Genomic DNA, 54,389 nt, shown 5'->3' on the forward strand with positions numbered 1-54,389 from the left:
AGCGTGTCGTAAAACCCCTTGATCATCAGCGGGTCGCCTTCCAGCTTGCCGACCACCGTGCCGGCATGGATGTGATCGACGCCGGCCATCCGCATCCATTTGCAGATGACGCGAAAATTCATGCCGTGGTTCTTCTGGCGCGAATAGGTCGAGTTGCCGGCCCGGTGCAGGTGCAGGATCATGTCGTTGCGGCGTGCCCACTTGGCCATCGACTGGATTGCCGTGTAACCAATGACGAGGTCGATCATGACGATGCAGGAGCCAAGCTGTTTTGCAAATTCGGCGCGCTCGTACATGTCCTCCATCGTGCCGGCGGTGACGTTGAGATAATGGCCCTTGACTTCGCCGGTGGCGGCCGACGCCTTGTTCACAGCCTCCATGCAGTAGAGGAAGCGGTCGCGCCAATGCATGAAGGGCTGTGAGTTGATGTTCTCGTCATCCTTGACGAAGTCGAGGCCACCCTTCAGCGCCTCGTAGACGACGCGGCCGTAGTTGCGGCCGGACAGGCCAAGCTTCGGCTTCGTCGTTGCGCCGAGCAGCGGCCGGCCGAACTTGTCGAGCCGCTCGCGTTCCACCACGATGCCGGTCGCCGGGCCCTGGAAGGTCTTGAGGTAAGCCACCGGGATGCGCATGTCCTCGAGCCGCAAGGCCTTGACGGCCTTGAAGCCGAACACGTTGCCGATGATCGATGCAGTCAGGTTGGCGATGGAGCCGGGCTCGAACAGGTCGAGGTCGTAGGCGATATAGGCGAAGTACTGTTGCTCGATCCTGGTGCCTGGACCTGTGTTCGGGACCGGCTCGGATTTGAATGCCTTGGCGCGGTAGAGCTCGCAGGCGGTCAGCCTGTCGGTCCACACCACGGTCCATGTCGCGGTAGAGGATTCACCGGCGATGGCTGCGGCTGCTTCCTCGTGGTCGACGCCGGGCTGCGGCGTGATCCGAAACATGGCGATCAGGTCGGTCTCCTTGGGCCGGTAGTCCGGCTCCCAGTAGCCCATCTTCTTGTAGGGGATGACGCCCGACCTGTAGCGTTCCTTGCCTTCCTTGAGCGTGCCTGCTGAGGGCATGTCGATCTTGTTCATGGCAGGTCTCCTGTTTGCCGCTCAGGCGGCTTTCGCGGTTGCGATTTGGGGGTCGAGCTTTCCTGCGGCGTAACGTTTCGCCATCTCATCCATGGCGATCACCCTGATCTTCGACGCGTGGCCTGCGGTGCCGAAGCGTTCGAAGCGATCGCGGCAAAGGTCGCGCAGGGCGTCCATGGCGGGTTTCAGGAATTTACGCGGATCGAATTCGCGCGGGTCCTCCGTCGCAACGCGGCGGAACTGCCCGGCCATGGCCATTCGGCAATCGGTGTCGATGTTGACCTTGCGCACGCCGTAGCGGATGCCGCGCTCGATTTCCTCGACCGGGACGCCAAAGGTCTGGGGCATCTCGCCGCCATAGTTGTTGATGATGTCCTGCAGTTCCTGCGGCACGGAGGAAGACCCGTGCATGACCAGATGCGTGTTGGGCAGCTTTTCGTGGATCGCCTCGATCACCTGCATGGCCAGGATACCGCCGTCAGGCTTGCGGCTGAATTTATAGGCGCCGTGCGAGGTACCGCAGGCGATCGCCAGCGCGTCGACCCGGGTGGCCGTCACGAAGTCGACCGCCTGATCGGGATCGGTCAAAAGCTGGTCATGGGAAAGCGCACCTTCGGCGCCGTGCCCGTCCTCGGCCTCGCCCTGGCCGGTTTCCAGCGAGCCGAGCACGCCGAGCTCGCCTTCGACCGAAGCGCCGACCCAATGTGCCATGCGTGCGACACGTTCGGTGATGGCGACGTTGTAATCGTAGCTCGCCGGTGTCTTGGCATCCGCCATCAGCGATCCGTCCATCATCACCGAGGTGAAGCCGTGGCGGATCGCCGATAGGCAGGTGGCCTCGTTGTTGCCGTGATCCTGATGGATGCATAGCGGAACGGCCGGATGGATTTCGGTCAACGCCTCCATCATCTTGGCCAGCATGATGTCATTGGCATAGGAACGGGCGCCGCGCGAGGCCTGGATGATAACCGGCGCATCGCAGGCCCTGGCGGCCTCCATGATGGCGAGGCCCTGTTCCATGTTGTTGATGTTGAATGCCGGCACCCCGTAGCCGTGCTCGGCGGCATGGTCGAGAAGCTGGCGAAGGGTGATGCGGGCCATGGTCGTCCTCCTAGATGATGAGCTTCAGCGCCGCTGCCGCGACGGCTTCGGGCGTGATGTCGAAATGCCGGTAAAGGTCCGGGGCAGGGGCGCTGGCGCCGAAACCGGCCATGCCGACGAAAGTGCCCGTGTCGCCGATCCAGCGGTCCCAGCCGAGCCGTGCTGCGGCTTCGATGGCAATGCGGGGCGCCGAGCCGAGGACGGCCTTGCGGGTGCCGGCGTCCTGCTCCTCGAAAAGCTCCCAGCACGGCATCGAGACAATCGCGGCGGCGACGCCGTGCTCGGTCTCCAGCCGTAGGGCGGCGGCAACCGCGATTTCGACCTCCGAGCCGGTGGCGATCAGCGTCACCGCGCGGTGCCCGGCTGGCTCGCGCAGGATGTAGGCGCCCCGGCTCGACCGGTTCTCGTCGCTGTGTGGCTCGTCGCTAGGTGCTTGGCGCAGCATCGGCAGGTTCTGGCGCGAGAGCACCAGCACGCTTGGCCGCTTCTCGCTCTTCAGCGCCAGTTCCCAGCACTCCGCCGTTTCGATGATGTCGGCCGGACGGAAGACGTTGAGGTTTGGCGTCGCCCGCAGCATCGCCAGGTGCTCGACCGGCTGGTGGGTCGGGCCGTCCTCGCCGAGACCAATGGAATCATGCGTCATCACATAGATGACGCGCTGGCCCATGAGCGCCGAGAGCCGCATCGCGCCGCGCGCGTAGTCGGCGAAGCACAGGAACGTGCCGCCATAAGGCACGAAGCCGCCATGCAGTGCGATGCCGTTCATGGCTGCGGCCATGCCGTGCTCGCGGATTCCGTAGTGGATGTACCGGCCGGCGTAGTCACCCGGCGCGATGCGGTTCATACCCTTGGTGATCGTCAGGTTCGAATGCGTCAGATCGGCGGAGCCGCCGACGGTCAGTTCGGTTGCGCCATTGATCGCAGCGAGTGCCATTTCCGAGGCTTTTCGCGTTGCAACCTTGGTGGCCTTCCCGACATGTTCCTTGCGGAAGGCGCCGAGCGCTTCGAAGACCGCGTCGGGCAGGGCGCCGGCGACCGCGGCCTCGAAGGCCTGGCGCCGCGGCGAGGCGGCAAGCCGCTGCTCCCAGGCGCGGCGTGCCGCTTGACCGCGGCCGGCAATCTCGCGCCAGGCGAAAAGGATATCGTCCGGCACCTCGAACGGCGCGAAGGCCCAGCCGATGTTTTCGCGCGTCGCGGCGATCTCCGCATCGCCCAGCGGCGCGCCATGCGTCTTTTCCGAACCGCCCAGATTGGGCGCTCCCTTGCCGATCACCGTGCGGCAGGCGATCAGAGACGGCTGGTCCGATTGCTGCGCCGCTTCGATTGCCGCCGCAACGGTTTCGGTGTCGTGGCCGTTCACCGACTGGACATGCCATCCAGCGGCTTTGAACCGCGCCGGCTGGTCCATCGATGTCGACAGGGAAGTGGGCCCGTCGATCGAGATCGCATTGTCGTCCCAAAAGACGATCAGCCGGGAGAGCTTCAGGTGACCGGCAAGATCGATCGCCTCGTGGCTGATGCCTTCCTGCAGGCAGCCGTCGCCGGCGATCGCGTAGGTGAAATGGTCGACGAGATCGGCGCCGTGGCGGGCCGCCAGCATGCGCTCCGCCAGCGCCATGCCGACAGCGGTCGAAATGCCTTGTCCAAGCGGGCCGGTCGTCGTCTCGATGCCAAGCGCATGGCCATATTCCGGATGTCCGGCGGTGCGGCTGCCCAGCTGGCGAAACCGCTGCAATTCTTCGATCGGCATGTCTTCAAAGCCTAGCAGGTAATGCAGCGCATACTGCAGCATCGAGCCGTGCCCGGCCGACAGCACGAAGCGGTCACGATCGGGCCAGTTGGGGGCCGACGGATCGATATTGATGAAGCGGCTGAACAGCACCGTTGCGACATCGGCCATGCCCATCGGCATGCCCGGATGACCGGAATTGGCCTTTTGGACGCTGTCCATCGCCAGTGCGCGAATGGCGTTGGCCATGTCGCGTTCCGAGACGGCGGCGACGGGCTTCAATGCTGCTGCCTGGCTGTTCATGGCGTCCTCCTCACGACACACGGTTCTTGCGTTCGATCAATTGCAGGATGAGCGGCGTCAGGATCAGCTGCATGGCAAGGTCGAGCTTGTTGCCGGGCACCACTATGGAATTCGGCCGCGACATGAACGAGTCGTGGATCATCGAAAGCAGGTAGGGGAAATCGATGCCGCGGGGATTGGCGAAGCGGATAACCAGCATCGATTCGTCGGGCGTCGGAATCCAGCGCGCAATGAATGGATTGGACGTGTCGACGATCGGCACGCGCTGGAAGTTGATGGCGGTCTGCGAAAACTGCGGGACGATGTAGCGGACATAGTCCGGCATGCGACGCAGGATCACGTCCATCACCGCCTCGGTGGAATAGCCGCGCGTTGCCCGGTCGCGATGGATCTTCTGGATCCATTCGAGATTTATGACCGGCACCACGCCGATCTTGAGGTCCGCGTGCCTGGCCAGGTTGATCTTGTCGGTGACGACGCAGCCATGCAGGCCCTCGTAGAAGAGCAGGTCGCTCGGCGGAAATTCGCGCCATTCGGTGAAATGTCCCGGCCGCGTGCCGTACTGCTTCTCCTCGTCTTCGTCATGGATGTAGGTGCGGGTCTTTCCGGTTCCCCGGCGGCCATATTCCTCGAATACCTCTTCGAGGATTGCCAGCTCATTGGCCTCGGCATGAAAGTGGGTGAAGTTCGGATTGCCCGCCTTTTCCTCCTCGGCCACCTTCGCCTTCATCGTGGCGCGGTCGTAGCGATGGAAAGCATCGCCTTCGATGAAGGCGGCCCCGATGTTCTCGCGCCGGAAGATCAGTTCGAAGATGCGCTTGACAGAGGTAGTGCCTGCGCCCGACGACCCGGTGATGGTAATGATGGGGTGCTTTGCCGACATGGTCTTCAGGCCCTGAAAAGGCCGCGGCGGCTGAAAAGCGGCGCGCGTTCGCCGATGGCGCTCGGTTCGGTGTGGTAGCGGGTGATGCGCGCGACTTCGCGCGCCGATCCGAAAACCATGGGCACGCGCTGGTGCAGGTTCTCTGGTTCGATTTCGAGGATGCGGGTGATCGTATCGGTGGCGGCACCGCCCGCCTGTTCGACGAGATAGGCGATCGGGTTTGCCTCATAGACGAGGCGAAGTCGCCCCTGCCTGTAGCCCTTGCGCTTGTCGCCTGGATACAGGAATACGCCGCCGCGCATCAATATGCGGTAACAGTCCGCGACCAGGGAGGCGATCCAGCGCATGTTGAAGTCCTTCTCACGTGGGCCTTCGGTGCCTTCAAGGCAGTCGTCTATGTAGAGCCGCACCGCCTCGTCCCAATGCCGGTAGTTGGCGGCGTTGATGGCGAACTCCTGGGTTCGCTGTGGGATGATCCGGCTCTCGTAGGCCTGGACGAAGGTGCCGAGCCGGGTCGAGAGAACGAAGACATGCGTACCGCTGCCGAGCGACAGAACCAGCGCCAGCTGCGGGCCGTAGATGAAGAAACCGGCGCCCAGCTGGTTCACGCCTGCCTGCAAAAAGGAGGCGGCCGGATTCCCATCCGGCGCACCAATTGCAGGGAGGAGCGAGAAGACCGTTCCGATCGACACGTTGGTGTCGATGTTGGATGAGCCGTCGAGCGGGTCGATGGCGATGGCAAGAGGCGCTTGCCTGTCGAGCAGCACCGGCTGCTCCAGTTCCTCGGAAGCGTAGAGCGCGATCGGAGCGTGGCGCATGGCATCGAGGAAGATGTCATCGGCGAAGACATCGAGATCCTTCTGGATGTCGCCGTCAGCATTGGCGCCGCGGGTTCCCGCAAAGGCCGTGCCGAGCACCCCTTGATTGATGGTGTTGCGGATCGTGGTGGCCGCCTGCGTCAGCTGACGGATGGTCGCTACGACGGCGGAGCGCAGTTCGTCCGGCTCGCCAAGATAGGAGTTCAGAAAAGCGTCGAGCGTTGCCGCTGGCATCGTAACCTCCCGATCCAGCCGCCTCTCCTCGGGTCGGCCGGATTGGGAAAGGAGAACAAACGACGCTGGATAAGTAAAATTCAATAACTTTACTTAGGCAGTAAAAAAATTTTAGTATGCCATATGAGAAACCTCACGCTCAAGCAGTTCAAGACCGTTCAGGCGATCATTAGCCACGGAAAAATCGTCAGCGCGGCCAAGGTGTTAGGCCTGTCTCCTCCAGCGGTAACGATCCAGTTGCGGCAGGTGGAGGAGGAGTTCCAACTGGCCTTGTTCGACCGGACGTCGGACGGCATGCGTCCCACTGCCGCAGGTCTGGCCTTCGTCGAGACGGCACAGGCCATCGAGGAGCGGCTTCGTCTGCTCGAAGACAAGATGGATGCAATCAAGGGCGTGCGCGCCGGCAGCTTGCGGCTCGGCGTCGTTTCCACGGCCAAATATTTCGCACCGCGGCTGATGGCCGCCTTCATGAAGGAACATCCCGATATCGACATGCGCCTTGCCATCGGCAACCGCGCCGAGACGATCGACAATCTGAAGAACCACGACATCGATATCGCGCTGATGGGACGCCCGGCCAAGGAAGTCCCGGTGCGTGCTTCGGTCTTCGGCGATCACCCGCTGGTCATCATCGCACCGCCCGACCACCCGCTGGCGTCGGCACGCGACATTTCCAAGGAGCGGATCGCCGAGGAGCATTTCCTCATTCGCGAGCCCGGCTCCGGAACGCGCATCTCACTGGAAATATTCCTGAGCGACGTCCCCGGCCGCATCGACGATCTCGGCGTCGAGATGGACTCGAACGAGACCATCAAGCAGGCGGTGATGGCCGGGCTCGGTATCGCATTCATCTCTGCCCACACCATCGCTGCCGAAACCGAAGCCGGCCGGCTGGTTATCCTCGACGTTGTCGGCATGCCGATCCGCCGGCAATGGTTTTCAGTGATGCGCAGCGATCACGCGATCTCGCCGGCGATGGCGACCTTCCACGATTTTCTGATGCGCAAGGGCGCGATGTACCTGCCACTGTTCGGCAAGCTCTATCCGCACGAGGAGCCGAACACCAAACGTGGCGCGACTTAGGGCGCGCGCGGTCCAGGCGAACGCTTCAGACAAACGATGGTGCATATCAGTGGCTGATCGGCTTTGATCTCCAGACCGATGTCCACGCGCCGAGGATAGGGAGACATCGCTGGTGGCACGCATTTGCGGAGCCGAGGCGACCGCCCTCCAAGCGCTGGGCCACGCGGTAGCGCCCCCGCGTTCACGGAACGGGTGGGCTTTGACTGAGCGTCTGCTAGCCTACAATTGGTTCGGCGACGGCTTCTTCGAGGCCAGCTGCCGCTTGGGCGGCAAGACCGCGGGCCGCTGCTTGTGAATCGTAAAATTCCTCAAGTGCATAGACTCTGCCCCACCGCAGGGTGAACACGTGGAGACCACGGTTGACGTACGACGCGTCGCCATTGAGCAGTGTTGCGGTGCCGTCCCACTGGACAAACACGGTGGTATGCCACGGCCAGCCCTTCACCCAGATGTGGTTGACCGTGAGATGAAGATTGGGCAGGACGCGGCCGAGGCGCTCAAACCAGCGGCGCATGGCTTCTTTGTCGTGGCGCTCACCACCAAGCGCGTGGGCGCCGGAAACGCGGTGATGGACATGCAGCGCGAGTGCCTTCACCGCCTCATCCCAGCGATGGTTGTTGACGTGGTCGAAGCTCTCTCGGATCGATTTCTCGACAAAATAACTGTATAGCATTTGACCTCTCCCCAAACTTATTCGATGGCGTGATCGAGGCACCGTGTGGCGAGCCGAGCGGACGCGAGAGTCCACGGCCAGCAGCACGCCGGCTGCGGTCTGAACTTCGGCTCAGCGTATTGTCGCGTCGGCTCGCAGATGCATGTCAGTCTCGGTCGACACCGTCACCTCATCCCCGGACCTTGAGAACGCGTAGAGCGCGTCCTGGTGGCCCGGCATGGAAAATGCCACGGAGTCGTCGTCGGCGAGGCCCATGACGACGCGCAGCGGATCGCCCCCGGTCTTCGGCGCGAAGGTGGCGGTGACCTCCAGGAGGCCGCCGTCGACCGGAACGTAGTAGACAACCATGTCAAGGTGTCCCTCGTGCAGGCTGCCGCCCTCGATCGGGCGTCCGATGGTGGCTCCCTCGGCAAAAGCCGGGGTCGCAAGAAACAGCGCGGCCAGGAGCGATGCGCTCAGGGTTTTGCGGATCATTTCGCATCTCCTTTTTAGATTGCGTTCGAACTCTATATAGGCTATAGATTACGAACGCAATCTAAAAAAGAGGTCAACAATGCGCGTAAGTCGTACTCAGGCAGCGGAAAACCGAGAAACCGTCATCAACGTGGCAAGCCGCCTTTTTCGGGAGCGCGGCTTTGATGGTATCGGCCTTAAGGATCTGATGAAGGGTGCCGGACTGACCCAAGGCGCGTTTTACAAGCAGTTCGCATCCAAGGACGACCTGGCGGCGCAGGCGTCCAGGCGGGCGATGGAGAGCGCCACCCGTCGATGGTCGGCCGCGACTGCGGCAAACCCTGATGATCCGCTTGGCGCGGTGATCGCGTTCTACCTCAGTATGGATCATCGCGGAGAAAAGATGGACGGCTGCCCGATCGTGGCGCTCGGCTCGGATGCCGCCAGACAGGGCAAGGACGTGAAAGCGCCGTTCGAAGCCGGGATCAAGGAGCATCTCGAGATCCTCGGCCGTTTCATTGCTGAGACCAGTGGCGGGGAGTTCGATGGCAGGGCCATGGCCATTCTCTCGACGATGGTCGGTGCGCTGATGTTATCCCGCGTCATCAACGATCCTGACCTCGCGCAGGCCTTTCTGGATGCGGCGGCCAATCAGGTTCGTGAATCAGCCGGCGCTTGAACGGCGTGGCGGCGCGCCCGAACTGACAGGAAAATAGATGCGACGGATTGTTGTTACGGGCATGGGAGCGGTTACGCCCCTTGCTGCCGATGTTGAAACGTCCTGGTCGCGTCTCCTGGCCGGCCGCTCGGGCATCCGGAGGCTTGCGGATGATGTGGTGTGCGACCTGCCGGCGAAGGTCGGCGGGGTGGTGCCCTCCACAGAAGAAGATCCGGACGCTGGTTTCGATCCGGAAGCCATCCTTCCGCCGAAGGATCAGCGCAAGGTAGACCGGTTCATTCTCTTTGCGCTGGCCGCGGCACAAGAGGCGCTCGCCCAAGCAAGATGGGCCCCCGTCTCGGAAGCGGATCGCTTGCGCACGGCCACGATCATCGCCTCGGGCGTCGGCGGGTTCCCGGCCATAACCGAGGCGGTGCGCACGGTCGACCGGCGCGGCGTCCGCCGTCTATCACCTTTTACGGTGCCGTCCTTCCTGGTGAACCTCGCGGCAGGCCACGTCTCGATCCGCTATGGCTTCAAAGGTCCGCTCGGTGCACCCGTGACGGCGTGCGCGGCCGGCATTCAGGCGATCGGCGATGCGGCTCGCCTAATCCGCGCCAACGAGACCGATATTGCCGTGTGCGGCGGGACGGAAGCATGCACGAATCTTGTCAGCCTCGGTGGGTTTGCCGCGGCACGCTCTCTTTCGACGTCCTTTAATCACCGTCCTGATGAGGCCTCCCGACCGTTCGACAAGTCGCGGGACGGCTTCGTCATGGGCGAAGGAGCCGGCATGCTGGTCATCGAGGAATTGAGCCACGCGCTGGCGCGCGGCGCAAGACCGCTGGCCGAGCTTGTCGGCTACGGCACGACGGCGGATGCTCATCACGTCACCTCCGGTCCCGAGGACGGCGACGGTGCGCGCCGGGCCATGGAGATCGCAATCGCCCAAGCAGGGATTTCGCCCCGCGAGGTTCGTCATCTCAATGCCCATGCGACCTCCACGCCGGTGGGCGACCTGGGTGAGATCGAAGCGATCAAGAGCCTGTTCGGGCGCGATTTCGCGATAGCTGTCAGTGCAACGAAATCGGCGACCGGACACCTGCTCGGAGCCGCCGGCGGGCTCGGAGCAATCTTCGCAATCCTGGCGCTCAGGGATCAGATGGCACCGCCGACCCTCAATCTGAGCGCTCCCGATCCGGCCGGCGACGGGATCGACTTCGTCGCAAACCGGGCCCGGCCGATGGCGATGGGCTATGCAATCTCCAATGGCTTCGGCTTCGGAGGCGTTAATGCCAGCGCTCTGTTCCGGCGCTGGACGGATGATCTGGCCGGCGCGAGTACCAGAGGCGCTCATGATTGACGCCTTTCGCTCCGACCTGTCGTGCTTCTCCCACGCCAATCCAAAACGAAGAAAGAAGTGATCTCCATGAACAAGACCAATCTAGGCGTCGCCCTGGTGACAGGGGCATCCAGCGGTATCGGGCACACAACGGCCAAAGCCCTGCAGAACGCGGGCTTTCGCGTGTTCGGAACCAGCCGTCGCGCGGTCGTCGACCGATCCGATGGCGTTACCATGCTGGCCTGTGACGTGACAGATGACACGTCCGTGGCGAAACTTGTCCAGGACGTGCTGGCCGAGACCGGGCGCATCGACCTGCTTGTCAATAATGCCGGCGTTGGCCTGCTTGGTGGCGCGGAGGAGTCCTCGATGGCCCAGGCCAGGTCGTTGTTTGACGTGAACGTCTTTGGCGTTATGCGAGTAACCAAAGCGGTGTTGCCGACAATGCGCCGCCAAGGCAAGGGCAGAATCGTCAATTTGAGCTCGGTGCAGGGGTTTATTCCAGCTCCCTATTTCGCGCTTTATTCGTCGACCAAGCATGCCGTTGAGGGCTACTCCGAATCGCTCGACCACGAACTGCGTACTTTCGGAATTCGCGTCGTGTTGGTGGAGCCCGCCTATACCCGCACCTCATTTGAAGAAAATCTCGCCAGGCCGGATCAGTTGCTTGACATCTATGGCTCTGCTCGCGCTGGCATGAATGCAGCTGTGCGGAAAGCGATGGAAAAAGGCGATACGCCGGAAGTGGTGGCCAGGACCGTTTTGGCGGCTGCGACCGATCCCGCTCCGAAGGGGCGCTATGCGGCTGGAAAAATGGCGCGCCAGGTCAGTTTCCTGCGCCGTTTCGTCCCCGCATCCGCATTCGACAAAAGCCTGCGAAAGCAACTCGGGCTCCCGGTTTGATGACATCGACGAACACCCGTGAAGATCGGAATCATCGACGCTGGAAACATCGGCACCACGGTGGCGCGGCGCAACCTGACGCGATTGCTCTGGAGAACGCCCTGCGGTCGTTGGCGTTAGATTAGCGCCATGTTATATTGCGGCGCGAAAGAGCGGGGGCCACGTTCCTTTCACACCGTAAGTGATCCGTATGTGCGATCCCTGCAGACTGGTCGGTATCACGGAAACTCCCGGGCATGGGGTTCGGGAATCGATGGGGACAAGGGGTAATGCTCTACACGCTCGTTATGATGGTCTGCCTGACGGATGTGCCGCAGACCTGTGAACAACGCGAACAGATGGTGGACGGCCTGGCGATGAATCCCGGGACCGCCTTCATGCAGGCGCAATCGCTGGTAGCCCAGTGGATCGAGACGCATCCCGGTTATTTCGTTCAGCGCTGGCGCGTGCTGCCCGGCCGTGGATCGTGATATCCGCCGCGAAGATCGAATGAGGTTCTATTTCTTCGCGGCGAGCGTTTCCGAGACGGCCTTGGACAATTGATAAAGCCGCTGCTCGATTAGCGTCGGCACTTCACAGACGTAGGTCAGTGATTGGACGCGTTCATTGAAAATTCGCGTTGCGAATTTCAGCTGTTCGGTTCGCCGATCGATCTCTTCGGGATCTGCATCCGGCGTTGCCCGCAATGCATCGACCTCGGACGCTTCCTTGCGCAACGCGGCGGCCATTTCGAGCTGCTTGTGGGCGTAGCGGGAAATGCCGGAGATCACCTGCGAGCGCTCGGCGTCCAGGTGGTCGAACATGCCTTGCACCATCATCGTCATTTTGGGTGCAAGTTGCTCGGCCGGCAAGGAGGCGGCGAAATCCCTGATCTTCTTTTGAGCTTCCGCAATCGGCATCCGGCGAGCTGCCACTTCCTCGATCAGGGCGGAGATGGTGGGGTCCTTCGACCAGTCCTTCGCGGCTGAAGGAAGGTCCGGTCCGCTCCAGATCTGGCCGAGCGAGAGTTGCGGCACCTTGCGCTGCATGCAGGGCCAGTCTGGATCGGGGTCGGCTGCCATGGCGTTGACGCCCGGCGCGAGCATGGCGACCAGAGCCAGACCGCGAACATGGATCATTCGCGCCATCAGGCATTTCCTCCCGTGTCCTGTTTGCGGGTCATCAGGCCGCGCGAAGGGTCGTAGGCGATGATGGCGGCGGCAAGGAACAGCAGCGTGCAGCCGGCAACGACGCCCAGCGACAGCCAGTCAACCTGGCCGTAGAAGGCGAAGCGGATCAGTTCGACGGCGTAAGTAAATGGATTGGCGAGGCAGATTTTGTAGAGCAGGGGGCTAGCCTCCTGGATACGCCACAAGGGATAGAGTGCCGGAGAAGCGAAATAGCCGGGAAAGATGACGAAGTTCATGATGCCAGCGAAGTTTTCGAGCTGCTTGATCATTGAGGACAGAAGCATGCCGAGCGCGCACAGCATCATGCCTGACAGGAACAGCGCCGGCAGCACGGTGAGATAGCCAAGCGGCGGGGCCTTGACGCCCCAGAACCAGGCAACGATCAGGAACGCGTAAACCTGCGCGATCGACACGGCGACACCGGCGAACATCTTCGAGATCAGTAAAAACCAACGCGGGAAGGGGCTGACCAGCAGGGTGCGCATGTTGCCCATTTCGCGATCATAGACCATCGACAGCGAAGACTGCATGCCCGAAAACAGCAGAATCATGCCGCACAGGCCCGGCGTGATGTAGACCTCATAGAGCACGTAGGTCTTGTAGGGCGGGATGATCGATACGCCGAGCACCTGCCGGAATCCGGCGGCAAAAATGAACAGCCAGACGAGCGGCCGAACCAGCGAGGATATAAAGCGCTCGCGCTGATGCAGGAAGCGCAGGCACTCCCGCACGACGATCCCTTTGAGGCAAACAAGGTAGTGGTGGAGCCCAAACTGTTCGAACTTCACCGGCGTGAGGGCGGCGACTTTTGCGGGCATTGCGGGAGCGCTCATGGCGACATCTCCGCGATGCCGCTTGTTTCGATGCGGTTGAGCCTGGAAAAGGCGTCGCGGATCGAACTGGCACCGCTCGTCGCAACGACATCGGCCACCTTACCCTTGGCAACCAGGTCGCCCTGCCGCAGCACGACGACGTGGTCGCCGTCTTCGACCTCATCGATCAGATGCGTCGCCCACAGCACACCGATGCCCTCGGTTTCGACGAGTTTGCGGATGGTGGCCAAAATGCCCGCACGCGACTGGATGTCGAGACCGACCGTCGCCTCGTCGAGCAGCAGCAGGGAAGGGCGGTGGAGCAGCGCCCGCGCGATCTCGATGCGCCGCATTTGGCCGCCGGAAAGACTGCGTGCCTTGTCATGCTGACGGCCCTGCATGTTGACTGTATCGAGCAGCGCGGCAATGCGCTGCCGGGCTTGGTGTCCGCCAATGCCATGCAGCGAGGCGTGGTAGGAGAGGTTCTGGTGGACGCTGAGGTCGAGGTCGAGCGTGCGTGCCTGGAATACGATGCCGACACGCCTGAGCGCTTCGCCCGAAGCGCGGCTGACGTCATGGCCGAAGATGCGGATCGATCCGCGGCGGGTGCCGTAAAGATGGCTGATCAGTGAGAACAAAGTTGTCTTGCCGGCCCCATTGAGGCCGAGCAGCACGGTGAAAGTTCCCGGCGCGATCGAGAATGAGACGTCCTGGAGCGCTCGCTTCGGACCATAGGAATGGCTGATGCCGGCAACATCGAGCGCTGCCACCTCCTCTCCAGCTCCGCTTGTCCTCACATGCTGCATGCCGCTGGCTCCTTCGGGGCGCGCTGGTTATCTAGTGCACTTGCAACATCCCCGCGGCAAATATTCATCACGTCGGCCTCCCTGATCATTGCTGCGGTCTAGTGGGGCGATATGGCCACGCCCCAAGGCTGCTGGCCCACCGTAACCGATTGAACCGGCTCGTCCGTCGCCGTGTCGATGAATGTGATGTCGTTGGAATTGCCGTTGGTGGTGATCAGCGTCTTCTGATCGGGGGTGAAGTCGAGATGCCAGACGCGCTGGCCGACCAGGATGTATTTTTCCACCTCGTAGGTTTCGGTGTTGATGACGGCGACGTGGTTCGCTGGGCCGAGCGCGACATAGGCTTTCTTGCCGTCCGCGCTGATTGCGATGCCGACCGGCTGGATGGTTTCGGGCCGCAGTCCCGCAATCGCGAACTGGATCTTCTTCACCACCTCGCGTTTGAGACTGTCGATGACGCTGACGGTACCGCCGATTTCGGCACTGACCCAGATCTGTGATCCGTCGGGCTTGAATTGCGCAAAGCGCGGACGCGTGTCGACCAGGACGTTGTCGGTCACCTCATGGCTGTCGGTGTCGATGAAATGCGCCATGCTGGTGGTTTCGGAGGTGTTGACCATGGTTTTGCCATCGGGACTGACGGCCATGCCTTCAGGCTCCACCCCAACGGGAATCTCGGTCATGACCTGCTTGCTCTCGACGTTGATCGCGGTGACGAGATTGTCGTCCTCGTTGGCGACGTAGAGCGTCTTGCCGTCGGGCGAAAGCACGAACAGTTCGGGATCGGGGCCTGATGGCAGCGTGCCAACGATCTGCAGCGTCGCGGTATCGATGATTTCGATCGTATCGTCATCGCTGGCGCACAAATAGATGAACTTGCCGTCATGCGAGATGGTGATACCGCGCGGCCTCTGGCCGACTTCGACGGTCTTCACCACTTGCATCGTCGCCGTGTCGACGACCGTTATCGTATTGTCTTTCTCGTTGGAGACATAAACGGTGTAAGCCCACGCCGGATTGGCCATGAAGCCGAGAATGGCGAGTGCGCAAGCTCGTCTCTGCACGAAAATTCCTCCCGATTGGTTCTACTTAAGGACGCATTTCGTTTCCGGCTGATCGACGCCGAGCGTATCGAGCTCGGAGATCTGGTGGAGATAACCCTCCTGTGGCGATGTCGAGACCACGGATTTGGTGTCGCCGAGCAGGATTGGCTGGCGAAGCTGATGGTTCCACTGGCGGAAGGTCAGCTTCTGTCCCTTGAAGGCGGCGACCGAGAAATCGTCCGAGCCGATGTAGTCGCTGATCTTCTTCGGATCGTCGCCATTGGTCCGCGTGCTGGCTTCGCCCACCGCCCGCACCGCCGTCCAGGCCGACATATCCTTGGACAGCATTCGCCGGCCGGTCGTCTTCAGGAAACGGCTTTGCATTTGAATGCCACCCCATTGCTCGCTCGCGGGATGCCAGGACGATGCGACAAGACCGGCCGTGCCAGCGACCAGCCGCGGTGTCCAGGTGCGGTAGGGCACATAGGTTCCGAACACCTCGCTCTCATCGGCGACAAGCACCACGTCATGCTCCGGCAGATCCTGCGTGAACACGGAAATCTGCTGCTGTATCTGCGTGGCGCCGGTGTCGGTGCGGCGCGCCGTGCCGGTGTCTTTGAACTCCTTCTCGGCGACGATCTGACCGCCGAAGCGGGCCGCCGCGCGGCGCAACGCGTCCGCATAGAGATGATCCCGCTCATGCGAACCGTAGAGCAGCACCCAATTCGGCCATTTCTTTACCACGAGATACTGCGCCAGCGCGTCAGCCAGCATGCTTCGCGTCGGCGCGATATGGAAAATATTTATGCGGCAGTCTTCCTCGCGCAGGCTGTCGTCGGTGGCACCGACATTGAAGACCAGAACGCCCTTGTCGCGGGCGATGTCGGCGATCGACAGCAATTGCCTGGCCGAGAGGTCAGCGACAACATAGCGGTCACCTTTGGCAATCAGATCGTTGAACGCCTCAACCGCGTCGGCGTCCGGCTTGACCTCGGCTATGTCGAGGCTGAATTTCTGGCTGAGGAACTTTCCTGTCGTGTTGTTATCGCCGATCGCCACATTGGCGCCGGCGACACCTTCGTCGCGTGGCGGCAGGTCCAGCAGGGAAAGCGCCAGTTGCGGCGCGTAGGCCCGCAAATAACCTATTCTGATTTCGGTTATCTTTCTTTCCGGCCTGTCGGCTGCGACCGGTTGCTTGCCCGTCACTTCCTGGGCTATCACGCCTGTAACGTTGGCGGTCTGGAAAAAAAAGCACAAAAAGGCCGCGAGAGTGCCTGGCACCGCGCTCGTCATCGATAAAACTGCCCATTCTTGCACTAAAGTCCGATTGTTCCCGGACCAGCGCGAATTCAAGGTGCCCACAATGAGCTTAGCGGACGCCACAAGATTTATCAAAGCCCTGCAAGTGGACTTACGTGTCTGCTTTAGTCCTATTCCTTTTCGCGGGGATACGGCGATGAATGAGCGTGTTGCGGTCTCATCCGCAGCAATGGCGGAATGTGAAACTCTATGGGTCGTCATGGGAGGATTGCCTGATGAAAACGCGCGCCGCTGTCGCCGTCGCCGCCGGAAAGCCGCTGGAGATCATGGAGGTCGACCTCGAAGGTCCGCGTGATGGCGAGGTGCTGGTCGAGATCAAGGCAACCGGCATCTGCCACACCGACGAGTTCACGCTGTCGGGCGCCGACCCGGAAGGCCTGTTTCCGGCGATCCTCGGCCATGAGGGCGCCGGCATCGTCGTCGACGTCGGCAAGGGCGTCACCTCGGTCAGGAAGGGCGACCATGTCATCCCGCTCTATACGCCGGAATGCCGGCAGTGCCCGTCCTGCCTGTCGCGCAAGACCAATCTGTGCACCGCCATCCGCGCCACGCAGGGACAGGGCTTGATGCCCGACGGCACCTCGCGCTTCTCGATCGGCAAGGACAAGCTGTTCCACTATATGGGCTGCTCGACCTTCTCCAACTTCACCGTGCTGCCCGAGATCGCGGTGGCCAGGGTCAATGCCGACGCCCCGTTCGACAAGATCTGCTACATCGGCTGCGGCGTCACCACCGGCATCGGCGCTGTGATCAACACGGCCAAGGTCGAGCAAGGCGCGACGGCGGTCGTGTTCGGCCTCGGCGGCATCGGCCTCAACGTCATCCAGGGCCTGCGCCTTGCCGGCGCCGACATGATCATCGGCGTCGACCTGAACAACGACAGACGAGCCTGGGGCGAGAAATTCGGCATGACGCATTTCGTCAATCCGAAGGAGATCGACGGCGATGTCGTGGCTCATCTCGTCAACATGACCAAGCGCGGCGCCGACCAGATCGGCGGCGCCGACTACACGTTCGACTGCACCGGCAACACCAAAGTCATGCGGCAGGCGCTAGAATCGTCGCATCGCGGCTGGGGCAAGTCGGTCATCATCGGCGTTGCCGGCGCCGGCCAGGAGATCTCGACGCGGCCGTTCCAGCTGGTCACCGGCCGCACCTGGATGGGCACCGCCTTCGGCGGCGCGCGCGGCCGCACCGACGTGCCGAAGATCGTCGACTGGTACATGGCCGGCAAGATCGAGATCGATCCGATGATCACCCACACGCTGAAGCTCGAGGACATCAACAAGGGCTTTGACCTGATGCATGAAGGCAAGTCGATCAGGAGCGTGGTGGTTTACTGAGGAGGAGAAAGCCGCCGGCTAACCAGCCAACGGCCGAAAAATGCAGATGTTCAACACGGGAGGAGACAAAAATGCCGGAAAAACTGCATCCTAAAATCGACAATGGACTGCCACGGGAAAAGGCCGACTTTGCCGGCGGCACGCTGGTCTGCGCCTGCACCAGCAACCCGGTCAAGGTGAAGGTCAAGGGCCAGATCGCCCACAACCATGCTTGCGGCTGCACCAAATGCTGGAAGCCGGAAGGCGCGCTGTTCTCGGTCGTGGCGGTTGCCGGTACAAACGACGTGACGGTGACCGAAAACGGCGACAAGCTGAAGATCGTCGATCCGGGCGCGCTGATCCTGCGCCATGCCTGCACCGGCTGCGGCGTCCACATGCACGGCCCGGTCGAGCGCGACCACGCTTTCAAGGGGCTGTCCTTCATCCATCCCGAACGCTTCCAGGAAGACGGCTGGTCGCCGCCGGGCTTCACCGCCTTTGTCTCTTCGATCATCGAGTCCGGTGTCGATCCGAGCCGCATGGACGGCATAAGGTCACAGCTGAAGTCGATCGGGCTCGAACCTTATGATTGCCTCAATCCAGGACTGATGGACTATATCGCCACCTGGACGGCCAAGCGGTCCGGCGCGTTGCCGGCCTAACGACTGATCAGACACTATCTTTGGGGCCGGACGAAATCGCCCGGTCCCAGGCGTTGGAACGAACGCAGGCGAGCGCGTAGACGGACACGCTTCGTAAGTCATTGCCGACGTGCTGTCAGCCTCGGGGGGCGTTGGGCTCAACGGGAATATGCTGAAATTGGTCCAACCGGATCGTATAGCTTCAAGATCAGCGACTGCGATCAGTTGGTTCTGGCTCGGCGCGGCCCAGATCGTGGACTACAGCTTGGATATCGCGGGCAAAGTCGCGCCCGAAGCGCGATGGCGGCAAGGTGGTGCTCCTTACCAGTACGATATCGAGCGCCTGGCGGGGCTTGAACGGCAGCACCATCAGCTTTGCTGCGTTTTGTCCAGGAAACCAGCCCGTGTACCAGCGCGACCCCGGACCAGCCCATACCATCGGTGCGGCCGCGAACAAGGCGGGCGTCGGGGAAGCGTCGTGTGGCGGCCGGCAACAGTGCGAAAGCCGGCGGTCACTGGCTGTCACGCGAAGCCGGAAGTCCGTCACGACCTGTCTCTGTTTCAATGGATCTGTCGCCGGCACATTCGGCCGATTTGGCCCACCGGGCAAGGCATTGCATTTCAGAACGGCCACATCTGCCGCGTGGCGCCGCGGAAATCATGGACACATTCTGCTTTAGCCGGCCAAGATGGCAATGTACTATTTGCCAATAAGCTGGCCATGGTTGCAGGACTATTCTAGGCCAGACCAAACCGAAATGAAGCTGATGACCGATCGCGCCAGGTTCCTGATCATTGACGACCATCCGCTGTTTCGCGAGGCGTTGCATAGTGCCGTGCAGATGGCCTATCCGGAAGTCGACACGGTCGAGGCACGCTCGATTGCCGAGGCGCTCGAGCTTCTGACGGATGCCAAGCCGTTCGACCTGGCGCTGCTCGATCTCAGTATGCCCGACGTGCATGGGTTTGACGGGCTGCTGCAGCTCAGGACGCGTTATCCGCGCCTGCCGGTGGTCATCGTCTCCGGCTATGAGGAACCGAAGATCATTTCAGAGGCGCTGTCGTACGGTGCGGCCGGCTTCATCCCGAAATCGGCGCGCAAGAGCGACCTTGCGGCCGCCATTCGCTCGGTGATGGAAGGCGCGATCTATGTTCCCGAGACTTATGAAGGCCGGCCGCGCGACGCCGACAGCACCGACCGCGCCGAGATGGTGCAGCGCCTGGCTACGCTGACGCCGCAGCAGCTCAAAGTGCTGCAGATGCTGCGCCAGGGCCTGCTCAACAAGCAGATCGCCTATGAACTGCAGGTCGGCGAGACCACAGTCAAGGCGCATGTCTCCGAAATCCTGCGCAAGCTCAACGTCTACAGCCGCACACAGGCGGTGATCGAGGTCTCGAAGCTCGACAATGCCGAGCTTTTTCGCGATCCGGCGGGGTTTTGAGAGCGCTCGCTAAAAAGCGCACTGTCACCGTAGTCGACCGCACTCGTGTCACCGCAATCGGACTAGACTAGCCACGGCTCTCACGTTCCGGCCACCAGCTAAGCAACCCGCGCCTCTCTCCTTCGTCATCGGCTTCCCGCTCGGTGCGGTGAAAACGCTCGTGTCGCCGACCAACCCGCAGCAGGAAATAGAAAGTGGGTATGCGGACCACTATCTGGCACCTCCGTGGGCAAGAGTTGGATTCATCTCGGTCAGGGCACATTCCAGCGGATGAGCGTTTCCGAATTGGGTGCTGCCAGTGCAGGTCGCGAAGACCTCTCTAATCTTTAACAGTCAATACCAGCTAGCTCGTGGGCGCCGCGGCATTGCTTGCGGCGCCCAAGTCACGAGGCCGCTTTCTCGATTGCGCCACAGCCCTCATTGCGAACTAGACAAACATCATGACTATGATCGCGCCGATCACGATAAGGACAAGGCCGCCGACCAGCATCGGCAACAGACTGTTGTCCGGGTCGATACCCGATTCAAATTGCTTCGTTATCTGCTCATGGTTCTTCTTTGGTTCAGCCATGGCTCGTCTCCGTGCGGGAAAAATCGAACATACGTCCGGTCTGTGACGGCCGCCTGCGCCGTCTCAAATTGATCACGCGATGAGATGGTGCGGCTCTTGATCCTTCGCGGCGCAATATTTTGTCTCCGATCGTAGAGAGATGTCGACCTTACTCGCCGCTTTGCGCCACGCCGGAAACTCGGAGTGGTGACGGCTTGCCAAGGAAATCCTGAGGCATCAGGGTGACGTCGGCCAGCGTGTAGCGGTCAAGGGTGCTCTGGAAGGAGGCGATCGCTTCGCCAAACATGCTTGAAAGCTTGCAGGAGCCGGTGAGAACACATTGGTTTCCCGTGGCGAAGCACTCCACAACCGCGAAATCCGGCTCGGTCAGCCGTATGACATCGCCGATTCGGATCATCTCGGGCCGGAGCCCCAGGACAAGACCGCCGGAACGGCCGCGGACCGCCTTCAGGTAACCGCCGCGTGTCAGGGTATTGGCGACTTTGTTGAGGTGTGTCTTCGACACCTTGAAGGTGCGAGCAGTCTCCTCGATCGTGATCAGGCGATCCCCGGCGGAGGCCGCGTACATCAGCATCCTCAAAGCATAGTCCGAGAAGTTGGTCAGCCTCAACGGTGCCTCTCTTGGGTTGGCGTGCTGTTATGGGAACCACTAACAAACCAATTCGGCATCACAGGTCTTTCTCGGCAATAGGTTCGATGCCAATCGTAGTCTCGCCACGGCTGAAGGCGACCGCGAGACGGAAACTGTGAGCGATGCGCAACGCGCGCTCCATAAAGAGCGCTGCCACCTCGGGCGGGCAAATGCGGTGTACCGTTGCCCGAAATAACTTTAACCAGCGACGGAAATGCGCCTCGCCGAGACCGGCTATGGCCAGGTGTGGCGGTAGTGGCCGGCCTTCATATCGCGAAGTCCGAAGTAGCGTCGCAGACCAGAAGTCGCACATCTTCGCCAGATGCTGCGGCCACTTGTCGGGCTCAATCCGGTCGTGGAAAATGGGGCCGAGAATGTCATCACGACGAATTTCGTCATAAAAACCGTGGATCACGCCGCGGATCATTGTCTCGTCGAGCACGTCCGGCAACAGGACGCCGTCGACGACGATAGTTCTCCTACTCAGACCTTTCTCACTCATCTGGACGCTCCTGTTTTTCCCCAATGCGAGCGGGCTCAAGCCTTGGGTTCGCTCCTCGATGGATGCGACATAAAAGATAGATTGTCAATCTATGTTATTGCGCGACAAAGCACGCATGAAGTGGGAATCCGAAGCTGAAGCAGATCTGCCTGGCCCAATCCGCTGGTGACGAGCCTCTTAGTTGGCCGTGGTTTGTGCCGCGCCACTGGATTCTAAGGCGTTGCTGAACTGCTTAGGTATCACGACGCCAGGCCCGACGCGGCAAGTATGCGTCGGAAGCGGCTCAGTTTCGAGAATCGCCAACGCCTCATCGGATGACTGTGCCTGTCGGAGTCGCTCCCGAACTTGAGATGTCCGAAGCACCCGGCATATTTGCGAAAGGGCAGGGAGGAAGGCGGAAGTGGCAGAGCGCGGCCAGAGTACAGTGTAAATGAGATCGACGGGGTCGTCGTCGGGGCCGTCGAAATCGATCGGCTGGGCCAAGCGTGTCAAAGACGCGACAGGCGAAGAGATCATACCCAGTAGAGCGTGCGGGATTGCGACGCCACGACCTATGCCCGTCGAGCCGAAATCCTCGCGGTCGAAGAGACCACGGACAACCACCTGCTCATCAAGCCCGGCTCTTCGCGCAATCCTGATCGCGATTTTTGATAAGGCTGATTGCTTTCCCTTTGTCGTAAGGTCAAGCGAAATGCCTTCCTCTGACAAGACGGGGGAGATCATCAGGGCCAACTCCAAGTCGATCCAAACGCGATCGCAAATCAGCGTTCAGCTGCACTGGTTAAGCAAGGCAGATGAGGTGTGGAGATGCTGGCTGTCCCGGACGCGAAGCCAAGGCTTTCTCGCGTCCGGGCTAATGACCCGTTTTGAGGAGTCTCGGCTGCCGGGAATCGAGATGGAAAATATTCATAGCACTTCAGAGGTAGTGAAAGATTTTTCGAAATCAAGCAAACAGGGCACGCTTGGACGAGCAGAAATAATGCACTGAAATGCCAGTTAATTTCGTTTGACGATCAGAACAGTCTCCTGCTTGCTGGCTGGACGCGAACAGGCCGCGCCAGCAAGTGAAAACCGGATTCTTTGAGTCCAGATCTTCGGCCATCGCGTTTTTAGTTCAACAAGGAGATAGCGTGATGAAAAAACTCGTCCTCGCAGTTGCCCTGACAGTGGGCAGTTCGCTTTGCGCCATGGCGGCGGATGAGGTCACCAAAGCTCCGCCAGCCGCTCCGTACGAACAGGTCAGCAAGCTTGTGAAGCTGCCGGACTTCCTGCCGGGCATGGGCCAACTTTTCGTTGATCCGACGACATTGCCTGCCGGACCATTCCTTGCCTATGACCACGATGGCAAGCTTGTCAGCACGATTTATATGCTGCCGACCAAGGAGCTCAATCCAGACAAGCGTTTTGACGATCTCGCTTCACCCGGCGGCAATGTCGACCATGTCGATGTCTACTACAATGCCGGCCATCCGGGAGTCGAAGAGCCGCATGTCCACGTCGTGCTGTGGCATGTCTCGGCCGCTGACGAGGCCCAGGTCGCCAAATGACACTCACGCGCCGTGAGATACTAAGCGCGGGCGGGGGCCTTGCCGCCGCCCTCTCGCTCTCTACTGTGGGAGTATTGGCCGGCGACGCGATCAAAATCCGGATGCAAGGGCGCGCCGACGGTTCACACGTTTGGTTCGACCCGATAGGCATTCTGATCAAACCAGGACAGACGATCCGCTGGACCAATCTCAATCCCGGCAATTCGCATACGACGACGGCGTACAATCCCACAAACTTCGAGCGGCCGCTTCGGATGCCCAAGGCGGCAAAATCTTGGGATTCTGACTATCTCCTGCCCAACGAGAGCTTTTCGGTTACCTTCACCGAGCAGGGGGTCTACGACTATTATTGTATCCCGCATGAGCACGCCGGAATGGTCGGCCGCATTATCGTCAGCGAACCAGAGGCACATGGCTGGGCTGAAATGATTGGAGCAAATGGCGACCTACCGGAGGAGGCCCTCAAGGCATTCCCGACTGTCGAAGACATCATGACGAGACGGGTCGTCCGGCGCGCTTAGATCATGCGCATGAAAGGCACGGCCCTCGCAACAAGTGGACCTAATACGACGATACCAGTGGGAGCGCGAGTTTCTTGGGTGTCGTGAGTGAGGGGACTTTCATGACAGCCTGCGTGTTTGCGTGTGAAACTCAACCATCATCTCAGGCCGGACGCGACGCGCGGACCCAAGTGCCGGACGCACCTCTCGATGCCCGAACTGCGGCCGAGCAACGCGAGCGTGCGACGCACCGGCTTGCCGCCTTGGGCGAGATGACGGGCGGTATTGCCCATGACTTCAGAAACCTCCTGGCAGTAATAGAATCCGGGCTCGGGCTCGCTGAACGAAGAGCCGACGAGCCCGAAAGGGTTCGTGCCTACATTGCGGCCGCGCGGGAAGGAATCGATCGAGGGATCGAACTAACGTCACTGCTATTGGCCTTCGCAAAGCATCAGGAAGTCGATATCCAGGCCGGCAATTTGAATGAGTTCCTCACATCTTTCGAGCCTTTCCTGAGGTATGGCGCGGGAGCCGATGTCCGCGTCAAGCTGGAGCTTGGTTCCGGTGTCCCAGACTGTTTGATCGATCCCGCACTTTTCGACACCGCGGTGCTTAATCTCGTCATGAACGCACGAGATGCGATGCCAAGTGGCGGGGAGATCCGCGTCATCACCAAGCGTTTGGTGCAGACGACCGCGAAACCTGACCCGCCCGGACCTGGAACCTACGCATGCGTTCGCGTCAAAGACCACGGTTGCGGAATGGCTCCTGAAGTCTTGCGGAAGGTGTTCGATCCATTCTTCACGACGAAGGGTGAGAAGGGAACCGGGATAGGGATGCCACAAGTGCAGGCACTGACCCAGATGGTTGGTGGTCGGATACGAATAAGCAGTGAACGAGAGATTGGAACAACGGTCGACCTTCTGTTCCCGTCAGTCCAGTCGGATATTTAGACGCTCCACTAGAACTCTCAGAATTTGATGTCGCCGCTTGCGACGGAATGCAATCCCGTCAGCGCTGGACCAACTACACTCTCGTCCGCACTTGCCGATTGCACCGCATAGACCGGATAGGAGAACTGCGGCATCTCAGGCACAAGATGCAGCCGGCCAGCCGCAATGTGAGGCTGCACTGAATTCATTCTGAAATATCCGGAGCCGCCAGTCGCAAGAACATAGTTCAGAGCGAGCGGACCGAGATCGAAAGAAATATCCGGCGCGGCACTCGGGAAATTCATCCCGTGGTGAAGTCCAAAATCCGGCCCCCAATCCATATAAACATAATCGGATTCGTCCAGCACGCGCGCTTCGGAATTGGTAGTCACAAGGACGAGCTTTTCCTCCAGAAGCAGATCGATCTTCAAACCCGGTCTGTGCGGGGGCGCGTACATGATAGCTAAGTCGACCATTCCCGACGCGACCTGATTGATCAAATCCTGCGGCACATCCACGTGTACTCGAAGCGCAATATCCTCAAGCGAGCCGCGCATCCATCGGACCCAATCAAGCAGCAGAGGTTGCGCAAGGCTGACTTCGCTGCCGACCGTCAGAACAGCCCGGCGTCCCGGCGGCACGGCAACCTGGTGAAGGGTGCGTTGCCACAGTTGGACGAACATCGGGGCGTGGCGCAGAAATTGCTCGCCGGCCGGGGTCAGCGAAGCTCCGCCTTTGTGGCGGACAAAAAGGGCCCGGCCCAGTTGCTGCTCGAGGTTGCGGATTCGTGCGCTTACCGTCGTCTGCGCAACATTCAGGCGCTCCGAGGCCCGAATGAAACTTCCGGTCGATACGATCTCGATAAAGGTGCGGGCGAGCTCGATGTCCATGACGGACATAGCATAAAAATTGCGCTTAAATGTCAATCAATTTCGCTTGCCACATAGTTAGTGTGAGCACTACGCTCGAAGAATTCCACCAAGCTTAGCGCTGGATGCTGCGCAGCGCCGGTTGGAGCGGGCGCAAGCTCTCTCCATCCTCACACATCCTTTTACCTGCAGCGCCGATACGCTCATTCCCAGCGGCGCCGGCCGCCACTGGATCGAGCGATATCGCGGCGACATCTTCGTGTTCGTGTCGGATGCAGCCGACGAGGCAATCCTCAGAAGAGAATTCTCCGGGCTTCTCGACGCTGTTGACGATACGGAGACGGACAGGACAGGACGTCGATGAGCGAAAAAATCTTTCACGAGAGAGTAAAATTGAAAAGGGCATATGAGAGCCCTGCCGCCGACGATGGCACGCGCGTGTTGGTAGACCGCCTTTGGCCGCGAGGGGTCAAGAAGACCGAGGCCTCCATCGACTATTGGATGAAAGAACTCGCGCCAAGCACCAAGCTTCGGCAATGGTTCGGACACGATCCAGCACGCTGGGAGGAATTCCGCCGGCGATATGCGGCGGAAATCCATGAGCATCGCGATGAGCTCGACCGACTACGCGACCTGATACGGCAAGGCGCCGTCACACTCGTCTACTCGGCTCATGACGAGGCCCACAACGACGCCGTTGCCCTTAGAGAGATTTTGCTGAGACGTCGATAGAGAGGTCACGTCGCTCCTGCATTGCCATTGCGTTCAAAGACATAGGGCGTGCGATCACGACAGCGACAACAAACTCGTCTCTCCGGAACCAAACCAGAGAAAATTCATCCAATCATCGATGGGCGCGCTCAGTTGAGGAGAAAACGATGAAATTCTTTGTCGATACCGCCGATATATCTGAAATTCGCGAGCTTGCTGCCGCTGGCATTCTCGACGGGGTGACCACAAACCCGTCCCTTATCTCAAAGACCGGCCGACCGATCAGAGATGTGATCAAGGAAATTTGCCAGACGATCGAGGGCCCAGTTTCAGCGGAGGTCACCGCGACCGACTTCGACGGCATGATCGCCGAGGGAGAGCGTTTGGCCGGCATTGCCGCCAATGTAGCCGTCAAGGTGCCGTCGACCTGGGATGGATTCAGGGCTTGCCGGGCACTCAGTCAGCTCGGGCACAAGGTCAATGTCACACTGTGCTTTTCAGCCAACCAGGCACTGCTCGCAGCCAAGGCAGGCGCGACCTTCATTTCGCCGTTCGTCGGCAGGCTCGACGATCTCGGTCTGGACGGCATGGAAGTGATCCGAGAAATCCGCACGATATACGCCAACGACAAATCCTTCACGACGGAAATCCTGGCGTCCTCAATTCGCACCCCTCTTCATGTCAAACTGGCGGCAATGGCGGGCGCCGATATCGCGACTGTGCCGCCCACAACACTCAGAAACCTTGCCAAACACCCACTCACTGACAAGGGACTCGAGTCCTTTCTTGCCGACTGGGGGAAGACGGGGCAAACGATCCTGTAATCACCCGGGGGAGGGGCGGGGAGGTCGCAGGCAGCTATCACAAAAATTGCACTCTATTGCCGATTAAATTCGTTTGCATGACGCCCGAAATGGCAGGAAATTGCGCGTGAAGAGCCGGTTCCGCTCTGGTCGGACGTTACCCGGAAGCGAAATCGAGAATTCGAAGACGCGCTGGCTTTGTGCGCTCATAGGCTGATTAGCCTAGCACCGCTCCGCTAGGGGCGATTTTGTATAAAATCGCCAAGGAGAAGAAAATGGCTGAAACCTATACTAAATTGATCGGGCCGGATCTGATCCAGGGCATCGCGTTCTCGGACCTTCTAGATGGCGGCAAGCTAGTCGGCTATTGCGGCGATGAGCAGGTGCTACTGGTGCGCCGCGGGACCGAGGTCTTCGCGATCGGGGCGACTTGCACGCATTACGGCGGGCCGCTTGTCGATGGTCTTGTGGTGCAGGATACCGTCCGCTGTCCTTGGCATCACGCGTGCTTCGATTTGCGTACGGGCGAGGCCTTGCGAGCGCCTGCCTTCAATCCACTCGCGTGCTGGTCGGTGCAACAGCGAGATGGCCGGATATTTGTCGGCGAGAAACTCAAACGGACGGCACCGAAGCCGCGCGACGGAAGCGCTGGCCAGGCTCCCGAGAAAATCGTCATTGTCGGTGGCGGCGCGGCTGGTTTTGCTGCGGCCGAAACACTGCGGCGCGAGCAGTACCAGGGCAGAATCGTCATGATCAGCGATGACCAAGCCCCGCCCGTCGACCGGCCGAACCTCTCCAAGGACTACCTCGCCGGAAAGGCACCGGAAGATTGGATTCCGCTCCGCGGGGGGAAGTTCTATTCAAAAAACAACATCGACCTGCGTCTCGATACGAAGGCCGTTCGCCTCGACCTGCATTCCCGCGAGGTTGTCCTCGCGGATGAAGGCAGGATTCCTTACGACAGGCTACTCCTTGCAACCGGGGCCGAACCGATGCGCCTGACCATACCCGGCGCCGACCAGCCACACGTACACACGCTGCGCTCGTTCGCAGATTCCAAGGCGATCATTGAGCGAGCCACGACTGCGCGAGGCGCCGTCGTGCTTGGCGCCAGTTTCATTGGCCTGGAAGTTGCAGCGGCCTTGCGCTCGCGCGGCATCGACGTTCATGTCGTGGCGCCAGATAAGCGACCCATGGACCGGGTCCTGGGTCCGCAAATGGGCGACTTCATCCGCGCCCTCCATGAGGAGAACGGCATTGTTTTCCATCTCGAGGACACCGCGAGCAGCATTGACGGCAGGACGGTGAAACTCAACAGCGGCAAGACATTGACAGCGGACTTGGTCGTGGCCGGCATCGGCGTGCGACCGCGGATCGGGCTCGCCGAAAAGGCGGGGCTTAGCCTCGATCGCGGTGTCGTTGTGAACGCGCTTCTGGAGACGAGCGCACCAGGGATATTCGCCGCCGGCGACATTGCGAGGTGGCCAGATCCTCACAGTGGCGAGAACATTCGGGTCGAGCATTGGGTGGTTGCCGAGAGGCAGGGGCAAACCGCGGCGCTCAACATGCTCGGCCATCGCGAGAAGTTCGTGGCCGTGCCGTTCTTTTGGAGCCAGCACTACGATGTTTCCATAAACTATGTCGGCCATGCCGGACAATGGGACGAGATCGCGGTGGACGGTGACATTGGCGCCAAAGATTGCCTGCTCCGCTTCAAACGAGAAGGGCGCACGCTGGCTGTCGCCTCGATCTTCCGCGACGTTGAAAGTCTGGAGGCCGAGGTGGAAATGGAGCGCCAAATGGCAAGCTAGCTTCGGCTTCCGAAAAAACGCGCATTCAGACTCAGAAGGGCGAAGCGGAATGTTGGTTGTGACTGAAAGGAGTTCGACTATGTCCACAGTGCAGCAGGAACTAGGTATCACCAGTGGCTTGGACACGCTTGCTCCCGTCCAGCGTTATTCAAAGATCGTGAAATTCGTCGACGAGGTCGCCAAGCAGGCGGCTAATGATGCACCGACCCTGGTTGAAATCTTCTCGGACAGCGGCCGCTGGTATTGCCGTGTTCGTCGCGGCGATGAAAAGACCCGGCCGATGGGTCCATATACCAAACAACAGGCTGAGCGGATCCAGGAAGCTCGGAGAATGTTGCTCGCCAAAAGAGGCGCCGCTCGGATCATGTTCGAGTAGGGAAGGAACCTTTGCGACCACACCGGCCGGCGGACTCCTGCTACAATGATCGTCATGACTTTTTGAATATTGCAGAGCAGGCCTCCGGCTTGCCGCGTTGGGAAGCCGCTTTTCGCCACGGGACGTCTGCTATAACTCGATGCGATCTTGGCACGGGCGAGGACGTCTCAGGCTGGATAGATGTTCCAGCATAATCAACAGACCAGACGGACCTTGTGCAAGAAATTCTCGAGCTTGTCTAGCTTGCGCGTCTGCAAGTGTGGTTTTGCCCTGTCCGCGTCAAATTATAAGATGCGATGTAAACGGCCGTTGCCGTTCTCGAAGAAAGATAAGAGCACGAATCTCGCGCGAACGCTTTGCGAGGAGGATTGGGGTTGCCACCCTTTATTGATTTTGTACGAAGTAGCCATCTACAAACCTGGATCTGATTATGGACGACACGACAACCAGAAAGGCGCTGAGCCTGAGGACGTGCGCGCCGCATTGAAGGGGTGGGCATGGTTTGGTGTTCTGATGAGCATTGTCTTTGGTGTCGCCTACGTCCTGATTGAGATGTAGTGGCCCACGAAGCAGCCAGCCTTGCGGATTGCGCGAGAAGAGGCGCGTCTGCAATGCCTTGGGCTGTGCTCGGTGCTGGTATATTTAGAACCGACTTTCGCATTCTAGCAGTTCAGAGAGTAGATTTCCGGCAGTGCTACCCGCTCGCTGCTTGAAAATGGCCGACTGAACCGTGTCATCTCGAATTGATTGCGTTAGTCGCCCTCGGTGGCGATCAACATCCAGTCGCGCTTCGTTGACTGGGTTTCGCGGGCGAACGTCCACGTATCGATCACCTCAACAATCAGCTTGGGATCGCCAGCGACGACCGAGTCGTTGGCTGAACAGGTGACACTGACCACCTCGGAAACGAAGCGAACGGCGATCTCTACGGTGCCATTCTCCTCAAGAGCGTCGATGACTTTTGCTTCACTCATGCCGATGAGGGTCAGCTGCAGCGTCTCTTCCCGATCCCGGCGCCCGGCAATCGTTCGTTCGAAGGTCTCAAGCACTTCCGGCCCGACAAGGCGTTTAAACGTTTGGATGTCGCCATCTGCGTAGGCCTGCAGGATAACTTCATAAGCCGTCCTGGCGCCGGCCAGAAACGCCGCCAGGTCAAAATTGGGATCGATGTCCCGGATCACATCCACGGGCTGGCCCGCCGATGAACTATAATCGGCAACGCCGCTTCGTTGCTCAGTCACGGCGTCGCCCCGCTTGGTCTTGTCTTCGCCCGAGCGCGGCAGCAGTTGGTCCCAACATCCCAGTAGTGCCCAATAAAACGCGACGATTGCTACGAGCAGGATCTGGTTGTTTGGATCTGTGGTCTCGTTCATGACGTTCTCCCGACAATAACAGACGCCGATTTGGAACTGGAGGCGAGTGTTAGATAATGCGCGGCAGCTTTTCCCATTGGTGGAAGGGTGGCGGCGACGGCAGCAGCCATTCGAGGGTGGTCGCCCCTTCGCCCCATGGATTGGCGCCAGCCTGACGTTTGCGGCTGAAGGCTTCCGCTACCGTGATGAAGAAGACGATAAGGCCGGCCGTTGAAATGTAGGACCCGATCGACGAGACAAAATTCCAGCCGGCGAAAGCGTCGGGGTAGTCGGCATAGCGTCGCGGCATGCCGGCCATGCCGAGAAAATGCTGCGGGAAAAAAGCCAGGTTGACGCCAATGAACATGACCCAGAAATGCAGCTTGCCCATCGTTTCGTTGTACATGTAGCCGGTCATCTTCGGAAACCAGTAGTAGAAGCCGGCGAAGATGGCGAAGACCGCGCCCAAAGACAGCACATAATGAAAATGAGCGACCACAAAATAGGTGTCGTGATACACGCGGTCGATACCAGGGTTTGCAACCATGATGCCGGTGACGCCCCCGATGGTGAACAGCAGCACGAAACCGAGAGCCCACAGCATCGGTGTCTTGAACTCTATCGATCCTCCCCACATAGTCGCCAGCCACGAAAACACCTTTACGCCGGTTGGAACGGCGATGACCATCGAGGCGAAGGCGAAGTAACGCTGGGTGTCCACGGACAGGCCGGTCGTATACATATGATGCGCCCACACGATGAAGCCGATCGCGGCGATCGCCACCATCGCGTAGGCCATGCCGAGATAGCCGAAGATCGGCTTTCTGGCGAAGTTCGAGATGACATGGCTGATGATGCCGAAGCCGGGAAGGATCATGATGTAGACTTCGGGATGGCCGAAGAACCAGAACAGATGCTGGTAGAGGATCGGATCACCGCCGCCGGAGGGCGCGAAGAAGGTCGTGCCGAAATTGCGATCGGTCAAAAGCATGGTGATGGCGCCGGCGAGCACCGGCAGCGACATTAGAAGCATGAAGGCAGTAACCAGCATCGACCAGGCGAACAAAGGCATCTTGTGCATCGTCATGCCAGGCGCGCGCATATTGAAGATGGTGGTGATGAAGTTGATAGCGCCAAGGATTGAGGAGGCACCCGAAAGGTGGATTGACAGAATGACGAGGTCGACCGCGGGGCCTGGCTGGCCATCAGTCGACAAGGGCGGGTAGAGCGTCCAGCCGCCGCCATGGCCAAGCGTGCCGGGCGCTCCTGGAACGAACATTGAGGTGATGAAAAGGATGAATGACATCACCAGCAGCCAGAATGAGATGTTGTTTAAGCGCGGAAAGGCCATATCGGGGGCGCCAATCATGATCGGCACCATCCAGTTGCCGAAGCCACCAATCAGTGCCGGCATGAGGACGAAAAAGATCATGACCAGCCCGTGGGCACTGACGACGACGTTGAAGACCCCCGGATCGCCAAATATCTGCAGGCCCGGCTCCTGCAACTCCATGCGGATCAACACGGAAAGCGCTGTACCGAAAACCCCGGCCATGATCGAGAACAGCAGGTAAAGCGTCCCGATATCCTTGTGGTTGGTGGAGAACAGCCACCTGACGACAAATCGGGGCTTGTGATCGTCCAAGGCCGTGGCTGGATTAGACATGATGTGCTTCCTGCTCTTCACTGTTGGCAGGCAAGACGACTCAACGATGGACGGCATCTGCAATCGGCCGTCACAAGGGGATCAGGCCTTGCGTGCACTTACTCATTCATCGGTGACGATCACATCCATCGGAATGTCGTGCGGCTGCGGATAGATGGTCGGGATCCTGCTGCCCGCGTAGCCGACGCCGATGACGAGAGGCCGCTTCGGCGCGGCCGCCAGGGTCCGGTCGAAGAAGCCGCCGCCATAACCCAAGCGATAATTGGCCTGGTCGAAACCGACAACGGGCGCGACGACCACATCTGGTTGGACCGATGGACCGTGTGACGGGACAAGAATGTTCCAGATGCCGCGTTCCAGAGGGTCTCCCGGTCCCCAGACACGAAACTCCAGCGGCCAGCCTTTCTTGATGACGACCGGAAGCGCAATCCGCCCGCCGCGCTCGATCACCTTTATCGCCCAGTTGCGTAGATCCGGCTCACCGCGGAATGGCCAATAGCCGCTGACGATCCGCCCACTCACCCGGCCAACAGCCAGATCGAGAGCGGAAGCGATACGCAAAGACCTCGCATTGCGTTCGTCGGCGTCGACCGCAAGACGCCCATCGATCAGACGCTTGCGTTCCGCCTTGCGCCATCGACAGACATCCGGCCAGGCTTCCTGCACAACCGAGTCGATGCCGCATCCTGGAACAAGTTCGTGCATGAAGCACGGAGGAGAGGCGTACTCTCGCGTTTCCAGGGAAACATCTTCCTGATCAGACATTGCGCGCTCCATTGACCGTTGCAGTGGAAACCATCTCGCTCTCATGGACGGTGCGCTGCGTAAAACAGGAAGGCAAATGGAATTAAATGCTGTATTGATGCAAGAATATTGCACTGAACCGAAAGCCAGAATGGACATCGACCGCGCTCGCACGTTTTTGGAAATCGTTCCTTCCGGCAGCTTTCTGAAAGCCGCCGACCGGCTCCACGTCACCCAGACCACGGTAAGCGCGCGGATACGCACGCTGGAAGAAGAGCTCGGACGTCAGCTCTTTATCCGCAACCGCAATGGCGCGCAGCTGACGCCGGCGGGCCGGGAGTTCGAGCGGTTCGCCCAGTCATTCGTGCAAATCTGGGAACGGGCACGGCACCAGTTCGCCATCCCATCGGGACGGACAAGCGTCGTTGCCTTGGGCGGAGAGCTCAGCTTATGGAACCCACTACTGCTCGACTGGCTGGTCTGGATGAAGAAGGCCAGGCCGGAAATCGCCATCCAAGCCCAAGTCGGCGTGCCGGACCAGCTCCTCGAGCAACTGAGGACTGGGGTTCTGGACATTGCGGTGCTCTATGCGCCGAAGCTGCTACCGGGTTTCAGGGTAGAGCTTCTCGTCGAAGAGCAGCTCGTTCTGGTTCGGACCACGGACAGAGAGGGGGGACCGGTCGGCTCCAAGGACTATGTCTATGTCGACTGGGGGCCGCTGTTTGCGGCCCAGCATGATGCGAGTTCTTCTGCCTTCGGCGAGCCGGGATTGATGGTCGGCCTTGGGCCGCTTGGACTGAGCTACATTCTGCGCGCCGGCGGAATGGGTTATTTTCGCAGGGGCGCCGCAGCTCCCCATATCGAGGCGGGGCAGCTGGAGGTCGTGGAAGGCGCGCCGGAATTCACCTATCCGGCCTATGCCGTGTATCCGGAAGCAAGCGAGGCGCGAGCCGACGTGCAGGAAGCGCTACGTGGATTGAAGCAAGTTGTGAAATGATCGTCCCTCCAAGCGTGAAGCCACGGTTCGCGTGCCTGGAAGGATGGATCGCCACGGATTGACCGACATGCCTTATCCGTTCCACACCATCGGTCACTCGACCCGGTCGATTGCCGAATTCGTCGCCCTGCTGCGGGTCGGAGAGATCGCCTTGGTGGTCGATATCAGGACCGTTCGACGATCGCGGGCGAACCCGCAATTCAACAGCGAGATGCTTACGGAAAGCCTGGCAGCGTTCGGGGTCGGATATGAATACATCGCAGAGCTTGGCGGACTGCGCGGCAAGGCACACGACATTCCACCGACGCTCAACGCATTCTGGATCAACCAGAGTTTTCACAACTACGCCGACTACGCGCTGTCGGCGGAGTTTCTTGGCGGCTTGGATCGGCTGGTGGCCCTCGGCAGGCAGCGGCGGTGCGCCATCATGTGCTCGGAAACGCTCTGGTGGCGCTGTCATAGAAGGATCGTCGCGGACTACCTGATCAGCCGCGGCGAGTCCGTTTTTCATCTGATGGGCCATGACAAGGTCGAGCCGGCGAAACTCACCGACGGCGTGAAGGCACGGGACGACGGAACGCTTGTCTACCCGCCTGCACAGCCTTCGGAATAGTCGAGATCTCAGGCGGCCGATGGACCAGGGTCGTTGAAACCGGTGTTGAAGCCGCCACGACTTTGTTCTCCGCTTTGTCCTGCAGTTCCTCCGAACGATGGACGACGCGGAGAACCGGTCCGTCCGGTCGCGACGAGCCCGGCTCTACACCCCCTGCCAGCTTCAATCTTTCGCGCCTTGCGGCTTCTTTACCCGATAAGCCACGCGGCTGCTGAGCGTCACGACGGTTGCGGGAATGTCATCCCGAAACATTATAACCGCGCTCGAAATCTTCCGGTCAAGGATAGTCGAGAGGATTTCGCTGCGGGCCGGATGGCGTTCCCGCATCACCTCAAGAATGGTGTAGCCCTTAGTGGTCAGTTGGCAGCTATCGATAGTGGGCATGGTGCGTCTCCAGCCGGCCCATGAAACGGGATACGGCATCAAGCGATTGATCGGGTGTGGAAAGCTACCCTGTGCCGGACTTGGATAGGCCGGCGCAGGGGTCAGACTCCCGCGATTAGGCTGCCTGCATGATTGAGGAGACGGAAGGAAACGCCCATACCTAGATGCCCGCCGCAATCGTCGAAGACGCTGGTGCGCGCCGATCGGCTGTCTCGCCTTGCAGAGCGGGCTGGCTCACGGCAAGCACGCAAAGTTCGTGCAGGCGCCCGTCGCGTGCGATCCACGTAATTGATTGTCCGGTCGAGAGTCCGATCAGCGCCGTGCCGATCGGCGTGAGGATTGAAACCTTGTTTTCGGAGATATCCGCATCGGCGGGAAAAACCAGCGTGACTGTTTTCGCGTCGCCCGTATCGGGCTTGAACGTCACCGACGAACCCATCTGGACGGTGTCAGCGGAGACCGAACCATCGGCGACGATACGCGCCCGCTCGAGTTCGGCGAGCAGTTCATCGGAAGCTTCCGGATTTCGTACAGCCACAGTGCTCGCAATCGCCGATAGACGCGCATGATCCGACTGCGAGATGCGGATGTTCGGCTTGCGCCGGGTTTTCGTGTTGTCTTGCACTTGAATACTCGTGCTTCTGCCCGGACCAGCCGCCCACCAAGGGTGCCGGAACTGAGTCAATTCGTGGAAAAACTTGCTGAAAACGCCGATGCTCCAGAAGCTCGCGCCCCTGCGGATCATGCCATGTGGATTAACGCATCGCCCCCTCGGCTCAGGGCGTATGGCAACTGAGCCGGGGGCTACATTCCCGCTATGGGACAAACCCGGAAAAGAAAATCGCGATGAATTTTGACTGCGGCGTTCATAAGACCATAGTTGGTGAAGCAATCCGGGAAGTCAAGCCAGCCACCTCGGTGCACCTTGGCGGGCATCAACCCCAAGTTAGTCAGGGCGAGCACCAAGCAGCGTAGTTATCACCAGCTCTCTTCCGGCCCTGTTTATCCCGGTCCCGCTCGGTCTTTCTTCCGCCAATCCGAGGAAGACAAGCCGTTCGGCCAAGACTTTCGATAGAGATGGGTAAGGTCCGCGGTTCATTCTCTTGAGTGCCGTTTGCTCCTCTTCGGTGAGATCGTTCCAGATAACCGGCATTGAGGGCCACCCTTCTTGTTTGCACTGTCAAGCCGATGCCGATTCTGGATTGTCCAGCGATCGGCTGCGACCGTGAATTCATTGACCCCCGAAGACCTCAATCCTATGGAGCGGCGTCCGTTCCGACGATGCCGCCCTCATTCTCCAGAACGCCGATCCGCCTGACCTCCGAGCGGTTCAGTTCAGACGAACGCCGATACCGTCGCCGTTCTCGGCAATGAAAACGGCGCCTGCGTTTTCAAGCGCGGTCTGCAGCGTGCCGCAGACATCCTGGTCGGGAAGGCTGATCCGCGCTCGAATTCTTCGATGATCAACGCATCCACGGCCGAATTGCCGGAGAGCTTTTCACGGGTCCATTCGACCAGCGCGCGCGCGGCACGGCATTGAGCACCAGTGGTGACCCGTGTGCTGGGAAGATACGACCAGTTCAAGCCAGCAGATGTGCCAGCAACGCCCTCAGTTGGGCCGGCTTCAGCGGCTTGCGCATCAGCTCGATGCCGGCGGCGCGGGCGGCCTTGGCGACATTTTCCGAGCCGTCGGCGGTGACGATGAGGGCCGGCACGGCGCGACCGAGATAATCACGGACCTCAGCGATTGTGGTGGTGCCGAGGTCGCCGCCGTCGAGATGCTGGTCGGCTATGACAATATCTGGCAACCAGTCGGTATCGCCAAGCAAATCGAGCGCGTCACCGGTCGAGGTGGCGGGGCGCACCAGGCATTGCCAGCGCTCGAGCAGGGAGGTCATCGCCTGCAGCACGTCGATGTCGTTCTCGACCAGCAGCACCCTTGTGCCGAACAGACCGTAGCCGCGCGGCCGCTCCATGTCGACGGTGCTGGCGATTGGATCGGCCGTGTCGCCGATCCCGACCGGAACGTCGATATGGAAAATCGTGCCATGTCCGACCTTCGACGAAAACGTGACGGGATGGCCGAGGGCCGCGGCGATGCGGCGCACGATGGCCAGCCCCAACCCCAGCCCGCCGGCGGCAAGCCCGGCATCCGTCGGGATCACGCCGCGATGGAATTCCTCGAACACCGCCTCGCGCTGGTCGTCGGGGATGCCGCAGCCGGTATCGGCGACATCGATGCGGATCGTGTCGCCGCGATGCCTGGTGCCGACCAACACGCCGCCCGAGCGGGTATAGCGCAGTGCATTGGACAGGATGTTCTGCAGGATGCGGCGCAGCAAGGTTCGGTCCGAACGAACGAGCGCATTGACCGGCCGGAACTTCAGCGTCAGCCCCTTCATCTCCGCAACCGGCTGAAAATCCGAGCGCAGAGACGAAAACAGCGTCTCCAGGCTGACATCGGTGATGTCGGGCTGCACGACGCCGGCATCGAGCTTGGAAATGTCGAGCAAGGTGCGGAGCAGGTCCTCCATCGTCTCCAGCGATCGCTCGACCTGGCGGACCAGCTTTCTGCCTTCCTCGCTGGACTGTACTTCGGCAAGCGCCGAGACCGACAGATGCGCGGCGTTCAGCGGCTGCAGCACGTCATGGCTGGCGGCCGCCAGGAACCTGGTCTTGGATAGGTTCGCCAGCTCGGCGTTTTCCTTGGCTGCGTTCAAGTCGATGTTCGACTGCTCCAGCCGGCGCAAGGTCGAATGCAGCTCTTCGGTGCGGCTGCGCACCCGGCTCTCGAGCGAAATGGCGGTCTGGAACAGCGAAAAGGCATTGCCTTGCTGGTCCATGGAACGCTCGACGCGGCTGATCAGCGCGGCGTTGATCTTCTTCAGCCTTTCCAGGTCGTCGATGTTCCTGAGCGGCATCCCGGATTTCCTACTCTGCCGCTTCGGCCGCCTTGCGTTCGCCGAAGGCGATGCCGGTGAAGGTCTGGTTCAGATGCATCGAACGGTACTGTTCGCCATAGGTGCCGAAGCCGAGGACGTTGTTGACCTTGTAGAGTTCCGAAATCTCGCGATAAACCTGCCGATTGCGCGCGTCGAGCCGGCGCAGCACGCAGTCGAAACCGAGGATCAGGTCGATGCCGCCAAGCCTTTCGCTGACGTCGCTGAGGGCGGCGCGGGTCGCCTCGACCATGTCCTTAGGCTGGGCGACGGCAAGCACGACACCATCGTCGATGGCGCAGAAGAACGACAGCGAGCCGTCCGCATGCATCTTCTGGATTGAACGGCAGTAAAATTCGCCGCCGACTTTCACCACCACCGGGTGCGAGGCAAAACTCAGTGGCGTCAGCATCTGCGCGACGACGCCGACCGAGGCGGCATATTCCTCGGCGGCAATGGTGGCGTTGAATTCGCGCACGATGCGGTGGTCGGGATCGGATGCCGTCACTACCAGCTTCTCGTCGGTGGGAACGAAATTGTCGGTCTTGAACACGTGGAAAGGAATTTCCGTGGTGATCAGCACGATGATGGCGCTGTCGGAGGTCACTTTGCCGTTCGAGATCAGCCGCGTTGTCTCGAATTTCAAATCATCGCCAGCCGACCCGCCGATCAGTGGGATGTCGTCGAGCCCCCAATGGATGGCGGAAGTCACCGCTTCTTCGGCATAAGACAGGCCGTCGATCAAGCAGAGCGCGAAAGTGGTGTCGGCTCGCTCGTGCCCGAGGCGCTCGTGTAACGAACGCCTCAGCGCCTCGACTTCGCCGGTAATCCCGTCCATGCCCGATGAGGACAGATTTTCGACCATGGTGCTGGCTGCCGAAAACGATACGGAGGGAAGCAGCATAGCCAGGATCTGGCCTTCCTCCAGCCCCTTGGGCGTTATCTCACCGGCTGTCGAGCAGCCGGCATAGTGGAGCGCCGGCGCGTGGGTCTTCAGCGCTTCCGACAGGGCGACGGCCTCTATGAGGCTCTGCGAGAAAAACAGGAGGGCAAACCCGGCGTCAATGGCCGCTGCTTCCGCTGCCACCGCCCGGGCGAACGCATCCGCGTCAGATTCGTCGGTGGTGAGCACCGAAACGCCGCATGCATAGCGCGTCCGTGACTTGGCCAGCGGCTTCCTCCTCCATTTCCTCCAACGCTCTTTTTGTGCGCGTCTGGCGCGCCGGCGTCGAGGTCATTGTTGTCTTGAAGCGGTGCTTTGGCAATGAGCCAACATGATGGATTTGAACTTTCTGCCGTTTGACGGCGTCCGCGCAGCCAGTCGCAGACGAAAGGCCGCATCGCACCGCCATCCGTGCAACGAAGGCCGAGCTGAATTTGCCGCAGGCGAATGTCCACGGATCACGGCTGGCAGGCTCGACGTGCCAAGAATGGGGCAGGATATCGCGCTTAGCCGTTGCCGCTTTGGCCAGGGTGCCAGTCTAGCCTGGCGGTTGTCGTGGTCAATCCGGGGCAGGTGACAGCCTACGCCAATGCGCTCGGCAAGCGGGCCAGGACCGACACCACCGATGCTGCTGTAACGCTGCCTTCGTTGGGTCGAGCAAGCGGCAAGTGCCCGTTGCGCGGCACCGAAGCCGAGGCCCTGGCCGGGCTCGTCGCTCGCCGCCGTCAGATTGTGCGGATGATCGCAGCCGAGAGAGCTATGCCCGTACCGCCATGGCAACGCAGGCACCAAAGAGCATCCGACAAAAGGAAAAAGACCGGCTGGAGAAGGTGTTGTTTCGCGGTTATTTCCGATCGCTTAGACTCAATTAGGCGACTTTGAGATCTTTCATCGCCTTTTCAACGACATCCTTGATCGGCCTCGATACATCTTCGGCAGCCTTGGTCGTCACGGCCTGAAATTCCTTGGCCTGCTCGACGGTCTTTTCGAGCTGCGTGCGCAAGAAGGCAGTCTGGAGTTCGATGAACTCGGACGGCGACTTCACGGCAACCAGGGCTTCGAGGTGCGAGAAGCCGGTTTCGGCATTGGCGCGCAGAGCAGCAATTGTCTTCAGCGACAACTCGTTGCCGACGGTCTTGGCGGTTTCGAAGCTCGACTGCAGAGCCTTCTGGGTCGTCTCGGTGCCTGACGCAAATTTCGCATAGGCTTCTTTCGACTGCTCGACGCCCTTTCCGGCGACAGCGCGGACCTGGTCGGCAGCCTTCGACGCGTCGAAGGTGGGGAATGAGGTATTTTCAACGGTGTCAGCGGTCTTGGCCATAGTTTCCATCCTTTCCGGTGGACGGCCTTTCACAAAAGCCGTCTCGTTCATTTACGAAACTGACGTTACGGCATTTATAGTGCATTGCAATATTTTTGTGCGACGCACCATCCCACTTCCAGCGTTCCGAGGGGGCATGCGGAGGGTCGGTGGCATCTCGAGATCGCCGGTTCTGCAGGAAGAACTCTTCTGGACGGACCACCTGATCCAGCATAGCCTCGCAACAGAGCACGACGTTTTGCCACCTGGGTATCTACTTCAGCCGCTATTCGGCAACCGTCCAAGTCTACGTCAACGAAAGCGTTAAATTCGTGCGCCGCAAACTTTCAGTCGGCGTACCCGCTGGGCACAAGGCGATCGCTTTCCTTAGCGCGCCATCGAGAAGTTGCCTCGATATGGCGGTGGTTGACGCGAAGGCGCGCCTCTACCGCTTCCAGTGCGCCGTGAAGTGACCACCCTTGGTGGTCTATCGGTTAGCCAAGTTCCGGATCAGTGCGGATGCCTGAAGAAGACAACCGCTTCCTATCATCCAGGCATACAGTCCCACATGATCCGACGGGCTGAGGCCGGTGGGCAAATGCACGATACGCATTCGAACCGACTCATCGTCGATCACCAACTCAACGGATCGAAGATCCGGTGGCACGTTTCCGGGAATTGCCAAAATTGGGGTGTCCTTGTCCCAGACCAAGCTTGTCGCCAGCGACTCTTCATTATAGGCAACCGAAACATCCGCCCTGTGCCCCGGTGGGCGCCAAAGCTCCAGTTTGAGGTCATAAACGCAGCCTGTCAGACGATTTTCGACCGGCACCATCCAAGGTTCCAAGGTGGCGGCCGTCGTGTCGGAAATGCCACGAGACCCACCTATGGTTTGGAGCTGACCAGCGGCATTCCCCAATAGATCCGAAATCGCAGTCAAACTCGAAGAAGCGCCCGCCGCCCCGTTAGAGGTTGATCCAGAACCCGATGCGTCGTCAGTCACCACAACATCCGCAGGTCCCGGCAACGCAGTGACCGAGCCGTCGTCACCCATCAAAGTGACAGTCGATCCACCCTCGATATGCACGAGGTCGCCCAGTCTGAACAGTTTGCCGAGCTGAGGGCTGTCCGCGGGAGGATCGACAGCGACAACGACATACTCGCTGGCCGCAAGAGCGCTCGAGCAAGAACCAACTGCTGCGATGGCCGCAGCCAGTAGGAAAATGATTTTGGGTTGCCGATACATGACGCACGTTCAACCATACGCTTGTTTTACTTGCCTTCAAGATAGATCCTATCGCCAGCCTCACCCTGCTTCAGTCTTCCAAGGTGATAAGCAACGAGGCCATCGTTGGGATATTGAATGGCCAGCGATGCAAAGGCAGCAGCGGCAGTCTTGTCACGCGCGGACATCAGCAAATAAGCTTGCGAGTAAGCCTCCACCATCTCGCGATTCATACGCCCGTCCTCCAGCAACTCGAAGGCTGAGATCCACTCAGTCTTGCCTTTCAGACACAACACACCGGATGGCCGAAGCAGGTAGTCATCGGAAGAGTTCGCCACCTCCTCGCTGATGCAGTTCATGGTACCTAGAAACTTGTTCGCGCCTTCGAGCCTGGCAGCGGTGTTCACCGTATCGCCCATGGCCGTGTAGTTGAAGAATCGATTGCCCCCAAAATTTCCGACAACTGCAGGTCCTCGATGGACGCCGATACGAGTGACGCCAACGTCGTGGCCTCTAGACTTTACATCTGTCCGAAATCTTCGAGACATCGCGACGGTAGCGAGCGTTAGTTTTAGGGCCCTTTCGGCTTGGTCCTCCTGCACACCCGGTGCACCAAAAAAACCAATGACTGCATCGCCTATCAGTTTGTCTATCGTGGCTCCATGTTCAATGAAGAGACCACAAACCGCATCGAGGTATTCATTCAGAACCGTAGCAAATACCTCTGGTTCCGTCCGTTCGCCCAAACTGGTGAACCCCTCAAGGTCGGTGAACACGCACGTTATCAAGCGTTCGGATCCGCCGAGGCGCAGTGACGCCGGCTTGCTGACTAGCTCTGCCACGACTGCCGGGCTGAGATACTGAGAGAACGCGTTCTGGACGAAACGCCTTTCTTTCGAGTCCCGGTGCCATGCCAGAATTGCGACGAATCCGGAGAGCCCTAGCAGCAGCATCGACGGCGCGACCATTGGTAACAGAATCCCGGCCTTGGCAAACGCGGTTGCTTCTAAGATCAAAACCGAAACGACTGCGCCGATGATGACCATAGGTTTCACCAGCACTGATATGCGGAGCCAAGCGACCCAGATGCAGAGCGCCGTCGCGAGAACGAAGGGCCCAAACGCCGCCACCGCCCCCGGCGTAATGATTTTGTCGCCCTTGATCAATCTCGCCAGCGCATTGGCATGAATAACGACACCCGGCAGCGCTCCGGCAACAGAGCCGTTCAGCACGGCAAAGGGGGTTGCATGACGATCCTGCAGCGGGAGGTCGACGCCGATCAAAACGAACTTCCCGGCGAACCAGGCCGGGGGCGCGAAAGCGGCGGCGTGTGCCGGATATATTGTCCATCGTGCCGGATGAATGCCTGTAGCCCGATAGTAGACCATCTTCTCCGCAGCTTGCGATGCCGATATGCCGGCGGTCTGCGCGAGCGCTGATGCAAAGCTAGGTTGCCAGTTGCCATTCACCACGCGCCCTGGAAATTCTTCCCGCACAACCGCGTCGACCCTATCATGAGACAGGGCGGCCAGTCCGCGGATGGCGCTTGGCGCGAAGCGACTAAGATACGACAGTTGCTTGTCGGTAAGGTCGTCCTCGTGTGATGCAGATGCGACAATTACCGGACTTTCGGCCGCCTCGATAACCTCAGCTAGGCGCCGATCCTTTTCTGCCTCGGTTGGCTGATCGAAAAGCAAGTCAATGCCTATTGTTCTCGGATGAGCCTTATCGATTCTCTGCACAAGGTCGGCCAAGGCACCCCGATCCAGCGGCGATCTATAGGGAAACCTTTCCAATGTCTGCTCTGTGATCGTTACGATCACAATGTCTGTCGGGGGCGCGACGAAGGGCGAGATGGTCGTCATCAAGACGTCGCGCAGCAGTTTCTCGCCTGAGGGAGAGAATGTGGCAATGCAGGCGCCCAGAATGAAAAAGAATCCGAGCGACGCGAGAAGGCGCCCTTTTTGAACGATTCCGATCGGCGTGAAGACGGCCAAGCTGCGTGCAATTCGTTTCGGTGTCTATCGGCGTGAATCTACACAGCATAGACCGCTGACGAACTGTGGGCTAGCGGTGGGCCCTTCGCTAGATCCGCTGGACTTGACACTGCGAAGCACCGGGCTCAGTCTCGCAAGTCTGCTCCGGTTTTATCCTGTCCATCGACTGGTGAATCCGCTGCATGAGCTGAGACTAAGGATATACAGCCATGATGGCGCTTCGCTTCGCCATTGCGCTTCTTCTAGTTTCGCTGAGCGCCCAAGCGTGGGCAGAACGGCGCGTCGCGCTGGTCATCGGTAATTCTGCCTATAGATACGCGGTTCCACTTTCCAATCCAAAAAATGATGCGGTGGATATGACCGCAAAACTGCAGGCGTTGGGCTTTGAGGTGGTTGCAGGCGAGGACCTCGATCTGAGCGGGATGCGCGGCACGGTTCGAGATTTCATCGGCAAGCTGGATGGTGCCGACATGGCGCTTCTCTTCTATGCCGGCCATGGCGTCCAGGTGAACGGCACCAACTACATGGCTCCCGTTGATGCGCGCCTATCCACATATAACGACCTCGACTTCGAAGCCGTGCCCATGGACCTCGTCTTGTCGGCCATGGAGCGAACCACGAAGGTCAACCTGGTATTTTTGGATGCTTGCCGGGACAGTCCTTTCTCACAGAACCTTGGGCGCTCGATGGGTACGCGATCAGGGTCGGTCGGTCGGGGCTTGGCAAAGCTAGGCACGGGCGTTGGATCGCTCATAGCCTTTGCAACGCAGCCCGGGAACGTTGCGCTGGACGGCGAGGGAAGGAACTCGCCGTTCACATCTGCGCTGCTGAAGAATCTTGGTACGCCTGGCCAGGACATCTCCCGCGACCTCATCAACGTCCGTAGGGATGTGCTTGAAGCAACCGACGGCAAGCAAGTGCCATGGGACAACTCCTCGCTGACGGGCGACGTCATTTTACAACCGTTGTCCGGAAACACCGCTGTCACGGCGGGTGCGAAAGGAGGGGACGTAGAAGTCGCCTATTGGGAGACCATCAAGGAAAAAACGGACAAGCGCTTCTTTGAGGCCTATCTCAGACAGTATCCAAGCGGCGCCTTTGCGGCGTTAGCCAGCTTGAAGATCGACGAGATCGAACAGGCAGCAACAGATCGTGGCAAAGCCCCCTCGATTTCCATCGAGGGCGTGGAGGTTGCAGAAGCTCATCCTGATTTAGATGTGACGCAAGCTTTGGCTGATCCGCGCGCGTTGACAAAGGCAACGCAAACAGAGCTAACGCGAGTCGGCTGCCTTGTCGGACAGGCAGACGGCAAATGGGGACCGGGAAGTCGGAAAGCTCTTCAAGCCTTTGCCGAGCAGCGGGGATTGAAGCTTGCCAGCCTGGAGCCGACGAAAGAGGTGTTGCGCGCAATCAAGAATATCCCAGAACGTGTCTGCGCTCCGGTCAAGGTAAAGGCTTTTGATGGCGCGTGGGCACTGACGCGGCGCGCAGGTAATTCCGCCTGCGATTACACTGAACAGTCAACGACAATCTTTATCGATGGAACGGAAATTTCCGCGATGGTGCCTTTGGCCGGAACAATCACCGCCGACGGGGCATTCGACATCTATTTAAGTTTCGTCGATGACGATGGTGCGCCAAGGCAAAACCATATCATCGGCAGGCTTCAAGGTGCGAAAGGCAGCGGTGAGTTTTCTCGAGTCGGAGGCGAGTGTGCAGGTGTCGTAAGACTTGACAAGCGTACTGAATAGGGCCGGCATTTGCGGGTCCGTGCAAACGCCGACCAAACCATTCGGACGTGGTCCGTCTCATTGAACCAACGTTGAAGTCGCGTGGACTTTGCCGTCGTCGCGCACCTCGTAAAATTTGTCGTTGTCAATGTAGATAAGATGACAAACTGGTTTACCTTGGTCTTGTGAACAGGCCTTGTCACCGTCGAAAGTCAAGGGAACTTTGACCTTTATCTTAGTTTTGTTGTTCACCAAAGCTTCGCCAATGATCTGTTTTTTCTTCCAGTTCCAGACAAGAGTGGCAGTTATGGCAGCTCCAGCGTCGTATATAATTACATTTACCTTTTTCCCATTAGCAAAAGTCTTAAATTCTTCCATCGATGCTTTCTTCGCGCTACTTGGTAGATCCTCGGCCCAAGCGGACATAGCAAGTGAAAACGTAGCTGCGACAACAAGCGATAACAGTTTCATCCTATCCTCCCCATCCCCCGCCGGTTTGACTGACATGTCTATATATTCTTAAGCGAGGAGACTGAAAATTATCATGATAACAAGCTTTCAAGAAGCGGAAATCAGCGCGTCCTAGATGTCGTTGGGTACATTTGCTCAAGTTGAGCGAAGCCGCACATTCTAGCATGTTCCCTAGGATTTGCGCTTAAGCCAACGCGTTCTCGGTGTTTACAATGCGCAGGCCGCCCGAGCGTGTGATGCGCGGTGTTTGGATTGCGAGCCTCATTGCACTTACCGCCGCCTATCTTGCCGACCAAGCGGGCCCTGAGGGCATCGTCTCGAAGCGTGCCGACAGCCCGTATCGAAGCGGCCCGACGACGAATTGGCTGAAGACGAAGAGCTTCACAGACCAGGAATACGAACTATTGGGCGTCGAGCGCGAGCCGGGCAAGGCGGCATTCGCCTTGCTGGCGAAGCCCGGTACCGGAAAAATATGCCGGTTCGGCCTTCATCACCTTGAACCAGGAGATGCGCGAACGGCTGTGGAAGCGTGTCCAAGAGCACGCCGGGCCACCGCCGAAGGGCATAAAGCGGCCGGCGACCATGGGTCAGGCCGGGGTGAAAGCCCACGTCAAGCATCTACGGGGCGAGTTCGGATTTCGCCACGCCTCACTGCAGGATTCAGAGAGGAGTGATACCTCCAGCGAACACGGCACGAATTAGCCGGCCTCGCCTCGGACCTTCGACGCCAGTGTGCCAGCATGATTGTTTGTCGAGGAGCATTACTCAACGCGCTTTGGCCCGGGTCATTCTCGCACTCGACTTTTTACTGATTCCATGGGCGGATGGCCCCGTTGGGGGAGCCGCAGACGCGCTCGGCCGAAAGTGTCTGGCATTTGGTCCGAGATCGATCGGGTCGAAGCCAATTTCCGCCTGCCGCGCTTCACGCTATTGCAAGACATTCAAATTTGAGCTTCCGCACTCATGCTTTGTCGAGAGTATCTCCGTAGGTTTTAGCCGTTCTGAATCGCCGTCGGCGACGATGACGACGAAATAGGAGAACGCAATGGCTCGCAATCACGTTGAACGTCTTGGAGAGTTTAGGGAAATCTTGGTCGCGACTCGACGCGAAGGAGTTCGTAACGTGCACCATACTCGCGACGCAATGCGGGCAAGTGGCTTTCAGATCGGGGACAGCGACGGCTCCAGCTACGGAGCCGAGCTGAAGGTGCTCCAAGAGGAAATTGAGGCAGTCGATCGCGCCATCGAAGACGAGAAGCGGTTGGCCCTGGCCCTCGAGAGCGCGGCTCAATCCCGCCGACCGACTAAACCGAGAATCGTGAAGGGAACATAGAGTCCGGTAAGGCCCTTGGCGCCCGTCGCGTCGATCGCCTTCGGTACAGTGTCGGGCTCGTCGCCGCCGTGGTGCAGCGCCCAAAGCGGACGTTTCGCTTTCGGCCCCTAGTACTGCGTAGAGCATCTGCTCGGCAAAAATCGCTCCTGTGAACTCCGACCTCGTATGGCGGACCAACAGGTTCGGCCAACATCAGGTGAGATGTAGTCCCAACAAACATGCAGTTCAGACAATCGATTACGCGTCTTTGTTGAAGTCGTGCCCTGCGGCCGATCCGAAAGGATCAGCCGCATCCGGCATCCATCACCTTCACTGACTGAAACACGCTTGAAAAAATCGGGCCCGTGTAGACTAAGTTGCATGGACTAAGTCAGAGGCCCGCAATGCGCACCGTCAATATCCACGAGGCCAAGACGCATCTGTCTCGTCTTGTCGACAGGGCGGCCAAAGGCGAATCCTTCATTATCGCCAAATCCGGCAAGCCGATGGTCAAGGTCGTTGCCATAGACGCACCTGCGGCCGGCGAAATGCGTCGGGTGGGGTTTATGGCCGGGCGGTTTTCAGTTCCGGACGATTTTGATCGCATGGCCGATGACGAAATCGAGAAGCTGTTTGGCGGCGATGCATGAAACTTCTTCTCGATACCCATCTTCTGCTCTGGGCGGCGGGCGAGCCCGAAAAGCTCCCGCCCGCAGCCCTCGCTGAGATCGAGAATGCCGATAACCACTTGACGTTCAGCGCCGCACGTCTCTGGGAGATTGCCTTTAAACGCGGTCTGGGCCGCCATGACTTCAGGGTCGATGCGCGTCTTTTACGTCGGGGCCAGATAGACAATGGCTATCATGAGCTGCCAATCACCGGCGAGCATGCCATTGCGGTGGAGGGGCTTCCACCCATCCACAAGGACCCCTTCGATCGGATCCTGATTGCTCAATCGATTGTGGAAGGCATTACTTTGCTGACCGTCGACGATCGGGCCGCGCGGTATCCTGCGCCCGTCCGTCGTCTCTGATCAAGCTGGACCGCAAGCCCCTTGGTAGGGTAGTCAGCTATCGCTTCAGACCACCCATGAAAGCCTTTACTCGAGCAGAGTCGACTTGGTTCCACCAGACGCCGTCGTGCTTCAGCGCGCTGGCGATGATGACCCCGTCGACAATGGCAAGGATATCATTGGCGTTATCCGGGGTGACACCGCTGCCGACCAGCGTCGGCAGGCCGGCGGCCTGCTTGATCATACTTATGTAGCCCAAATCCGCGGCGTGGCCGGTGCGCTGGCCAGTGGCGATGATGGCGTCGGCGTCGAAGAAGACCAGGTCCTTGACCAGTTCCTCCACCGGGCGGTCGGCGACGATGGCGTGTGCGCCGTGCTTGACATGGGCATCGGCGAAAATGCGGATGCCGTTGGCGCGCAGCCTGGCGCGATAGCGTGCCGCGCGGCCCGATTCGCCTTCGACAAAGCCCTCATTGGCGACGTAGGCATTCGCCCATTGATTGACTCGGACGAAGCCGGCGCCGGCTGCGCTGGCGATCGCCAGGGCCGGGATCGCGGCATTGGCCAGCACATTGATGCCGATCGGCCTGCCGAGTTCGCGGCGGATGCGGTCGGAAACGACCGCCATGTAGGCCGCCGTCTCCGGGCCGATATCATCAGGCTTGGCGAACGGGATGTCGCCATGGTTCTCGACGATGACGCCGTCGCAGCCGCCGTCGAGATAGGCCTTGGCGTCGTCGAGCCCGCGCCGGTAGATCGCCTCGATAGCTTCGCCGTCATAGCGCGGCGCGCCGGGCAGCGGCGCCAGATGAACGACGCCGATCACCACCTTTGTGCGGCCGAAAAGGTCCACGAGCGCGTCGCCGCCAGATTGGCCGACCTGGGTCATGAGAGCTCCATTTGATCGATGAGCGCCGCCATCTCGGAGGCGGAAGGACAGGATGCCAGTGTGCCCGGCCGTGTCACGGCGATTGCGGCGGCGGCGAGCGCCAGCTTCAGCGCCGAGATGACCGGCATGCCCCGGGCAAGCCCACCGGCCAGACAGCCGCAGAACACATCGCCCGCGCCGCTGGTGTCGAGCGCTTCGACTCGCGGCCCCGGCAAGCGAAGCGGTTCCGTCCGGTCCGTGCCAAGCACGATACAGCCTGCGGCACCGAGGGTGATTACGACGGTGCCTGCGCCTTTGGCCACCAGCGCGCCAGCGGCTGCTGTCATGTCATCCCGGCCGGTCAAGATTTGCGCTTCGGATTGGTTGACCACCAAAACCTCCGCCAGGCCGAGATCGGGCAGCGAGGCCGTGTCGATCGGGCTGGCGTTGAGAACGGTGCGCGCACCGTTTCCCTTTGCTGCTCTGAGGCAGGCATTGGTCACGGCAGTTCGCAAATTTCCCTGGCAGACGAGGATGTCGCCGGGGGCGATCCAGCGGACAAGTGCTGTCTGCGTCACCGGATCGAAGGCTTCGCTGCAGGCGACGCCGCTGACGATGAAATTCTCTCCGCCTTTATCGACGACGATGGTCGAGCGGTCGCTCGGCAGCTCGAATTCGCTCACCTCGAGGTCTGACAGCTCGCCGTCAAGGCGGCTCCTCATCCACGCGCCAGCGGGGTCCTTGCCGAGCGCCGTCCAGAACGTCACCTCTGCACCAGTCCGTGCTGCTGCGACCGCCTGGTTGGCGCCCTTGCCGCCGAGCCCGTCGGCATAGCTCACAGCATTCAAAGTCTCGCCCGGGGCAGGGAAGCGGCCGACGCGAAACACGGTATCGACGCAGGCATTGCCGACGACGTGGACATGCATGGCTCAGCTCTCACCGGTCGCCCAGCCCAGCATCTGTTCGAACAGGGTCTTGTAGCCTGGCCAGGCGATGAATTGCGGCGGCAGCCAATGCGGCCCGACATCGGATGTCCAGGCCACGGTGCGGCCCTTGCCGTAACGGCCGGTGACAAGCAGCGGCAGCGAGCCATAATCCGACGACACACTGGCCAGGACCTCGGCCCCATCCTTCAGCGTCACCTCGTTAAAACCGAGCAGGATCGGCCAGTCCGAGCCGAGGCCCCTGAGGATGGGATGGCTCGACCCTGGTTTCGGCACCGGCGCAAAACCTTCGGGAACCTCGACGCGGTCGTCGTAGGCCAGGCAATTCACCGGCAGCACGTCCTCGACCGGCGTGGACCCAGGTGTCGGGATGCAGCAGCAGCGTGTTGGCGCCGATGTCGGAGAGCACGACCGCGTCATAGGCCGACAGCGCCTCTATGGTCTGTGGAAAGCCGCGCTGCGCCTCATGCGCCGGCATGAACGTGACGTCGAAGTCGGTCGCCTTCAGCGCGCCCAGCAACTCGTCTGCGCCGGTGTGGTAGGTAACGGTCGGAAACTGGTCGAAACCCTTGATATGGGTCGCGGTCGACACCCAGGATTCGCCGGCAAGCAGGATCTTCTTCTTGGACATTTGAACTCCAGTGTAATTCCAGGCCGCTTAGAGCCGCGCGAATACGCTTTTCGGATTGACGATCAGCATGCGGTCGATGGCCGGCTGCTCGACGCCGCGTTTCAGGCGCGGTATGAAATGCTTCAGGATATAGCCATAGCCGAAGCCGCCGAAGCGCGTCAGCATGATCTTGAGGAACACATCCTGCGACAACAGCAGGCGGTCGCCGAAGCCCGCCTCGACAAGGGCGGCGATGGCGCGTGCATTCTCCTCGTCGGAGGGCGATTGCGCGTCCTGGTCGGCGTAATAATAGTCCATGCCGATCATGTCGTATTCGAGGAACGCGCCGCGCCGGGCGAGGCTTTTCTGGTAGTCGGGATCGTCGTGGCTCGGGTTCATGTGGCAGAGCACGGTGTGGCGAAGATCGGCGCCTTCGGCCTCGACGATATCGAGCACCTCGTGCGCCAGCCGCTCCCAGCCAGGCAGATGGATCGACAGCGGCACGCCGGTTATGCGCGAGGCGCGCGCCGAAGCCCGCAGCGACTTGCGTTCCTCGGCGGTGAAATCCTTGCTGACGCCGACTTCGCCGATCAGCCCGGCCATGATCGGCGGCTGCGTCTCGCCGCCGCCGACATCGTTGACGATGAACTCGGTCACGGCGTCCACATCCATCGCCTTCAGCCATTCGGGATGGGTGTGCTCGAGATAGAAGCCGGTGCCCATGACGATCTTCAGGCCGGACATGCGGCTGATGCGGGCGAGCTTTTCGGGGGCGCGGCCGATGCCGATATTGGTGGCATCGACCACGGTGTGGCCGCCCAGAGCGCGATAGCGCTGCAGCTCAGACAGCGCCAGGTCGGCGTCGTCGAGCGAGACGTTGTCGCGGTTGACGTATGGGTTCATGCGCAACTCGCCGATGATCTCGATGTTCACCGGCTGCTCGGCGATCGCCATGTCATCGGGATGGCAGGGGCATTTCCAACTGCGCGCGCCATCGAGCAAGATGTGCTCGTGCATCAGCGTAATGCCCATCTCCTCGACCGGAACTGGGCCGAGCACGGTCATCACATGGCCAGTATAGACCCCGATCGCCAGCCGCTGGCCGGGCTCTGCGTTATCGAACAGACCGCTCATCGGCTCAACGGCTCCGCACGGCGCCGCGAAACAGGCGGAAGTTCAGCCAGATGGCGATCAGGATGATCGTTCCGGTGACAATCGGCGTCAGGAAAGGCGACAGATGCGCCAGGATCAGGCCGTTGCCGATGACGGCCACGGTCAGCGCGCCGAGCACCGTGCCGATGATCGTTCCGCGGCCGCCGAACAGGCTGGTGCCGCCGAGCACGACGGCGGCGATGACTTCCAGCTCGAAACCCTGTCCGGCATTCGAAGATCCCGATCCGAGCCGGGCGGCAATGATGATCCCGGCAAGGGCGGCCGCGGTGGCGGAAATCACATAGACGAAGAGCGTCGTCTGCCGCGTGTTGACGCCGGCGCGCCGCACCGCCTCGGCGTTGGCGCCGATGCCGGTGACATAGCGGCCGAATGGCGTCTCGTTAAAGGCGAGATAGGCGATGGCCAGGATCGCCAGCGCGATCAGCGCCGGCACCGGCACGCCAAGGAACCAGGCGCGGCCCAGCACGGTGAATGCGCTTCCTGGCTCGATCGGGATGGAATAGCCGCCGGTGATCAGCAGCGCCACGCCACGGATCACCGAAAGCCCGGCAAGCGTGACGATGAAGGACGGGATGCCCTCATAGGCAATGAAATAGCCCTGTACCGCCCCAAGCAGAGCACCGAGCGCCAACATGGCGAGGATAACGACTGGCCACGGCAGGCCAAACTGCAAAAGCGTCGCCGACAGCGTCGCCACCAGCGCCAGCACGGAGCCGACCGAAAGATCGATGCCGCCAGTGGTAATGACGAAAGTCATTGCCGCGGCGACGATCAGCAGCGGCGCCGACTGCCGCAGGATGTTCAACAGATTGGGCGATGTCAGAAACGCGTCGGTCGCAACCGAGAAGATGATGCAGACGACCAGAAAGAACAGCGCGATCGAGACGACGCTGCCATTGGCGAGCAGCGCATCGCGCCAGGTGCCCCTGCGTACTCGTGAGGGCTGGGCGGTGTGGATCGCGTCGCTCATGCCGGCGCTCCACCGCGATAGCCATTGGTGGCGGAACGCGCACTGAACTTGCGGCCGACGATCAGATTGACCACGTCTTCGATATTGGTCTCGCCGATCAGCCGCTCGGCGACATTGCGCCCTTCATACATGACCTGGATGCGATCGCAGACGAGGAACAGATCCTGCAGCCGGTGGGTGATCAGGATGACGCTGACGCCGCGCGCACTGACCGCGCGGATCAGTTCGAGCACCGCCTCGACTTCGGCCACGGCAAGCGCTGCCGTCGGCTCGTCCATGATCAGCACCGCCGGCTCGAACGAGGCGGCGCGGCCGATCGCGATCGACTGGCGCTGCCCGCCGGACAGGTTTTCAACCTTGAGCCGCGTGTCTGCAATGACGATACCGAGCCGATCGAGCATCTGGCGCGTCTCGTCGTGCATGCGCTTCTTGTCGAGAAAGGAAATGCCTGCGATGCGGCGGCGCGGCTCGCGGCCGAGAAACAGATTGCCGGCAACATCGACCGTGTCGCACAGCGACAGGTCCTGGTAGACCATCTCGACGCGCGCCGCACGTGCGTCCGCCGGCGAGCTGAAGATCACCGGCTTGCCGTCGATCTCGATGGTGCCGGCGTCGGGAACCACTGCCCCCGACAGCACCTTGCTCAATGTCGACTTGCCGGCGCCATTGTCGCCGACCAGCCCCAGCACCTCGCCCGGCTTCAGCGTCAGCGACACGTCATCGAGCGTCTGGATGGCGTTGTAGCGCTTTGAGATGCCGCTCATCTGCACCCGATAGGTCTGGCCACTGGTCATCTGGGATTCCACGCGATTGCAAGGGATCCGCGGCGCAGCCTCAGACGGCGCCGCGGCTCGGTCGCCGACGCAGTTTACTTGAACATCGTGCGGTATTGATCGACATTCTTCTTGGTCACGATCGTCACCGGGATGTTGATGATCGGATCGATTTTCTCGCCCTTCTTGAGCTTACCCAGCGCTTCGACCGCAGCCTTGCCTTCGCCGGCCGGATCCTGCTGCACGACCGCCACCACCCAGCCGTCGTCGATGCCCTGAACGGCCTGCTTGGTCAGATCCCAGCCAAACACCTTGACGTCGCCGGTGCGGCCTTGGCTGGTCACCGCCGAAACGGCGCCGAGCAAGGCCGGCTCTCCGGTCGCATAGAGCGAGTTCATGTCCGGATTGGCCGTCATCAGGTTTTCCGAAGCGCTCAACGCGGTCTCCTGAACGTTCTGGCCGTCGACTATGTCGAGGAAGGTGACGGCCTGGCCGCTTTCGGTCACCGCCTTCTTGAAGCCGTCGAGGCGCTGGTTCTGAATGAATGAATTGAGTGCGCCGACGATACCGATCTTGGCCTTGCCGGCCATATCGGTCTTCACATAGTCGGCGTAGAATTTGCCGATGTCCTCGCCGGCCTTGGTGTTGTCGACGCCGATGAACGAAATATTGTCGCCGTCGGGGATCTGCGCGTCGATGGCTATGACGGGAATGCCGGCCGCCTTGGCTGCAGTGATCGCAGGCTTGACGCCGTTGACGTCGATGGCGACCAGAATGATGCCGTCGACTTTCTGCGTGATGTAGTTCTCGATCGCGTCGTTCTGCGCGCTCGGCACATTGTTGGCGTTGAAAATGACCAGCTTGGCGCCAGCGGCGTCGGCTGCCTTTTGCGCGCCCTCGTTGATCTGGTTGAAGAACAGGGCCTGCTGGTTGATGTTGACGAGAGCGAACGTATCGGCAAGCGCCGATCCCATGGCTGCCGAGCCCATGGCAATGGCGGCGGCACAGCCGGCGAGAAGTTTGAACAGACGCATTTCGGTTCCCCTTGCTTGCGGACCAGACCTCGGCTGGTCCCGTTGGTGCTACAGGCACGAGGCAAGCATTCAAGAGACTTGAATATTTGTCAATCCAAATGAACGCCGAGCGTTGCTCAGAAAGTCGCCGGCGTGTTGACCCAGAAAATGCTAGCGCGTTCCTCGCCGATGTTGCGGTAATGATGCGGCAGCTCCGACCTGAACACGAAGGCATCACCCGTGGCGAGAGCATGGCTCTTGCCGTCGACGATCAGTTCGACCC

The 54,389-nt window shown here is 60.3% G+C and carries 60 protein-coding genes and 1 pseudogene (2 of these 61 only partly in view); 22 read left to right on the forward strand and 39 right to left on the reverse strand.

Going from position 1 to position 54,389, the window contains the following annotated elements; translation table 11 throughout:
• The 5 genes in view from NKI58_RS21985 to NKI58_RS22005 are tightly spaced (at most 21 nt apart) and all read right to left on the reverse strand, a layout consistent with a single transcriptional unit that may run on beyond the window.
• A protein-coding gene (locus NKI58_RS21985; protein ID WP_502897016.1) for a ribulose-bisphosphate carboxylase large subunit crosses the window boundary here: on the reverse strand, positions 1-1,082 show its 5' portion. The gene continues 412 nt to the left of window position 1, outside the view; the window shows 1,082 of its 1,494 coding nt (coding positions 1-1,082); it begins with the start codon at positions 1,080-1,082; its stop codon lies off the left edge, out of view.
• A 21-nt stretch (positions 1,083-1,103) separates the two neighbouring features.
• Positions 1,104-2,183, reverse strand: coding sequence for a class II fructose-bisphosphate aldolase (gene fba, locus NKI58_RS21990; RefSeq protein ID WP_352455612.1), 1,080 nt, complete (start codon positions 2,181-2,183; stop codon positions 1,104-1,106).
• 10 nt (positions 2,184-2,193) lie between these two features.
• Positions 2,194-4,215 carry a transketolase gene (gene tkt / locus NKI58_RS21995; RefSeq protein ID WP_352853747.1) on the reverse strand — a complete coding sequence of 674 codons (2,022 nt, stop codon included), beginning with the start codon at positions 4,213-4,215 and terminating at the stop codon, positions 2,194-2,196.
• A gap of 10 nt (positions 4,216-4,225) precedes the next feature.
• Positions 4,226-5,098: a phosphoribulokinase gene (locus tag NKI58_RS22000; protein ID WP_352594006.1), complete on the reverse strand. Its 873-nt coding sequence runs from the start codon at positions 5,096-5,098 to the stop codon at positions 4,226-4,228.
• A 5-nt stretch (positions 5,099-5,103) separates the two neighbouring features.
• A complete protein-coding gene (locus NKI58_RS22005; protein ID WP_352594007.1) occupies positions 5,104-6,150 on the reverse strand; it encodes a class 1 fructose-bisphosphatase in 1,047 nt (348 codons plus the stop codon).
• Positions 6,151-6,273: 123 nt separating this feature from the next.
• Between NKI58_RS22005 and NKI58_RS22010 the strand changes: the two genes are divergently transcribed.
• Positions 6,274-7,233, forward strand: coding sequence for a LysR family transcriptional regulator (locus tag NKI58_RS22010; RefSeq protein WP_352594008.1), 960 nt, complete (start codon positions 6,274-6,276; stop codon positions 7,231-7,233).
• A gap of 214 nt (positions 7,234-7,447) precedes the next feature.
• Here NKI58_RS22010 and NKI58_RS22015 read toward each other — a convergent pair whose 3' ends face one another.
• Positions 7,448-7,906 (reverse strand): nuclear transport factor 2 family protein, encoded by a 459-nt coding sequence (locus tag NKI58_RS22015; protein ID WP_352594009.1) that lies wholly within the window; start codon positions 7,904-7,906, stop codon positions 7,448-7,450.
• Between the two features lie 111 nt (positions 7,907-8,017).
• Positions 8,018-8,380 carry a hypothetical protein gene (locus NKI58_RS22020; RefSeq protein WP_352594010.1) on the reverse strand — a complete coding sequence of 121 codons (363 nt, stop codon included), beginning with the start codon at positions 8,378-8,380 and terminating at the stop codon, positions 8,018-8,020.
• A gap of 79 nt (positions 8,381-8,459) precedes the next feature.
• Between NKI58_RS22020 and NKI58_RS22025 the strand changes: the two genes are divergently transcribed.
• From NKI58_RS22025 to NKI58_RS22040, 4 genes are all read left to right on the forward strand, one after another.
• On the forward strand, positions 8,460-9,038 hold the full coding sequence (locus NKI58_RS22025; RefSeq protein ID WP_352594011.1) for a TetR/AcrR family transcriptional regulator: 579 nt from the start codon (positions 8,460-8,462) through the stop codon (positions 9,036-9,038).
• Positions 9,039-9,075: 37 nt separating this feature from the next.
• A complete protein-coding gene (gene fabF, locus NKI58_RS22030) occupies positions 9,076-10,380 on the forward strand; it encodes a beta-ketoacyl-ACP synthase II (protein ID WP_352853749.1) in 1,305 nt (434 codons plus the stop codon).
• A gap of 66 nt (positions 10,381-10,446) precedes the next feature.
• Positions 10,447-11,262 carry an oxidoreductase gene (locus NKI58_RS22035; protein ID WP_352594013.1) on the forward strand — a complete coding sequence of 272 codons (816 nt, stop codon included), beginning with the start codon at positions 10,447-10,449 and terminating at the stop codon, positions 11,260-11,262.
• A 269-nt stretch (positions 11,263-11,531) separates the two neighbouring features.
• A complete protein-coding gene (locus tag NKI58_RS22040; RefSeq protein WP_023678847.1) occupies positions 11,532-11,732 on the forward strand; it encodes a hypothetical protein in 201 nt (66 codons plus the stop codon).
• Positions 11,733-11,759: 27 nt separating this feature from the next.
• Here the strand turns inward: NKI58_RS22040 and NKI58_RS22045 are convergent, their stop codons facing one another.
• From NKI58_RS22045 to NKI58_RS22065, 5 genes are all read right to left on the reverse strand, one after another.
• On the reverse strand, positions 11,760-12,389 hold the full coding sequence (locus tag NKI58_RS22045) for a hypothetical protein (RefSeq protein WP_352594014.1): 630 nt from the start codon (positions 12,387-12,389) through the stop codon (positions 11,760-11,762).
• Positions 12,389-13,249, reverse strand: a complete 861-nt coding sequence (locus NKI58_RS22050; protein WP_352827558.1) for a lanthanide ABC transporter permease protein PedC — start codon at positions 13,247-13,249, stop codon at positions 12,389-12,391. The genes NKI58_RS22045 and NKI58_RS22050 overlap by 1 nt, the downstream gene beginning before the upstream one ends.
• Positions 13,250-13,260: 11 nt before the next feature.
• Positions 13,261-14,049, reverse strand: coding sequence for a lanthanide ABC transporter ATP-binding protein PedB/LutE (locus NKI58_RS22055; RefSeq protein ID WP_031212311.1), 789 nt, complete (start codon positions 14,047-14,049; stop codon positions 13,261-13,263).
• 98 nt (positions 14,050-14,147) lie between these two features.
• Positions 14,148-15,113: a YVTN family beta-propeller repeat protein gene (locus NKI58_RS22060; protein WP_352541893.1), complete on the reverse strand. Its 966-nt coding sequence runs from the start codon at positions 15,111-15,113 to the stop codon at positions 14,148-14,150.
• A 21-nt stretch (positions 15,114-15,134) separates the two neighbouring features.
• Positions 15,135-16,385, reverse strand: coding sequence for a lanthanide ABC transporter ABC transporter substrate-binding protein PedA1 (locus NKI58_RS22065; protein WP_352594016.1), 1,251 nt, complete (start codon positions 16,383-16,385; stop codon positions 15,135-15,137).
• Positions 16,386-16,627: 242 nt separating this feature from the next.
• Between NKI58_RS22065 and NKI58_RS22070 the strand changes: the two genes are divergently transcribed.
• Both NKI58_RS22070 and gfa read left to right on the forward strand, forming a co-directional pair.
• Positions 16,628-17,755, forward strand: coding sequence for an S-(hydroxymethyl)glutathione dehydrogenase/class III alcohol dehydrogenase (locus NKI58_RS22070; protein WP_352853751.1), 1,128 nt, complete (start codon positions 16,628-16,630; stop codon positions 17,753-17,755).
• Between the two features lie 71 nt (positions 17,756-17,826).
• Positions 17,827-18,396 (forward strand): S-(hydroxymethyl)glutathione synthase, encoded by a 570-nt coding sequence (gene gfa / locus NKI58_RS22075; RefSeq protein ID WP_352451333.1) that lies wholly within the window; start codon positions 17,827-17,829, stop codon positions 18,394-18,396.
• Between the two features lie 187 nt (positions 18,397-18,583).
• Here gfa and NKI58_RS22080 read toward each other — a convergent pair whose 3' ends face one another.
• A complete protein-coding gene (locus NKI58_RS22080; RefSeq protein WP_352594941.1) occupies positions 18,584-18,745 on the reverse strand; it encodes a hypothetical protein in 162 nt (53 codons plus the stop codon).
• 388 nt (positions 18,746-19,133) lie between these two features.
• Between NKI58_RS22080 and NKI58_RS22085 the strand changes: the two genes are divergently transcribed.
• Positions 19,134-19,817 (forward strand): response regulator, encoded by a 684-nt coding sequence (locus NKI58_RS22085; protein ID WP_023679211.1) that lies wholly within the window; start codon positions 19,134-19,136, stop codon positions 19,815-19,817.
• 427 nt (positions 19,818-20,244) lie between these two features.
• Here NKI58_RS22085 and NKI58_RS22090 read toward each other — a convergent pair whose 3' ends face one another.
• From NKI58_RS22090 to NKI58_RS22105, 4 genes are all read right to left on the reverse strand, one after another.
• Positions 20,245-20,388, reverse strand: coding sequence for a hypothetical protein (locus NKI58_RS22090; RefSeq protein WP_352594944.1), 144 nt, complete (start codon positions 20,386-20,388; stop codon positions 20,245-20,247).
• A 148-nt stretch (positions 20,389-20,536) separates the two neighbouring features.
• On the reverse strand, positions 20,537-20,998 hold the full coding sequence (locus NKI58_RS22095; RefSeq protein ID WP_352594947.1) for an RrF2 family transcriptional regulator: 462 nt from the start codon (positions 20,996-20,998) through the stop codon (positions 20,537-20,539).
• Positions 20,999-21,056: 58 nt separating this feature from the next.
• On the reverse strand, positions 21,057-21,521 hold the full coding sequence (locus tag NKI58_RS22100; protein ID WP_352594949.1) for a group III truncated hemoglobin: 465 nt from the start codon (positions 21,519-21,521) through the stop codon (positions 21,057-21,059).
• 177 nt (positions 21,522-21,698) lie between these two features.
• Positions 21,699-22,244, reverse strand: coding sequence for a PTS sugar transporter subunit IIA (locus NKI58_RS22105; RefSeq protein ID WP_352853753.1), 546 nt, complete (start codon positions 22,242-22,244; stop codon positions 21,699-21,701).
• Positions 22,245-22,654: 410 nt separating this feature from the next.
• On the opposite strand from NKI58_RS22105, the gene NKI58_RS22110 reads away from it, so the two are divergent.
• The 3 genes from NKI58_RS22110 to NKI58_RS22120 all read left to right on the forward strand — a co-directional run bounded on the left by NKI58_RS22110 (position 22,655) and on the right by NKI58_RS22120 (position 24,521).
• Positions 22,655-23,068 (forward strand): DUF5602 domain-containing protein, encoded by a 414-nt coding sequence (locus tag NKI58_RS22110; protein WP_352594954.1) that lies wholly within the window; start codon positions 22,655-22,657, stop codon positions 23,066-23,068.
• Positions 23,065-23,589, forward strand: a complete 525-nt coding sequence (locus NKI58_RS22115; RefSeq protein ID WP_352853755.1) for a plastocyanin/azurin family copper-binding protein — start codon at positions 23,065-23,067, stop codon at positions 23,587-23,589. Before NKI58_RS22110 ends, NKI58_RS22115 begins: the two co-directional genes overlap by 4 nt.
• Positions 23,590-23,690: 101 nt before the next feature.
• Positions 23,691-24,521: an ATP-binding protein gene (locus tag NKI58_RS22120; protein ID WP_352827872.1), complete on the forward strand. Its 831-nt coding sequence runs from the start codon at positions 23,691-23,693 to the stop codon at positions 24,519-24,521.
• A gap of 17 nt (positions 24,522-24,538) precedes the next feature.
• Here the strand turns inward: NKI58_RS22120 and NKI58_RS22125 are convergent, their stop codons facing one another.
• Positions 24,539-25,390: a LysR family transcriptional regulator gene (locus tag NKI58_RS22125; RefSeq protein ID WP_352594959.1), complete on the reverse strand. Its 852-nt coding sequence runs from the start codon at positions 25,388-25,390 to the stop codon at positions 24,539-24,541.
• Between the two features lie 339 nt (positions 25,391-25,729).
• Between NKI58_RS22125 and NKI58_RS22130 the strand changes: the two genes are divergently transcribed.
• The 5 genes from NKI58_RS22130 to NKI58_RS22150 all read left to right on the forward strand — a co-directional run bounded on the left by NKI58_RS22130 (position 25,730) and on the right by NKI58_RS22150 (position 29,628).
• A complete protein-coding gene (locus NKI58_RS22130; protein WP_352594961.1) occupies positions 25,730-26,101 on the forward strand; it encodes a DUF488 domain-containing protein in 372 nt (123 codons plus the stop codon).
• 146 nt (positions 26,102-26,247) lie between these two features.
• Positions 26,248-26,904: a fructose-6-phosphate aldolase gene (gene fsa / locus NKI58_RS22135; protein ID WP_352594963.1), complete on the forward strand. Its 657-nt coding sequence runs from the start codon at positions 26,248-26,250 to the stop codon at positions 26,902-26,904.
• 254 nt (positions 26,905-27,158) lie between these two features.
• Entirely contained in the window at positions 27,159-28,694 is a 1,536-nt protein-coding gene (locus NKI58_RS22140; protein WP_352784987.1) for an FAD-dependent oxidoreductase, read from the forward strand.
• A 79-nt stretch (positions 28,695-28,773) separates the two neighbouring features.
• Positions 28,774-29,070, forward strand: coding sequence for a hypothetical protein (locus NKI58_RS22145; RefSeq protein WP_352594968.1), 297 nt, complete (start codon positions 28,774-28,776; stop codon positions 29,068-29,070).
• A 180-nt stretch (positions 29,071-29,250) separates the two neighbouring features.
• Positions 29,251-29,628: a hypothetical protein gene (locus tag NKI58_RS22150; RefSeq protein WP_352594971.1), complete on the forward strand. Its 378-nt coding sequence runs from the start codon at positions 29,251-29,253 to the stop codon at positions 29,626-29,628.
• Positions 29,629-29,822: 194 nt separating this feature from the next.
• Here the strand turns inward: NKI58_RS22150 and NKI58_RS22155 are convergent, their stop codons facing one another.
• From NKI58_RS22155 to NKI58_RS22165, 3 genes are all read right to left on the reverse strand, one after another.
• Positions 29,823-30,443, reverse strand: coding sequence for a Tim44/TimA family putative adaptor protein (locus tag NKI58_RS22155; RefSeq protein ID WP_352594974.1), 621 nt, complete (start codon positions 30,441-30,443; stop codon positions 29,823-29,825).
• A 49-nt stretch (positions 30,444-30,492) separates the two neighbouring features.
• Positions 30,493-32,088: a cytochrome c oxidase subunit I gene (gene ctaD / locus NKI58_RS22160; RefSeq protein ID WP_352594977.1), complete on the reverse strand. Its 1,596-nt coding sequence runs from the start codon at positions 32,086-32,088 to the stop codon at positions 30,493-30,495.
• Positions 32,089-32,190: 102 nt separating this feature from the next.
• Entirely contained in the window at positions 32,191-32,865 is a 675-nt protein-coding gene (locus NKI58_RS22165) for a 5-formyltetrahydrofolate cyclo-ligase (protein WP_352827874.1), read from the reverse strand.
• Positions 32,866-32,896: 31 nt separating this feature from the next.
• Between NKI58_RS22165 and NKI58_RS22170 the strand changes: the two genes are divergently transcribed.
• Together NKI58_RS22170 and NKI58_RS22175 are read left to right on the forward strand one after the other, a co-directional pair.
• Positions 32,897-33,829: a LysR family transcriptional regulator gene (locus tag NKI58_RS22170; RefSeq protein WP_352594982.1), complete on the forward strand. Its 933-nt coding sequence runs from the start codon at positions 32,897-32,899 to the stop codon at positions 33,827-33,829.
• Positions 33,830-33,896: 67 nt separating this feature from the next.
• Complete coding sequence (locus NKI58_RS22175; RefSeq protein WP_352595032.1) at positions 33,897-34,442, forward strand: DUF488 domain-containing protein; 546 nt, start codon at positions 33,897-33,899, stop codon at positions 34,440-34,442.
• A gap of 162 nt (positions 34,443-34,604) precedes the next feature.
• Here the strand turns inward: NKI58_RS22175 and NKI58_RS22180 are convergent, their stop codons facing one another.
• The 8 genes from NKI58_RS22180 to NKI58_RS22215 all read right to left on the reverse strand — a co-directional run bounded on the left by NKI58_RS22180 (position 34,605) and on the right by NKI58_RS22215 (position 43,230).
• Positions 34,605-34,826, reverse strand: a complete 222-nt coding sequence (locus NKI58_RS22180; protein WP_352594984.1) for a GreA/GreB family elongation factor — start codon at positions 34,824-34,826, stop codon at positions 34,605-34,607.
• A gap of 160 nt (positions 34,827-34,986) precedes the next feature.
• Positions 34,987-35,571, reverse strand: a complete 585-nt coding sequence (gene rnk / locus NKI58_RS22185; protein WP_352594986.1) for a nucleoside diphosphate kinase regulator — start codon at positions 35,569-35,571, stop codon at positions 34,987-34,989.
• Positions 35,572-36,161: 590 nt separating this feature from the next.
• The gene (locus NKI58_RS22190) at positions 36,162-36,410 is read right to left on the reverse strand and encodes a hypothetical protein (RefSeq protein ID WP_352853756.1); all 249 of its coding nucleotides are present in this window, start codon (positions 36,408-36,410) and stop codon (positions 36,162-36,164) included.
• Positions 36,407-37,747 carry an ATP-binding response regulator gene (locus NKI58_RS22195; RefSeq protein ID WP_352594988.1) on the reverse strand — a complete coding sequence of 447 codons (1,341 nt, stop codon included), beginning with the start codon at positions 37,745-37,747 and terminating at the stop codon, positions 36,407-36,409. Before NKI58_RS22195 ends, NKI58_RS22190 begins: the two co-directional genes overlap by 4 nt.
• Positions 37,748-37,757: 10 nt before the next feature.
• Positions 37,758-38,897: an FIST N-terminal domain-containing protein gene (locus tag NKI58_RS22200; protein ID WP_352594991.1), complete on the reverse strand. Its 1,140-nt coding sequence runs from the start codon at positions 38,895-38,897 to the stop codon at positions 37,758-37,760.
• Positions 38,898-39,576: 679 nt separating this feature from the next.
• Positions 39,577-40,038: a phasin gene (locus NKI58_RS22205; protein ID WP_352594994.1), complete on the reverse strand. Its 462-nt coding sequence runs from the start codon at positions 40,036-40,038 to the stop codon at positions 39,577-39,579.
• 457 nt (positions 40,039-40,495) lie between these two features.
• Positions 40,496-41,254: a hypothetical protein gene (locus NKI58_RS22210; RefSeq protein ID WP_352594996.1), complete on the reverse strand. Its 759-nt coding sequence runs from the start codon at positions 41,252-41,254 to the stop codon at positions 40,496-40,498.
• Positions 41,255-41,280: 26 nt separating this feature from the next.
• Positions 41,281-43,230 carry a CHASE2 domain-containing protein gene (locus NKI58_RS22215; RefSeq protein WP_352594999.1) on the reverse strand — a complete coding sequence of 650 codons (1,950 nt, stop codon included), beginning with the start codon at positions 43,228-43,230 and terminating at the stop codon, positions 41,281-41,283.
• Between the two features lie 209 nt (positions 43,231-43,439).
• Here NKI58_RS22215 and NKI58_RS22220 point away from each other — a divergent pair, with 209 nt between their 5' ends.
• Complete coding sequence (locus NKI58_RS22220) at positions 43,440-44,981, forward strand: caspase family protein (RefSeq protein WP_051406215.1); 1,542 nt, start codon at positions 43,440-43,442, stop codon at positions 44,979-44,981.
• Positions 44,982-45,038: 57 nt separating this feature from the next.
• On the opposite strand, the gene NKI58_RS22225 is transcribed toward NKI58_RS22220, so the two are convergent.
• Positions 45,039-45,431, reverse strand: a complete 393-nt coding sequence (locus tag NKI58_RS22225) for a hypothetical protein (protein ID WP_031212493.1) — start codon at positions 45,429-45,431, stop codon at positions 45,039-45,041.
• A 401-nt stretch (positions 45,432-45,832) separates the two neighbouring features.
• A complete protein-coding gene (locus NKI58_RS22230) occupies positions 45,833-46,015 on the reverse strand; it encodes a hypothetical protein (protein ID WP_352595001.1) in 183 nt (60 codons plus the stop codon).
• 461 nt (positions 46,016-46,476) lie between these two features.
• Between NKI58_RS22230 and NKI58_RS22235 the strand changes: the two genes are divergently transcribed.
• The 3 genes from NKI58_RS22235 (at position 46,477) to NKI58_RS22245 (ending at position 47,776) form a co-directional block, all read left to right on the forward strand.
• On the forward strand, positions 46,477-46,764 hold the full coding sequence (locus NKI58_RS22235) for a hypothetical protein (protein WP_023679221.1): 288 nt from the start codon (positions 46,477-46,479) through the stop codon (positions 46,762-46,764).
• Positions 46,765-47,147: 383 nt separating this feature from the next.
• Positions 47,148-47,393: a type II toxin-antitoxin system Phd/YefM family antitoxin gene (locus NKI58_RS22240; protein ID WP_352579659.1), complete on the forward strand. Its 246-nt coding sequence runs from the start codon at positions 47,148-47,150 to the stop codon at positions 47,391-47,393.
• A complete protein-coding gene (locus tag NKI58_RS22245; RefSeq protein ID WP_352595005.1) occupies positions 47,390-47,776 on the forward strand; it encodes a type II toxin-antitoxin system VapC family toxin in 387 nt (128 codons plus the stop codon). The genes NKI58_RS22240 and NKI58_RS22245 overlap by 4 nt, the downstream gene beginning before the upstream one ends.
• 37 nt (positions 47,777-47,813) lie before the next feature.
• Here NKI58_RS22245 and NKI58_RS22250 read toward each other — a convergent pair whose 3' ends face one another.
• From NKI58_RS22250 to NKI58_RS22285, 8 genes and pseudogenes are all read right to left on the reverse strand, one after another.
• Positions 47,814-48,644 carry a BtpA/SgcQ family protein gene (locus NKI58_RS22250; RefSeq protein WP_352595008.1) on the reverse strand — a complete coding sequence of 277 codons (831 nt, stop codon included), beginning with the start codon at positions 48,642-48,644 and terminating at the stop codon, positions 47,814-47,816.
• Complete coding sequence (locus tag NKI58_RS22255; protein ID WP_352827880.1) at positions 48,641-49,549, reverse strand: ribokinase; 909 nt, start codon at positions 49,547-49,549, stop codon at positions 48,641-48,643. Before NKI58_RS22255 ends, NKI58_RS22250 begins: the two co-directional genes overlap by 4 nt.
• Before the next feature lie 3 nt (positions 49,550-49,552).
• Positions 49,553-50,198, reverse strand: a pseudogene (locus tag NKI58_RS22260) (glutamine amidotransferase).
• A gap of 27 nt (positions 50,199-50,225) precedes the next feature.
• Positions 50,226-51,311, reverse strand: a complete 1,086-nt coding sequence (locus NKI58_RS22265; RefSeq protein WP_352827882.1) for a phosphotriesterase family protein — start codon at positions 51,309-51,311, stop codon at positions 50,226-50,228.
• Positions 51,312-51,315: 4 nt separating this feature from the next.
• Entirely contained in the window at positions 51,316-52,320 is a 1,005-nt protein-coding gene (locus NKI58_RS22270) for an ABC transporter permease (RefSeq protein WP_352474303.1), read from the reverse strand.
• Positions 52,317-53,114 carry an ATP-binding cassette domain-containing protein gene (locus tag NKI58_RS22275; protein WP_352853758.1) on the reverse strand — a complete coding sequence of 266 codons (798 nt, stop codon included), beginning with the start codon at positions 53,112-53,114 and terminating at the stop codon, positions 52,317-52,319. Before NKI58_RS22275 ends, NKI58_RS22270 begins: the two co-directional genes overlap by 4 nt.
• A 74-nt stretch (positions 53,115-53,188) precedes the next feature.
• Positions 53,189-54,127, reverse strand: a complete 939-nt coding sequence (locus NKI58_RS22280; protein WP_352786738.1) for an ABC transporter substrate-binding protein — start codon at positions 54,125-54,127, stop codon at positions 53,189-53,191.
• A 116-nt stretch (positions 54,128-54,243) separates the two neighbouring features.
• Positions 54,244-54,389: the 3' end of a cupin domain-containing protein gene (locus tag NKI58_RS22285; protein WP_352458693.1), read on the reverse strand. It continues 466 nt past the right edge of the window; 146 of the gene's 612 nt are visible here — the last part of the coding sequence; the start codon falls outside the window, past its right edge; its stop codon occupies positions 54,244-54,246.

Origin of the sequence: Mesorhizobium sp. M0522, from assembly GCF_040321085.1 — a bacterium.
In the GTDB taxonomy this organism is placed as follows: Bacteria; Pseudomonadota; Alphaproteobacteria; order Rhizobiales; family Rhizobiaceae; genus Mesorhizobium.

Excerpts from the sequence above, each read along its gene's own strand:
- NKI58_RS22245 (WP_352595005.1), top strand. The coding sequence starts at position 47,390 with ATGAAACTTCTTCTCGATACCCATCTTCTGCTCTGGGCGGCGGGCGAG.
- NKI58_RS22120 (WP_352827872.1), top strand. The coding sequence starts at position 23,691 with ATGACAGCCTGCGTGTTTGCGTGTGAAACTCAACCATCATCTCAGGCC.
- NKI58_RS22005 (WP_352594007.1), bottom strand. The coding sequence starts at position 6,150 with ATGCCAGCGGCAACGCTCGACGCTTTTCTGAACTCCTATCTTGGCGAG.
- NKI58_RS22255 (WP_352827880.1), bottom strand. The coding sequence starts at position 49,549 with ATGCATGTCCACGTCGTCGGCAATGCCTGCGTCGATACCGTGTTTCGC.
- NKI58_RS22220 (WP_051406215.1), top strand. The coding sequence starts at position 43,440 with ATGATGGCGCTTCGCTTCGCCATTGCGCTTCTTCTAGTTTCGCTGAGC.
- NKI58_RS22080 (WP_352594941.1), bottom strand. The coding sequence starts at position 18,745 with ATGGTGCTGCCGTTCAAGCCCCGCCAGGCGCTCGATATCGTACTGGTA.
- NKI58_RS22180 (WP_352594984.1), bottom strand. The coding sequence starts at position 34,826 with ATGCCCACTATCGATAGCTGCCAACTGACCACTAAGGGCTACACCATT.
- fsa (WP_352594963.1), top strand. The coding sequence starts at position 26,248 with ATGAAATTCTTTGTCGATACCGCCGATATATCTGAAATTCGCGAGCTT.
- NKI58_RS22110 (WP_352594954.1), top strand. The coding sequence starts at position 22,655 with ATGAAAAAACTCGTCCTCGCAGTTGCCCTGACAGTGGGCAGTTCGCTT.
- NKI58_RS22055 (WP_031212311.1), bottom strand. The coding sequence starts at position 14,049 with ATGCAGCATGTGAGGACAAGCGGAGCTGGAGAGGAGGTGGCAGCGCTC.
- NKI58_RS22280 (WP_352786738.1), bottom strand. The coding sequence starts at position 54,127 with ATGCGTCTGTTCAAACTTCTCGCCGGCTGTGCCGCCGCCATTGCCATG.
- NKI58_RS22100 (WP_352594949.1), bottom strand. The coding sequence starts at position 21,521 with ATGAGTGAGAAAGGTCTGAGTAGGAGAACTATCGTCGTCGACGGCGTC.
- NKI58_RS22175 (WP_352595032.1), top strand. The coding sequence starts at position 33,897 with ATGCCTTATCCGTTCCACACCATCGGTCACTCGACCCGGTCGATTGCC.
- fabF (WP_352853749.1), top strand. The coding sequence starts at position 9,076 with ATGCGACGGATTGTTGTTACGGGCATGGGAGCGGTTACGCCCCTTGCT.
- NKI58_RS22020 (WP_352594010.1), bottom strand. The coding sequence starts at position 8,380 with ATGATCCGCAAAACCCTGAGCGCATCGCTCCTGGCCGCGCTGTTTCTT.
- NKI58_RS22010 (WP_352594008.1), top strand. The coding sequence starts at position 6,274 with ATGAGAAACCTCACGCTCAAGCAGTTCAAGACCGTTCAGGCGATCATT.
- NKI58_RS22065 (WP_352594016.1), bottom strand. The coding sequence starts at position 16,385 with ATGACGAGCGCGGTGCCAGGCACTCTCGCGGCCTTTTTGTGCTTTTTT.
- fba (WP_352455612.1), bottom strand. The coding sequence starts at position 2,183 with ATGGCCCGCATCACCCTTCGCCAGCTTCTCGACCATGCCGCCGAGCAC.
- NKI58_RS22035 (WP_352594013.1), top strand. The coding sequence starts at position 10,447 with ATGAACAAGACCAATCTAGGCGTCGCCCTGGTGACAGGGGCATCCAGC.
- NKI58_RS22025 (WP_352594011.1), top strand. The coding sequence starts at position 8,460 with ATGCGCGTAAGTCGTACTCAGGCAGCGGAAAACCGAGAAACCGTCATC.
- NKI58_RS22235 (WP_023679221.1), top strand. The coding sequence starts at position 46,477 with ATGGCTCGCAATCACGTTGAACGTCTTGGAGAGTTTAGGGAAATCTTG.
- NKI58_RS22050 (WP_352827558.1), bottom strand. The coding sequence starts at position 13,249 with ATGCCCGCAAAAGTCGCCGCCCTCACGCCGGTGAAGTTCGAACAGTTT.
- NKI58_RS22130 (WP_352594961.1), top strand. The coding sequence starts at position 25,730 with ATGAGCGAAAAAATCTTTCACGAGAGAGTAAAATTGAAAAGGGCATAT.
- NKI58_RS22205 (WP_352594994.1), bottom strand. The coding sequence starts at position 40,038 with ATGGAAACTATGGCCAAGACCGCTGACACCGTTGAAAATACCTCATTC.
- gfa (WP_352451333.1), top strand. The coding sequence starts at position 17,827 with ATGCCGGAAAAACTGCATCCTAAAATCGACAATGGACTGCCACGGGAA.
- NKI58_RS22125 (WP_352594959.1), bottom strand. The coding sequence starts at position 25,390 with ATGGACATCGAGCTCGCCCGCACCTTTATCGAGATCGTATCGACCGGA.
- NKI58_RS22240 (WP_352579659.1), top strand. The coding sequence starts at position 47,148 with ATGCGCACCGTCAATATCCACGAGGCCAAGACGCATCTGTCTCGTCTT.
- NKI58_RS22155 (WP_352594974.1), bottom strand. The coding sequence starts at position 30,443 with ATGAACGAGACCACAGATCCAAACAACCAGATCCTGCTCGTAGCAATC.
- NKI58_RS22170 (WP_352594982.1), top strand. The coding sequence starts at position 32,897 with ATGGACGGTGCGCTGCGTAAAACAGGAAGGCAAATGGAATTAAATGCT.
- NKI58_RS22085 (WP_023679211.1), top strand. The coding sequence starts at position 19,134 with ATGAAGCTGATGACCGATCGCGCCAGGTTCCTGATCATTGACGACCAT.
- NKI58_RS22145 (WP_352594968.1), top strand. The coding sequence starts at position 28,774 with ATGTCCACAGTGCAGCAGGAACTAGGTATCACCAGTGGCTTGGACACG.
- NKI58_RS22105 (WP_352853753.1), bottom strand. The coding sequence starts at position 22,244 with ATGATCTCCCCCGTCTTGTCAGAGGAAGGCATTTCGCTTGACCTTACG.
- NKI58_RS22115 (WP_352853755.1), top strand. The coding sequence starts at position 23,065 with ATGACACTCACGCGCCGTGAGATACTAAGCGCGGGCGGGGGCCTTGCC.
- NKI58_RS22265 (WP_352827882.1), bottom strand. The coding sequence starts at position 51,311 with ATGAGCGGTCTGTTCGATAACGCAGAGCCCGGCCAGCGGCTGGCGATC.
- NKI58_RS22150 (WP_352594971.1), top strand. The coding sequence starts at position 29,251 with ATGTTCCAGCATAATCAACAGACCAGACGGACCTTGTGCAAGAAATTC.
- NKI58_RS22070 (WP_352853751.1), top strand. The coding sequence starts at position 16,628 with ATGAAAACGCGCGCCGCTGTCGCCGTCGCCGCCGGAAAGCCGCTGGAG.
- NKI58_RS22270 (WP_352474303.1), bottom strand. The coding sequence starts at position 52,320 with ATGAGCGACGCGATCCACACCGCCCAGCCCTCACGAGTACGCAGGGGC.
- NKI58_RS22230 (WP_352595001.1), bottom strand. The coding sequence starts at position 46,015 with ATGGTCGCCGGCCGCTTTATGCCCTTCGGCGGTGGCCCGGCGTGCTCT.
- NKI58_RS22250 (WP_352595008.1), bottom strand. The coding sequence starts at position 48,644 with ATGACCCAGGTCGGCCAATCTGGCGGCGACGCGCTCGTGGACCTTTTC.
- NKI58_RS22195 (WP_352594988.1), bottom strand. The coding sequence starts at position 37,747 with ATGCCGCTCAGGAACATCGACGACCTGGAAAGGCTGAAGAAGATCAAC.
- tkt (WP_352853747.1), bottom strand. The coding sequence starts at position 4,215 with ATGAACAGCCAGGCAGCAGCATTGAAGCCCGTCGCCGCCGTCTCGGAA.
- NKI58_RS22140 (WP_352784987.1), top strand. The coding sequence starts at position 27,159 with ATGGCTGAAACCTATACTAAATTGATCGGGCCGGATCTGATCCAGGGC.
- NKI58_RS22225 (WP_031212493.1), bottom strand. The coding sequence starts at position 45,431 with ATGAAACTGTTATCGCTTGTTGTCGCAGCTACGTTTTCACTTGCTATG.
- rnk (WP_352594986.1), bottom strand. The coding sequence starts at position 35,571 with ATGATCCGCAGGGGCGCGAGCTTCTGGAGCATCGGCGTTTTCAGCAAG.
- NKI58_RS22015 (WP_352594009.1), bottom strand. The coding sequence starts at position 7,906 with ATGCTATACAGTTATTTTGTCGAGAAATCGATCCGAGAGAGCTTCGAC.
- NKI58_RS22210 (WP_352594996.1), bottom strand. The coding sequence starts at position 41,254 with ATGTATCGGCAACCCAAAATCATTTTCCTACTGGCTGCGGCCATCGCA.
- NKI58_RS22275 (WP_352853758.1), bottom strand. The coding sequence starts at position 53,114 with ATGACCAGTGGCCAGACCTATCGGGTGCAGATGAGCGGCATCTCAAAG.
- NKI58_RS22000 (WP_352594006.1), bottom strand. The coding sequence starts at position 5,098 with ATGTCGGCAAAGCACCCCATCATTACCATCACCGGGTCGTCGGGCGCA.
- NKI58_RS22040 (WP_023678847.1), top strand. The coding sequence starts at position 11,532 with ATGCTCTACACGCTCGTTATGATGGTCTGCCTGACGGATGTGCCGCAG.
- NKI58_RS22165 (WP_352827874.1), bottom strand. The coding sequence starts at position 32,865 with ATGGAGCGCGCAATGTCTGATCAGGAAGATGTTTCCCTGGAAACGCGA.
- NKI58_RS22045 (WP_352594014.1), bottom strand. The coding sequence starts at position 12,389 with ATGGCGCGAATGATCCATGTTCGCGGTCTGGCTCTGGTCGCCATGCTC.
- NKI58_RS22090 (WP_352594944.1), bottom strand. The coding sequence starts at position 20,388 with ATGGCTGAACCAAAGAAGAACCATGAGCAGATAACGAAGCAATTTGAA.
- ctaD (WP_352594977.1), bottom strand. The coding sequence starts at position 32,088 with ATGTCTAATCCAGCCACGGCCTTGGACGATCACAAGCCCCGATTTGTC.